General features: G+C 71.5%; 43 protein-coding genes and 5 pseudogenes (1 of these 48 cut by a window edge). 22 read left to right on the top strand and 26 right to left on the bottom strand.

Features of this window, described 5'->3' with window-relative positions; translation table 11 throughout:
• Positions 1–65 precede the first annotated feature (65 nt).
• The gene (locus ABD954_RS33450; protein WP_345491847.1) at positions 66–368 is read left to right on the top strand and encodes a hypothetical protein; all 303 of its coding nucleotides are present in this window, start codon (positions 66–68) and stop codon (positions 366–368) included.
• Positions 369–633: 265 nt separating this feature from the next.
• On the opposite strand, the gene ABD954_RS33445 is transcribed toward ABD954_RS33450, so the two are convergent.
• Positions 634–912: a tyrosinase family protein gene (locus ABD954_RS33445; RefSeq protein WP_345492643.1), complete on the bottom strand. Its 279-nt coding sequence runs from the start codon at positions 910–912 to the stop codon at positions 634–636.
• A gap of 1,173 nt (positions 913–2,085) precedes the next feature.
• On the opposite strand from ABD954_RS33445, the gene ABD954_RS33440 reads away from it, so the two are divergent.
• A complete protein-coding gene (locus ABD954_RS33440) occupies positions 2,086–2,667 on the top strand; it encodes a snapalysin family zinc-dependent metalloprotease (protein WP_345491845.1) in 582 nt (193 codons plus the stop codon).
• A gap of 242 nt (positions 2,668–2,909) precedes the next feature.
• Here the strand turns inward: ABD954_RS33440 and ABD954_RS33435 are convergent.
• Positions 2,910–3,332: pseudogene (locus ABD954_RS33435) on the bottom strand (S1 family peptidase); the annotation flags it as partial.
• 1,348 nt (positions 3,333–4,680) lie between these two features.
• On the opposite strand from ABD954_RS33435, the gene ABD954_RS33430 reads away from it, so the two are divergent.
• From ABD954_RS33430 to ABD954_RS33715, 5 genes and pseudogenes are all read left to right on the top strand, one after another.
• Positions 4,681–9,060: a DNRLRE domain-containing protein gene (locus ABD954_RS33430; RefSeq protein ID WP_345491843.1), complete on the top strand. Its 4,380-nt coding sequence runs from the start codon at positions 4,681–4,683 to the stop codon at positions 9,058–9,060.
• 17 nt (positions 9,061–9,077) lie between these two features.
• On the top strand, positions 9,078–9,548 hold the full coding sequence (locus ABD954_RS33425) for a hypothetical protein (RefSeq protein WP_345491841.1): 471 nt from the start codon (positions 9,078–9,080) through the stop codon (positions 9,546–9,548).
• Between the two features lie 294 nt (positions 9,549–9,842).
• The gene (locus tag ABD954_RS33420; protein WP_425584100.1) at positions 9,843–10,520 is read left to right on the top strand and encodes a response regulator; all 678 of its coding nucleotides are present in this window, start codon (positions 9,843–9,845) and stop codon (positions 10,518–10,520) included.
• A gap of 89 nt (positions 10,521–10,609) precedes the next feature.
• Positions 10,610–11,671, top strand: coding sequence for a sensor histidine kinase (locus ABD954_RS33415; protein ID WP_345491839.1), 1,062 nt, complete (start codon positions 10,610–10,612; stop codon positions 11,669–11,671).
• A 206-nt stretch (positions 11,672–11,877) separates the two neighbouring features.
• A pseudogene (locus ABD954_RS33715) lies at positions 11,878–12,036 on the top strand (transposase); the annotation flags it as partial.
• A 145-nt stretch (positions 12,037–12,181) separates the two neighbouring features.
• On the opposite strand, the gene ABD954_RS33410 reads toward ABD954_RS33715, so the two are convergent.
• The 7 genes from ABD954_RS33410 to ABD954_RS33380 all read right to left on the bottom strand — a co-directional run bounded on the left by ABD954_RS33410 (position 12,182) and on the right by ABD954_RS33380 (position 16,664).
• On the bottom strand, positions 12,182–12,499 hold the full coding sequence (locus ABD954_RS33410; protein WP_345491837.1) for a peptidoglycan-binding domain-containing protein: 318 nt from the start codon (positions 12,497–12,499) through the stop codon (positions 12,182–12,184).
• A gap of 43 nt (positions 12,500–12,542) precedes the next feature.
• Positions 12,543–12,953 carry a peptidoglycan-binding domain-containing protein gene (locus ABD954_RS33405; protein WP_345491835.1) on the bottom strand — a complete coding sequence of 137 codons (411 nt, stop codon included), beginning with the start codon at positions 12,951–12,953 and terminating at the stop codon, positions 12,543–12,545.
• Positions 12,947–13,357, bottom strand: coding sequence for a hypothetical protein (locus ABD954_RS33400; RefSeq protein WP_345491833.1), 411 nt, complete (start codon positions 13,355–13,357; stop codon positions 12,947–12,949). The genes ABD954_RS33405 and ABD954_RS33400 overlap by 7 nt, the downstream gene beginning before the upstream one ends.
• Before the next feature lie 136 nt (positions 13,358–13,493).
• Positions 13,494–13,925, bottom strand: coding sequence for a hypothetical protein (locus tag ABD954_RS33395; RefSeq protein WP_345491832.1), 432 nt, complete (start codon positions 13,923–13,925; stop codon positions 13,494–13,496).
• Between the two features lie 820 nt (positions 13,926–14,745).
• Positions 14,746–16,134, bottom strand: a complete 1,389-nt coding sequence (locus ABD954_RS33390; protein ID WP_345491830.1) for a hypothetical protein — start codon at positions 16,132–16,134, stop codon at positions 14,746–14,748.
• Positions 16,135–16,194: 60 nt separating this feature from the next.
• A complete protein-coding gene (locus ABD954_RS33385) occupies positions 16,195–16,422 on the bottom strand; it encodes a hypothetical protein (protein WP_345491828.1) in 228 nt (75 codons plus the stop codon).
• Between the two features lie 50 nt (positions 16,423–16,472).
• Positions 16,473–16,664: a hypothetical protein gene (locus ABD954_RS33380; RefSeq protein ID WP_345491826.1), complete on the bottom strand. Its 192-nt coding sequence runs from the start codon at positions 16,662–16,664 to the stop codon at positions 16,473–16,475.
• A 909-nt stretch (positions 16,665–17,573) separates the two neighbouring features.
• Here ABD954_RS33380 and ABD954_RS33375 point away from each other — a divergent pair.
• The 3 genes and pseudogenes from ABD954_RS33375 (at position 17,574) to ABD954_RS33360 (ending at position 20,695) form a co-directional block, all read left to right on the top strand.
• Positions 17,574–17,996 (top strand): ML domain-containing protein, encoded by a 423-nt coding sequence (locus ABD954_RS33375; protein ID WP_345491824.1) that lies wholly within the window; start codon positions 17,574–17,576, stop codon positions 17,994–17,996.
• 991 nt (positions 17,997–18,987) lie between these two features.
• Positions 18,988–19,163: pseudogene (locus ABD954_RS33365) on the top strand (ATP-binding protein); the annotation flags it as partial.
• 833 nt (positions 19,164–19,996) lie between these two features.
• Entirely contained in the window at positions 19,997–20,695 is a 699-nt protein-coding gene (locus tag ABD954_RS33360; protein WP_345491822.1) for a hypothetical protein, read from the top strand.
• Positions 20,696–20,847: 152 nt separating this feature from the next.
• Here the strand turns inward: ABD954_RS33360 and ABD954_RS33355 are convergent, their stop codons facing one another.
• From ABD954_RS33355 to ABD954_RS33345, 3 genes are all read right to left on the bottom strand, one after another.
• Complete coding sequence (locus ABD954_RS33355; protein ID WP_345491820.1) at positions 20,848–21,498, bottom strand: histidine phosphatase family protein; 651 nt, start codon at positions 21,496–21,498, stop codon at positions 20,848–20,850.
• A gap of 616 nt (positions 21,499–22,114) precedes the next feature.
• Positions 22,115–22,441, bottom strand: coding sequence for a cupin domain-containing protein (locus ABD954_RS33350; protein ID WP_345491818.1), 327 nt, complete (start codon positions 22,439–22,441; stop codon positions 22,115–22,117).
• Positions 22,442–22,945: 504 nt separating this feature from the next.
• On the bottom strand, positions 22,946–23,395 hold the full coding sequence (locus tag ABD954_RS33345) for a VOC family protein (RefSeq protein WP_345491816.1): 450 nt from the start codon (positions 23,393–23,395) through the stop codon (positions 22,946–22,948).
• A gap of 100 nt (positions 23,396–23,495) precedes the next feature.
• Between ABD954_RS33345 and ABD954_RS33340 the strand changes: the two genes are divergently transcribed.
• Together ABD954_RS33340 and ABD954_RS33335 are read left to right on the top strand one after the other, a co-directional pair.
• On the top strand, positions 23,496–24,077 hold the full coding sequence (locus ABD954_RS33340) for a TetR/AcrR family transcriptional regulator (RefSeq protein ID WP_345492639.1): 582 nt from the start codon (positions 23,496–23,498) through the stop codon (positions 24,075–24,077).
• Between the two features lie 445 nt (positions 24,078–24,522).
• Entirely contained in the window at positions 24,523–25,425 is a 903-nt protein-coding gene (locus tag ABD954_RS33335; protein ID WP_345491814.1) for a hypothetical protein, read from the top strand.
• Between the two features lie 246 nt (positions 25,426–25,671).
• Here the strand turns inward: ABD954_RS33335 and ABD954_RS33330 are convergent, their stop codons facing one another.
• The 7 genes from ABD954_RS33330 to ABD954_RS33300 form a co-directional block, all read right to left on the bottom strand.
• Entirely contained in the window at positions 25,672–27,570 is a 1,899-nt protein-coding gene (locus tag ABD954_RS33330; RefSeq protein WP_425584099.1) for an ABC transporter ATP-binding protein, read from the bottom strand.
• Between the two features lie 6 nt (positions 27,571–27,576).
• Positions 27,577–27,993 carry a lasso peptide biosynthesis B2 protein gene (locus ABD954_RS33325; RefSeq protein ID WP_345491812.1) on the bottom strand — a complete coding sequence of 139 codons (417 nt, stop codon included), beginning with the start codon at positions 27,991–27,993 and terminating at the stop codon, positions 27,577–27,579.
• Between the two features lie 208 nt (positions 27,994–28,201).
• Complete coding sequence (locus ABD954_RS33320; RefSeq protein ID WP_345491810.1) at positions 28,202–28,459, bottom strand: lasso peptide biosynthesis PqqD family chaperone; 258 nt, start codon at positions 28,457–28,459, stop codon at positions 28,202–28,204.
• Positions 28,456–30,285, bottom strand: a complete 1,830-nt coding sequence (locus ABD954_RS33315) for an asparagine synthase-related protein (protein ID WP_345491808.1) — start codon at positions 30,283–30,285, stop codon at positions 28,456–28,458. Before ABD954_RS33315 ends, ABD954_RS33320 begins: the two co-directional genes overlap by 4 nt.
• Before the next feature lie 189 nt (positions 30,286–30,474).
• Positions 30,475–30,582, bottom strand: coding sequence for a keywimysin-related RiPP (locus tag ABD954_RS33310; protein ID WP_165995458.1), 108 nt, complete (start codon positions 30,580–30,582; stop codon positions 30,475–30,477).
• 1,044 nt (positions 30,583–31,626) lie between these two features.
• On the bottom strand, positions 31,627–32,157 hold the full coding sequence (locus ABD954_RS33305) for an allene oxide cyclase barrel-like domain-containing protein (protein WP_345491803.1): 531 nt from the start codon (positions 32,155–32,157) through the stop codon (positions 31,627–31,629).
• 91 nt (positions 32,158–32,248) lie between these two features.
• Positions 32,249–33,193, bottom strand: a complete 945-nt coding sequence (locus ABD954_RS33300; protein WP_345491802.1) for a LysR family transcriptional regulator — start codon at positions 33,191–33,193, stop codon at positions 32,249–32,251.
• A 603-nt stretch (positions 33,194–33,796) separates the two neighbouring features.
• Between ABD954_RS33300 and ABD954_RS33295 the strand changes: the two genes are divergently transcribed.
• A complete protein-coding gene (locus ABD954_RS33295) occupies positions 33,797–36,643 on the top strand; it encodes a hypothetical protein (RefSeq protein ID WP_345491800.1) in 2,847 nt (948 codons plus the stop codon).
• A 457-nt stretch (positions 36,644–37,100) separates the two neighbouring features.
• Here ABD954_RS33295 and ABD954_RS33290 read toward each other — a convergent pair whose 3' ends face one another.
• Positions 37,101–39,035, bottom strand: coding sequence for a flavin monoamine oxidase family protein (locus ABD954_RS33290; protein WP_345491798.1), 1,935 nt, complete (start codon positions 39,033–39,035; stop codon positions 37,101–37,103).
• A gap of 217 nt (positions 39,036–39,252) precedes the next feature.
• Between ABD954_RS33290 and ABD954_RS33285 the strand changes: the two genes are divergently transcribed.
• The 3 genes from ABD954_RS33285 (at position 39,253) to ABD954_RS33275 (ending at position 44,074) form a co-directional block, all read left to right on the top strand.
• A complete protein-coding gene (locus tag ABD954_RS33285) occupies positions 39,253–41,127 on the top strand; it encodes a CASTOR/POLLUX-related putative ion channel (RefSeq protein WP_345491796.1) in 1,875 nt (624 codons plus the stop codon).
• 493 nt (positions 41,128–41,620) lie between these two features.
• Complete coding sequence (locus ABD954_RS33280) at positions 41,621–42,997, top strand: erythromycin esterase family protein (protein ID WP_345491794.1); 1,377 nt, start codon at positions 41,621–41,623, stop codon at positions 42,995–42,997.
• A 273-nt stretch (positions 42,998–43,270) separates the two neighbouring features.
• The gene (locus ABD954_RS33275) at positions 43,271–44,074 is read left to right on the top strand and encodes a hypothetical protein (protein ID WP_345491792.1); all 804 of its coding nucleotides are present in this window, start codon (positions 43,271–43,273) and stop codon (positions 44,072–44,074) included.
• Positions 44,075–44,376: 302 nt separating this feature from the next.
• Here ABD954_RS33275 and ABD954_RS33270 read toward each other — a convergent pair whose 3' ends face one another.
• Complete coding sequence (locus tag ABD954_RS33270; RefSeq protein ID WP_345491790.1) at positions 44,377–45,102, bottom strand: DUF4241 domain-containing protein; 726 nt, start codon at positions 45,100–45,102, stop codon at positions 44,377–44,379.
• A 552-nt stretch (positions 45,103–45,654) separates the two neighbouring features.
• On the opposite strand from ABD954_RS33270, the gene ABD954_RS33265 reads away from it, so the two are divergent.
• The 6 genes from ABD954_RS33265 to ABD954_RS33240 all read left to right on the top strand — a co-directional run bounded on the left by ABD954_RS33265 (position 45,655) and on the right by ABD954_RS33240 (position 51,347).
• Positions 45,655–45,891 carry a hypervirulence associated TUDOR domain-containing protein gene (locus ABD954_RS33265; protein WP_345491788.1) on the top strand — a complete coding sequence of 79 codons (237 nt, stop codon included), beginning with the start codon at positions 45,655–45,657 and terminating at the stop codon, positions 45,889–45,891.
• A gap of 10 nt (positions 45,892–45,901) precedes the next feature.
• Positions 45,902–46,246 carry a DUF3140 domain-containing protein gene (locus tag ABD954_RS33260; RefSeq protein WP_345491786.1) on the top strand — a complete coding sequence of 115 codons (345 nt, stop codon included), beginning with the start codon at positions 45,902–45,904 and terminating at the stop codon, positions 46,244–46,246.
• Positions 46,247–46,481: 235 nt separating this feature from the next.
• Entirely contained in the window at positions 46,482–47,738 is a 1,257-nt protein-coding gene (locus tag ABD954_RS33255) for a polyprenyl synthetase family protein (RefSeq protein ID WP_345491784.1), read from the top strand.
• Positions 47,735–49,225: a phytoene desaturase family protein gene (gene crtI, locus ABD954_RS33250; protein ID WP_345491782.1), complete on the top strand. Its 1,491-nt coding sequence runs from the start codon at positions 47,735–47,737 to the stop codon at positions 49,223–49,225. The genes ABD954_RS33255 and crtI overlap by 4 nt, the downstream gene beginning before the upstream one ends.
• Complete coding sequence (locus tag ABD954_RS33245) at positions 49,222–50,280, top strand: phytoene/squalene synthase family protein (protein ID WP_345491780.1); 1,059 nt, start codon at positions 49,222–49,224, stop codon at positions 50,278–50,280. The genes crtI and ABD954_RS33245 overlap by 4 nt, the downstream gene beginning before the upstream one ends.
• Entirely contained in the window at positions 50,277–51,347 is a 1,071-nt protein-coding gene (locus tag ABD954_RS33240; RefSeq protein ID WP_345491778.1) for a Rieske (2Fe-2S) protein, read from the top strand. Before ABD954_RS33245 ends, ABD954_RS33240 begins: the two co-directional genes overlap by 4 nt.
• Before the next feature lie 33 nt (positions 51,348–51,380).
• Here the strand turns inward: ABD954_RS33240 and ABD954_RS33235 are convergent, their stop codons facing one another.
• The 5 genes and pseudogenes from ABD954_RS33235 to ABD954_RS33215 form a co-directional block, all read right to left on the bottom strand.
• On the bottom strand, positions 51,381–52,940 hold the full coding sequence (locus ABD954_RS33235; protein ID WP_345491776.1) for an FAD-dependent oxidoreductase: 1,560 nt from the start codon (positions 52,938–52,940) through the stop codon (positions 51,381–51,383).
• 21 nt (positions 52,941–52,961) lie between these two features.
• Positions 52,962–54,138, bottom strand: a pseudogene (locus ABD954_RS33230) (lycopene cyclase family protein).
• Positions 54,139–54,860: 722 nt separating this feature from the next.
• Positions 54,861–55,145, bottom strand: coding sequence for a hypothetical protein (locus ABD954_RS33225; protein ID WP_345491774.1), 285 nt, complete (start codon positions 55,143–55,145; stop codon positions 54,861–54,863).
• A 173-nt stretch (positions 55,146–55,318) separates the two neighbouring features.
• Positions 55,319–55,952: pseudogene (locus ABD954_RS33220) on the bottom strand (hypothetical protein).
• Between the two features lie 189 nt (positions 55,953–56,141).
• A protein-coding gene (locus tag ABD954_RS33215) for a BCCT family transporter (protein ID WP_345492635.1) crosses the window boundary here: on the bottom strand, positions 56,142–57,671 show its 3' portion. It continues 198 nt past the right edge of the window; only the last 1,530 of its 1,728 coding nucleotides appear in the window; its start codon lies off the right edge, out of view; it ends in the stop codon at positions 56,142–56,144.

The following is a 57,671-nucleotide window of genomic DNA, read 5'->3' as shown; positions in this document are numbered from 1 at the left end:
GCCAGCGGCCAGAGGGACTCAGCACGAAGGATCTGGCCGGCACCTATCAAAGCTCTGCCGGACGCTTGGCCCTCGACAACGACGGGACGTTCAGCACCGTCGGGTGGCCCACAGATCTTGACGGAGCCACCGGTGACACGAAGGCCAGAACCGGAAGCGGAACGTGGAAGCTGGCTGCCGTCAACGACTCCGGCTGGCCTGTCTCCTTCACCTTCCACAAGATCAGCGGCTACTGGGACAGCGACGTCAACGGTGGGTACTACGGAGACGGTCTCTACGTCAGCGGCAGTCGCGAGAATCCATACCTCTACGGATACGTCGGCGACCCCGACAGCTGTGAACTCGACACCTTCACACGCGACAGCTGAGACGCGTTTCCCACGGCCTCTGCCGATGAACCTTCATGTCGTTCGTACGTGAGCCAGTACTTCGACAGCGACCCAATAAGGCGCCGGCCCGTCCGCAAACCTGTCAGGGGGAAGCAGCCGGGCGGGCTCCGTGGACCCACGCTACCGGCCGCCGCGGACCGCCGTCCGTACCTGACCGCCTCCGCCCCAGGACGCCCGCGAAACGTCACCCGATCGAGGGGTGGGGCCACTCCAAACCGTTCCCCTTTGGCACTGCCCTGACCTGTCACCCACACGGCTCAAAAGTGGGGGCCAGACGAAACCGTTCCGGTGGAGCCACTGGAGACCGTCGCAGACACACGGAGCGTTCCGGGGCCTGGGAGCCCTGGCTCCAGTCCCAGTACGGCAGAACCACCGAGCGGTCGATGCGCTGCAGCGCCTTCTCGAAGCGAGCGAGGTACACACACATCGAGGGCAGGAAGGCCGGGACCCTGTGCCAGTGATTCGCGTGGGTGTAGTGCGTGGCCACCATGTTGTTGTAGTGGTGCCGGAGTGGAGCTGGCAGACGGCGTTCACGAACCTCGCCAGTTGCGCACGGCTCAGCTCCCGAATCTCGGGGCGGATGACCACCGCGGTCGGTGCCGCCGCGCTGGAAGTCGAGGTGCTGCCGAAACCCAGCCCCGCTCCGATGGCGGCAACCGCTCCGACCTTCAGCATCTCGCGCCTTTCAAGGGCTCATAGGTGCCGCCGCCTCTCATCGTGAGCCGCTGGCGTGTCCAATGGTCCGAGGCCCAAGGACCGTGTTCGTTCAGGGATGCGCGGGCTCGACCTCATCTTGCCGGGCGCGGGGTGGATGCCAGTCCGCACGCGGGCTGTGACAGAGAAGCCCCGGCTCGCGGCCGGTGGCGATGGCTTCGTCGTAGGCGCGAAGGTGCGTGAAGGGTGGAGCGGCCGACGCCGAGGTGGTGGGCGATGGAGGTGACCGGCTCCTTCGCGTCGCGGCGGCGCAGGTCGACGGCGAGCATGTCGCCGTCGACGGCCGGCCAGCGGGTCCTCCAGCCCCTCAGGGGCGCGTGGACGGCCCTCACCGTCTTGCGCGGGCGTCCCCACGTGGGGTGGTTCGTCGTTTGGGTGCCCCGCTGAAAGGGCCGGGCGACGCTTGGGCGTCCGGTCGACTTCGACGAGGTGGTCAAGCTCAAGTGGTGGTCCGTGGTCGGTCTGCACCCAGCGGGCTGCGGGTCCCGAAGGAGTGGTGAAGACGGCCGGCTGCGAACCGGCGCAATGGGACTGAATCATGACGATAGTTGGGACCTATCGTAAGGTGGGAGCTTCCCCGCCCGCGGCATTCGGGCGGACACTTGTCCGCGCCGCACTGCTTTGATCTTTCCGCGGACACACAGCGAGGAGTTTGGCGCCATGCCGGTACTCAGCCTTGCCCCACACGCTTGATCGCGCTGCCGGGTAGCCGTATCCGCGTTCGACACCTGTCGGTCAGGTTCGCCGGCACTGTCGGCAGGGCGGCTGCGGCACTTGCGAGAACCGACGTGTGCCCGATTCTGCGGCGGCGGGGAAACGCGGTCGGTGAGACTCACCGATCTAGCGTCTCCCCGTTACCTCGCGGTCGGCGAGCACGAGGTGGTGGAGCCGGCACGGCGCGCGGCCACCGCCGCGCACGCGCCTCGCACTTCCCGTTCCCCGCCCCCGGGCGGTCCGCCCCCCACACACACGAAGGACAGCGATGAAGCACTCCATACGGCTGGGTCTTGTCGGCACCGCGACGGCGGTGCTCATGACAGCGGTACCGGCGGCGCACGCCGTGTCCGCAAGCCATCCCACCAAGGCGCGGTACACGGCCGCGGTGACCACGCTCCGCTATGACGTGAGCCGGGCCGGGGGCTGGGAGCAGGCGATCGCGGCAGCAGTCGCAGCCTGGAACAACAACGTCAGCAACGTCGAGCTGGTCAAGGCCGCGCCCGGTACCCGGGCCGAGATCGCGATCGTGGCCACCACCGGCTGGCCACAGGCCACCCTCGGCCCGGTCCGGCCGGGTGGCCAGGTCCGGCTCGAACTCGGCAGTCAGGCGGTCGCCCAGGGATACGACAAGACCCGCATCGTCGCCCACGAGCTCGGCCACAACCTGGGCCTGCCGGACACCAAGCCCGGCCCGTGCTCCCAGCTGATGTCGGGCTCCAGCGCCGGTACCAGCTGTAAGAACGCCGTGCCCGACGCGACTGAACGCTCGCGGGTCGACAGCGCGTACGCGACCGGCATCACGGCACAGGCTCCGGCTCGCGGCCGCGTGCTGGTGGAGGCGCCCTGACCGCTTGTTCCGGATGCGACGTTGCCCGATCGCGATCCTCGCGGTCGGGCATCTCGCTTCATGCCCCGTCGTGGCCGCGCAGTGGGGCACATCAAGGAAAGGTGGATGCCGGCCGGCAACAGGTGCGTCGGATGCGGGGCCGGTCCTGGCGCCTCAGGTTCCGTGGCCGGCGCGCACCGAAGGGGGCTGTGCACCGGTTCCGGTGCACAGCCCCCTTCGTTCCCTATGAGCGTTGAGGCGGGTCAGTTGGTGTTCAGGGTGAGGCTGTAGCGGCGCAGGGCGTCGTCGAGCGGCTGGAAGTAGGAGGTGCCCTGGCTGTAGACGCCGCCGGTGCACTTCTGGCCGCTGGGGCCGCCGGAGGTCATGCCCTGGGCCTGGTGGCCGGAGATGTAGGCGCCCCCGCTGTCGCCTCCCTCGCTGCAGACGGTGGAGCTGGCCAGACCCGAGACCGTGGTGTTGCCGTAGTTCACGGTGGCGTTGTACGACTTGACCTTGCCGCAGGTCCAGCCGGTGGTGCGGCCCGACTTGCACAGGTCAGCTCCCGATGCGGCGCGGCTGCTGCCCTTGACCGCGACGGTCCCGGCCTTCCCGTAGGTGGTGACGGCGGTGGCGATCGAGTGACCGGAGTTCAGGGCCGCGATGCCCATGTCGACGCTCGACTGGCCGGACATGTTGACGCCGTCGACCCGCGCCTCGGGGAAGCGGTCCGCCATCAGGCCGAGCAGATAGCCCCAGCCGCAGCCCAAGTCCAAGATCCGGTTCACCGTGCGACGCCCAGTCGACAGACCCGCGAGTTCGAGTTGCCTCTCGAAGTAGCGTTCCCCGGCTTCGTCAAGGGAGACAGGACGCGGGGACTGCGGGTGCTCGCAGATGCCCCATTGGAACAGCAGCCGTTCGCCGAGGGCTTTGCGCCACTCCTGCGGATCTCCCGCATAGGTCTGGGCGACCCTCGTCCCGTAGGGCTCAGGCTCGGAGGGCTCCAAGCGCTGAACCGGAATGCTGTCAGAGGGCTTCATCGGGCTCTCCCGTGGATCGCGGGTCGCTGGCACCACCTGGGGAGCATGGCACCGGTCATGGCATGAGCACCAGGTACGTGCGAGGTCTATCGGCCCCCCACGCCTACGTGTGCGGCGCGCGAGGCGATCGGGCCAAAGGACCCCAGGAACGGTCACACAGCCGCGAGGGGGCAATGACACGCAGACGGCCGAGGCCGTCGAACCGGCCCTGACCGGAGTACCGGCGGGCGTTGCCGAAGGATGTCGAACAGACTTGGCGCCGCTCCCCCGCGCCGTGCGGCTCCGGACCGGCGGTATCCCCAGGTGAACCCGCCGGGGCCTCGGCGCCCTTCGCGGTGAGCGCGAAGGGCGCGGTCGACGACCTGCCCCTCGGGCGGCCCAGCAGGAGCGGCACCCCGGCCGGCCCGTTGTGGAGCGAGGCCGGCGGATGAGCCACGGCCCGACGCTTAAAGGGTCCCGCCACGCACTTGCTGGGTGAAGCGACGGTGGGAGTCCCGCTGTTTTCGCAGGAACGAGACCATCGCGCACGGCCGTCAAAATGAGTACCACATTGCGGTCCGACCAGGAACTTATTGACCGCCGCAAGAACGACGCTGCAAATGAACAAAAACGAGGACCTTCGAAGGTGTGCCGATCTTCGCCGCATATTGCTCATGGCGGTTGTTGGCTGTCTCCGACGGCCGACGGTCATCGAGCGCCGTGCAGTAACCGGCAGGCTTCGGGCCTTCTGGTTTCCGCAAGAAGACTGACACATAGGTGAACGGCACACCATCCGCCGATTGTCGGGTTCACCCCCGCCGTTCGGCGGGGGTGAACCTTGTCGCCGGGCCGGATTCTGCGCCCGGGTTCCGACAGAGAGGTATTTCTCCCCCGCGATGCAGATTCCCGGCGGGGTTGACTCCTGTGTGATGCCTCACGGCCGGGTCTCCATATGTTCGTGTTACTTTTATGCGCTTTTTACGCGCGCCTTAGTGGCGCCGATCGATGTGGACCATTCATGCAACATTCCGAGATACCACGGCGACGTCCGCGTGCCTTCAGAGGTCTGGCCGTACCCGCGCTCGGCACGGCCCTCCTGCTGGCGCTGGAGGCATCCCTCACCGCGGTGGCCCCGCTCTCCGCCGCCGAACCGATCACGGCGGCCCGACCGAACGCCCAGCCCGCCGTCGGCGGAGGAGAGACCTCCGCGCTGCTCCGTGCCCGTCTGGAGAAGAAGCGCGTCGAGGTCACCGACCGCAGGACCGAAACCCTTACCGTCTGGGCCAACCCCGACGGAACCCTGACGGAGGACCACTCCGCTGGCCCCGTCCGTTATCGCGATGCCGCCGGCGCGTGGCGTGACGTCGACGTCACGCTGGCCGCGCAGGCTGACGGGTCGGTGCGGGCCAAAGCCCACCCCCTCGATGTGAAGCTCGCGGGCCCCAGTGCCCCGCAGGCCGGTGCCGCCACCGCCCGCAGGCTGACGGCCGCCACCCCGGCACCGGCCGCCACGCCCCTGGTGTCGCTCACCTCGACGGACGACCGGCAGGTCGTCCTCGGGTGGCGCGGACGACTGCCCGCGCCCCGACTGTCCGGCAACCGTGCCGTCTACCCCGGTGCACTGCCGGAGACGGACCTCGTGGTGGACACCACCCGTACCGGCTTCGAGCAGTTCCTGCGCCTCAACTCCCGGGCGGCGATCAGCAGCGCGGGCACCGTGCGCATGACGCTCACCGCCGAGGGCATGACAGCGAAGGCCGCCGACGGCGGAGTCGCGTTCACCGACAACAGGACCGGGAAGCTCGTCGGCACCCTGCCCGCGCCCGTCATGTGGGACGCCCGGGTCGACGTGCGCTCCGGCGAGCACCCGCACCGCGCCCCCGTCTCCCTGCAGCTCGCCCAGAACGGCGACGACATAGACCTGACGCTCACTCCGGACGCCGATTTCCTGAAGGACCCGAAGACCGAGTTCCCGGTCACGGTCGATCCGTCGGTCAACCTGCTCAGCACCTTCACCACCTTCGTCCAGGAGGGCTACGGCACCGACCAGTCCACCTCGCAGGAGCTCAAGCTCGGCAACAACGGATCCGGTCAGATCGCGCGCTCCTTCCTGCGCTTCGACAACCGTCCGGTGAAGAACAAGGACATCAAGTCCGCCACCCTGAAGCTCTGGAACCACCACTCCTGGTCCTGCCAGGCCCGTCCCTGGGAGGTCTGGGACACCAGCACCCCCAGCACCGCCACCCGGTGGGACGCCCAGCCGAGCTGGAACCGCAAGTGGGCCACCAGCACGGAGACCAAGGGCTTCGGCGCCGGCTGCGCCGACGGCTGGGTCACCGCCGACGTCAAGACGCTGATGCAGGCGTGGGCAGCCAACCCGCACGCGGAGAACAGCCTCGGCATCCGGGCCAGCGACGAAAAGGACGCGTACACCTGGAAGCGCTTCAACTCCCGGAACGCGCCCACGAACGTGCCGGTCCTCTCCGTCACGTACAACAACCAGCCCACCGTGCCCACCGGTCTCACGCTGAGCCCGTCCACGCTCAACGCCCAGGAGAAGCGGACCTACGTCACCTCCGCGACTCCCGTGCTGGCGGCCAAGGTGAGCGACCCCGACGGGAGCGCCGTCACCGCGCAGTTCGAGGTGACCGCCGATCCGGCCACCAAGGACGCCGGGACCTACGCCCACACCATGACCAGTGCGAGCGTCGCCTCCGGCGGCATCGCCAAGGTGACCGTCCCGGCGAACAAGGCCCTCCCCGAGGGTGGTCTGCGGCTGCGTGTGCGCGCGGGCGACGGCTCCGCGGACGGACCCTGGAGTGCGTACCTCCCCTTCCGCGGCGACTTCACCAAGCCCGCGGCGCCCCAGGTGGCCTGCCCGGACTTCCCGAAGGACAAGTGGCGGGACAGGCCCGCAGGTGACACCACCTGCACCCTGGTCACCACGTCGGCCGACGGCCGCGGCTTCCAGTGGGGGCTGGACGACCCGTCCACCCCGAAGGCCGTGATCGCACCGGCGAACACCGGCGGCAAGCCGCAGACCGTCACCTTCAAGGCGGACAAGGGCTGGCATGTACTGCACGTGCGCACCCTCGACGCCGGGGGGCTGCTCTCCGCCACCACCTCCTACGCCTTCGGTGTGGGCGCCGAACCGGCCGTGGTCCGCACGCCCGACATGCCGCACTCCCTGCAGGAGGGTGCGACCCGCACCCCGTCCCCGCTGCTGTCCGGTGTGGTCACCGCGGACAACCAGGAGCGCCTGCGCGGCGAGTTCGCCCTGTTCGGTGCGGACGGCACCACCATGTCCGGCGTAGCCCTCGAGTCCACCGGCACCGACGCCGGCAACCGCGTCGCCACGGCCGTACCGGCGGGCGCACTGGAGACCGGCAAGCAGTACCGCTGGTCGATGCGGGCCTGCGGCGAAGCCGCCTGTTCCCCCTGGACACCGCAGCGCACCTTCACCGTCCTCGCTCCGGAGCCGGACCCGGTGCCCACGACGCGAACCCTGGAGATCAGCGGGAACGCGCTGGTGGACGCCACGAGCGCCGTCGGTGACAAGGACTGCGCGGGAGCACCGTGCGCCCCGCTCCAGGACGGCCTGCTGCGCGTCGGTACGCCCGACGGCGTCGCCTGGCGCACCTGGTTCAAGCCCGACCTCGCCGGTCTGCCCGCCGGGGCCCGGATCGTCGGCGCACACCTCAAGCTACGCCGTGCCGACTGTGCCACGGGCGCGGACGATTGCGCCGAACCCGCCGCCACCCTCGGCGACCTGACCGTTCCGTGGTCCCCCGCGGAGAGCGGACAGGCGCTGGCCGCCGCCACGAGCGAAGATGTCTACGAGGACCAGGACGGGCTGCCGCACGCACTCACGGACCTCGATCTGGGGCCGCTGGTCGCCGGGTGGGGCCCGGAGAACCCCAACCACGGTTTCAGCCTGCGTCACGGCGACGAGTCCACCCCGGCGCCCGGCGTCGTCTACCACTCGTCACGTGCCGCCGACCCCGCCGACCGGCCGTCGCTGGTGGTCGAGTACGTGCCCCCGACCGCGCCCGGCGCAGCCGAGCAGGTGAAGGCCGTGGCCGCTGACGGAGGGCTCCTCGCCGTCTGGAACCAGCCGGCCGACCCGGGCGCCGCCGTCGACACCCTCAGCTACACCGTCGTCGTCACCAAGGACGGCGCCGAGGTGGCCCGTACCACCACCGAGGACACCCGTGCGGTGTTCCCCGCACTGGCCAACGGCGCCGACCACCAGGTCACCGTCACCACCCGCTCCGCACACGGCGCTGGTGCGACGGCCAGGTCGGCCACCGTACGACCCACCGGCCTTCCCGGCGGGGGCGGCCGCTACACGGAAGCCGTCCGTGAGTACGCCGAGGCTCGGGCAGCCCTTCTGAAGGGCACCTACACCTCGGCCGACGCCGCGGCCGCCGCGGGCAAGCACGGCCCGGTCTACCGCGACCTGCTGCGCGGCCAGGAGCAGGAGCTCACCCGCCGTCGTGAGGCATTCAAGCGCCACAACCGCAGCTACACGGAGATCACCCCAGAGTTCACCGACGTACTCGTCGGCACCGGCCCCGACCAGAGCGTGCTGGTGCGCGCCCGTTACCGGGAGACCTCCGTCCTCACCCACACCGACGGCACCACCGAACGGGAGGAGAGCGACCTCGTACGCCGCTTCACCTTCACCGGCACCCCCACCACCCCGGTACTCAGCCAGGAGTCCGCGGACGCCGACGTCGAGATGACGCTGCCGACCGGCGCCGAGGCACAGAGCGTCGTGACGGTGGCACCGCCCGCTCCCGACCACGTCGACGAGGGCGGCTCCGACCCCGAGGACAAGCCGCTGATCACACTCGACGACGACGGCATGCTTCCCGAGGAGCCCCTGCCGCCCGCCAGGCCCGCCCTGCTCCGCGCGGCGCCGTCCGGAAGCGGCACGGCCACCTGGGCCAAGCGCAACGTCACGATCCGCTGGGAGTACGGCCAGGACTGCACCAACTTCGTCTCCAAGGCCCTCTACTACGGCGGCAAGATGAAGCAGCGCAGCGGTGGGCAGAAGGACGGCTCGAAGTGGTGGCAGCGCAGGGTCTACCCACGCGGTGTGGCACAGGTCACCTCCAGCTGGAGCTGGGCGGCGGCCAACAACCTCCGCAACCACCTCAAGGCCCACCGCGTCGGCCGTGAGATCTCCCGCTACGACGCGCGCCCCGGCGACATCCTGTTCGTCTACTACAAGAGCGACCGGACGTGGAACCACGCGGCGGTCATCGTGAGCGCCGGCGGAGGGAACGCCGAGGTCAGGCAGCACGGCGGCAGTAACATCAACACCCTGGCGAACATACTCAAGAAGAAGGACGTGGGCTCGGTGAGCATCATCCGCCCCGGTAAGACGACATGAGCCCCGGAAGGCCGGACGTGCCTCGCAGACGTCGCACCGCAGCCGTGCTGCTGCTGGCAGCGCTCCTTGCGCTCACCGCCTGCGAGGCGGGGCCCTCGGCATCCGGCCGTGACCATACCCCGGGGTGGATCAAGGACGGTACCGGGGAGCTGGGCCTGAAGGTGACCGGACAGCCCATGCCCGAGTCGCTGCGCACCACACAGCTGGTCCTGCGCCACCTGCGCGACCGTGACGCCGACGCTCTGGCCTCCCTCGCACTGGACGACGACCGGGACACCGGCGCCGCCGCGCGGCGCTGGGTGGAACAGTGGGGCGAGGCCGCCCAGAAGCCGGCGCAGGCCGACTTCGAGGCACCCGACCTGATGCGCCTGACCGTCACCGTCCGCTTCGAGGGAACCGCCGAACCTCTCGAACTGGTTCTCGACCGGGCTGACGGCGACGCATTCGGAGTGGTCCTGCCCCAACCGGCCGGACAGCAGCCCGGCTGACAACCACAGCCCCCGGCGGCCGGGACACCCTGGGTGTCCCGGCCGCCATCCACCACCACCTTGGCCCGTGTCGGCGAACGAGCGCCGACACGGGCTTCGGCGTTCGCACCCGCCCCGGTGGAAAGCGTCGAGAACTCGAGGCGGGGCCACCCGCGCTGCTTGGGGTTTCCACGAAGTACGACACCAGCTGAGGCGCGCGGGTGGATCTGTGGCGGAACGCACATGGCGATGAAGCCACCCTTTGCCCTCTCATCCCGTCATAGCACTCGCCCCGGTTTGCCCATGTAAGGAGTGATGGTGATCCGAGTCGCGATCGTGGACGACGAGCCATTGGTCCGCACGGGACTGGAAGTGATCCTGGATTCTGCGTCGGACGTATCCGTGGCCTTCTGCTGTGGCGGTGCCGATGCCGTCGAGGCCGTGCGACGCCACGAACCCCAGGTGCTGCTCCTGGACATCCGCATGCCGGATGTGGACGGGCTGGCCGTCTTGCGGCGGCTTGCCGGTCTACCGAGCGCGCCGGCGGTGGCGATGTTGACCACCTTCGACGCCACCGAGTACATCGACGAGGCACTGCGCACCGGAGCGGCAGGGTTCCTGATGAAGAACACCGCCCCGGAGCAGCTCGTTCAGGCGGTTCGAGTGCTCGCGGCGGGCGGCAGAGTACTGGCGCCCGAGGCAGCCGGCCCGGTGATCGGGGGCTATCTCCAGGCCACGCGACCAAGGGCGGCTACTCGGCGTGTCGAGCATCTGACCACGCGTGAGCGTGAGGTGCTCGCCCTCATCGGCGAGGGGTGCACCAACCGCGACATCGCCCGCCGGCTCCACCTGTCGCCCAGTACGGTCAAGGACCATGTGAGCTCCCTGCTCTCGAAGCTCGGAGGTCTCAACCGCGTGCAGGCAGCCGTGCTCGCGGACCGCGCCCACCTGGTCGCCGACAGTGCCGAGACGTTCGGCGCACCCAGACTGTGAACCTGACAAAAACCTGCGGAGGGCTACGCATCTGGCCCACCTGTCGGCGGTCCTCACCTCTTCGGCACCTGGCCGGCGCTGCGCTCCCCGTGACCCTCGCCTGCGCGGAAGCGGTGCTGGTGAACGGGTCCGCCAGTGGTCACGAACTCCTGATCGCACTCGTCGGAGCCGCCGCGCTGCTCCTGCGGTGGCGTGCTCCCGAGGTGGCACTGCTGGCCACACTGCCTGGCCTCTCTCTCGGTTGCATCGCCTTCGCGCCGTTGATCGCGCTGTACTGCCTGGCCGTGCGGCGCCGACGGTGGATCCTCAGCGGCATCGGGGTGGCAGCGGTCACAGCCGCACACTTCATCCCGCACCCGCTCGAGGACCTCTCCGCCTTGCGTCTTGATCAGGAAAGCCTGCTGCTGATGCTGGACACCTGCGTCCTGCAGGGCGGCGCTGTCGTCCTCGGACGATCGGTCCGGCTACGACGCGAGCAGCTCCTGGAAGTCACCGCGAGCCGCCTCAGAGAGAACCGTCTGCTCGCCGAACAAGTGCTGTCCACCGAGCGGGCCCGTCTCGCCCGAGAGATGCACGACGTCGTCGCACACAAGGTCAGTCTCATCAGCCTCCAGGCCGGTGCGCTGCAAGTCGGCGAGCCGCACAAGGTCGACGCCCGCCGGAGTGCAGGCGTGATCCTCGAGCTGTCGGCACAGACCATAGCCGAGCTCCAGCACATGGTCGGTGTGCTGCGCGCGTCCGGAGGGGCCACGTGCGAGCCGGCGCCGCAACCTCGCCTCGCCGACATTCCTGAACTGGCCCAGGCCACCGGTCTCAAGATCACGCTGGACCTGCCCGACGGCCCGCCGGCGGAAGACGTGCCGGAAGCCGTGGAGCGAGCCGTCTACCGCACGGTCCAGGAAGCCCTGACCAACGTGCACAAGCACGCGCCCGGAGCCGCTGCCCACGTGCGTCTCCGCATCGACGCCCGGACCATCAGGGTCCTCGTGAGCAACACGGCGCCCGAGCCCGCCGCCCGGCCGCTCGACCTGCCAGGCGGGGGCCACGGGCTCATCGGCCTCCGGGAACGCGCTCACCTCCTCGGCGGCACCCTCCAGGCGCGCGTGCCCGCCGCAGGCGGCTTCGTCGTCGAGGCGGCGTTCCCGTTCTGACGAGTGCCGGCCGACAGGCGTCGGCCCCGCGGTGGGGGCACCCCGCCGATCGGATGGATCGTCCCCCACGGCCGGCGGATGGTCGGGCGGGCCCGCCGGCCCCGACCGTCTTCATTCGACGGGATGCTGCGGGCCGCTCAGGCCAAAGCGGACGCGGCGGGCGACATCGACTGGCTGGTGTCGGTCGACTCCACGAGGCCCGGCCCGGCAGCCGCGGAGGCCGCCCGCCGGCCTTCGACCGCGAGATCTACAAGCGCCGCAACGTCGTGGAACGGTGCTTCAACCCGCTGAAACAGTGACGTGGCATCGCCACCCGGTACGACAAGACCGCCGAGTCCTACGCAGCAGCCGTCACCCTCGCGTCGGCCACTCCTGATGTGGGCGTGACATGTGACGGCAGAACCCAGGCCTCTCGTGTCCTTCGCCGCCGCCGGACCGGCTCGACTGTGCCCCGGAGCACGGCTCACCAGGTGGCGCCCTGCCGACCCGCCAGCGCCGGCTGGCGGGAGTTCAGACGCAGGAGCCGTCGATCAGGCCAGCCCAGGTTTTGGGGCCCACCAAGCCGTCGATCTCGTGGTTGCGAAAGCCGCAGGCCCTCTGGAAGCTCTTCACCGCGCGGGTGGTGGCCGGGCCGAACACCGCGTCCACCGTGAGGTGCCCGGCACCCTTCGCGTTCAGTCTGCGCTGGAGGAAAGCCACGCACGGCCCGCTGTCCCCCGAGGACAGGAAGGGACGGAAGGTGGCACAGTTGGCGGCGCTCAGGGTGCCGGGGGCGGGCGCGAGGGCGGCTGCCGGGGAGCCGGTCGCCGAGATGGTGGCGATCGCCACAGCGGCCAGCACCGCTACGTACGTTCTCTTGCCGGTCTTCCGTTCATCCATTGCGCAGCGCCGCCCATGTCCTCGGTCCCACGATTCCGTCGACGGCAAGCCTGCGGTCCCGCTGGAACGCCATGACGGCGCGCTCTGTCTTCGGCCCGAACTCGCCGTCGACATCCGTTGACTCGGGAAGGTAGCGCCAGGCGTGCAGATGACACTGGGCTTCCTTCACCTTCGTGCCCCGGTCACCGCGGCTGATGAGATCGCTGCCGTTGTAGAGTCCGCACCTGCCCATGGCGACCTGGGCGGGTGAGGCAGGCGCAGCCGCGGCCGCGGAGGCCGCGCCGGGGATGAGTCCGCCGATGAGGGCAGCGGTGAAGACGAGAACGGTGGTGAACGTGGCACGTATCCGTATGGGCAATGGCCCTGTATGTGACGCGGCGTTGGCGGAGGCGGGGTTCAGCATCGTGACGTGCTCCTGATCTGGATCTTGTCGATGGTTCCGTACATGAAGGGGCTAGCGGGGTTGGCCAGGGGTGGGACGCAGACGACCCTGCCGTTGGTGAAGTGCATCAGAACGGTGTCGTCCCTGCGGGTGTTCACCAGGTAGGTGGCGCCACGGCTGTCGCGCAGCACCTGCCAGTCGGCGGTGACGTCCTTGTATCGACCGGTCTCCGTCTCCCCCTGGTAGAGGCAGACGTACGGGTAGTCGCATCCGCGGTACGCCGCCGGGCTTGCCTGGGCCGCACCTGCGGCCGCCAGGACCAGGAGCATGGCGCCTGCGGTGATCCGTGGCAGCTGCCGCAGCCGGCCAGCCGGCTTTCGCTGGGACGCTCCGGCGATGGTGGCGGTGTGGTTCTTGCAGGTCATCCGTGCTCCTTGTGAGTCGGCCTGTGAGCGGTCCGAAACGGCCCTTCGGCCGGTCTTGACCGGTCGGCAGCGGCCCGGTGCTCCCCGGCGCGTCGCGGGGCGCACCGGCACGGTTTCGTCGTGGTGTGCGTGGGGGTCAGCAGCGGCCGAGGCCTGCCGGCGGGTCGTGCGGGGTGTTCACGTTGCCGCCCCAGGAGTAGACGTTTCTGTAGGTGTGGCTGGTCGATTCGTCGGTGACCACGCCCCGGTACCAGATGTCGGTGTGGTGTTTGCCGTCGTTGTAGTCCGAGCCGCGCTTGTAGCACTCAACGTAGAAGCTGGACTTGGCGCCGGTCACGCCGGCCTTGCGGCTGCTCAGGTAGGGTCCCCAGCGCAGCTGGCTGTTGGCGTCGACCGTCGTGTTGATGGCCTGGGCGGCCGCGTTTTGGGGGGCGGGCTCGGAAATGGCAGTCTGCTGGTTCGGCTGCTGGGCGCTTGCGGTGGTAGTCGCCAACGCGGAAACACCGATAACCGCCACCGCCACAACCACTTTCATACGGCGTCGGGCTGTCGTTCGCATCTGATCCATCCCTTTCCTTTGGATTCACCGAGTGGGTTCGACAAGACCCTAGGGATGCGAGGTCGTGGTGCGCATCGGGTAATGGGTTGAGCGTTTTTCGGCCTGCGTACAACCACAGTTTGACCTTGTACAACCTCCGCCCGAGGCCGCACTGACGTCCTGGGTGCACGGCAAGGCCCCTGGTGATTCGAGGTCACCTGTCGACGACGTCGGTCGCTCTTCTGGCTCGTGTGTAGAAACAGCCAGCCTCGCCACGACCACGCCTGGGGCATGTTCTCGATCGTCTTGGCCCCGACGAGGAGGCAGGCGGCGTGCGGCGCTTGACGCTGATACCCCGGATCCAGTCACCCGTTGGCGGAAGGGCAGCGGTGCTCATGCCGCACGCCCCCACACCGCCGTGCCCGGCCTGCCCGCGCGGCGCCCGTTGCGGCACGGAGGCGTGCGCGGCGGTCGCCAAGACCGCCCGGCCCGAATGTCGGCCTTCGTACAGGGCGGCGTCGGCGGCCCGCTGAAGGAGCGGGGGCGCCTCTCGCGCAGGACCGGTAGCCGTTCCGCCAGCCCTGACCGGGCGGGAGGTCGACGAGGACGAGCCAGTGCGAATGCGGACGGTCTGCCGCGCGGAAGCTGGTCATGGAGGGGACCCCCGCTGGTCACCGGTCAGTGGTCGGGGTGGCCATTGACAATGGTCCGCCGTGGATGGTGCAGACGGTGGCACCGTCGTCGAGGTCGCCGATAAGCGCGTACAAGAACGAGGTGACCGAGTACGCGTCCGGACCGGCACATGGACGGGCAGGCCTTGAGCCGCATCACGTTCCGGAGGCTCCCCCGGTCACGTTTCGTCGATCACGATTCCGGTCACAGCATCCACCAAGCCCACGAGGCCCTCCTTGCCCGGCACCTCAACGCGCCACGCCGGATCCACCGTGCTGCCTGCGCAAACGCCCGACAGGTAGCCGGTCAGCCTCCAAGTGCACCTACGTGAGATCCACGTCCCTCTGCAGCACGGCAGGACATCGGCGGTCCGGAAGGCGGCGCACGGCAGGGCTGTCCTCCTCGGCCGGCAGACGGAGCATCGGTTTGAAGGCCGCGCCCTCCTCGCCTCGACCGAAGGGAGGAAGCCGTCCGGGACGGTGCGGGCGGCCGTGGTGAGGAGGCGGGCCAGGACCTCGGCCTCGGTGGCCGGGGGGAGGCGGAGGGCGGCGAGGAGGCGGTCGCGGACCTCGGGGTGGTCCGGGTTGTCCTCAAGGTAGTCGGCGTTGAGCGCGGGGGGACGGAAGCCGGCCAGGGCGTCGTGCCAGGAGGGGAGGACGATGGCCAGGGTCAGGGCCTCGGCGAGGGACTCCGCAATGAGGGAAGCCTGGCCCTCGGAGTCGGTGTAGAGGACGGGGCGGACGAGGTCGGAGCCGGCCGGGCCGCAGAGATAGTGGGTGCCTCCCGCGTTGCAGCCGGCCACGGGCTCCACCGGGAGACCGCCCGGCAGAGCGATCGACTCGATGGGGTCGGTCCGCGTGAGGTCGAACTCGCCGTCGCAGGCGAGGTACGCCTCGACCTCGGGGTCTGCGGCGATCCGTCGGAGCAGGGCCTCGTCGGAGAGGGCGGCCGGGTTGAGGCCGCGGGCGGCTTCGGGGGTCGGGGGGTGGCCTGCGAGGACGTGGCGGACGGTGTCGAGAGGGACGGGCCGCCCGTAGTCCTCCTCGAAGTGCGCCTGGACGGCCTCGGGGGAGCGGTCGGTGAGGAGGCGGAAGAGGTGTCCGGCGCCGTCCGGGTCCGGGCTGCCCGAGGGGAACTCGATGCCCGAGCCGGTGCGCCAGGCGCTGCCGCCGGCCTCCCACCACAGGCAGGCGGTGACCCGCGGGGCGCCGAGGCCCTCGTCGACAAAGGCGGGGTCGTCCAGGAGCGGGCGCAGCGCGGCGGGCACCTCGTCGATGACACCGGGCCAGACCTGTTCGTCGTCCGTGGCGTACGGGCTCATCTCCGACAAGTGGTCGAAGCCGTGGACGAGCACACCGGCCGGGGTGAAGAGGACGGAGAAGTCGTCACCCGAGCCGTTGTCCATCAGGGCCGCCTCCGTCCCAGGCCCCCAGGTGGTGGAGAAGGAGTAGCGGGAGAACCGCGGGTCGCGGCAGATCGCCTGGTCCAGCACGGCGAGCGCGCGCAGGTGCGCGCGGAGCTCGGCGGGGCCCGGGAGGAGAGCGGCGGTCGTGTGCACGGTGTCCATGGGCTCATGCAAGCAGCCGGCACTGACATCCAGGGCGGCGGTTCGGTCACATCCGCTCTCTCACTCAGGGAACGAAAAGCCCAGCTCACGCCGGCGGGGCAAGCACGCTGCGAGGCATTGCTCCACAGACGCGGCATCGGTGCGCACAAGGACGTCCTCGCGCAAGGGCGCTCCACTGGCGACGAAGGTCCAAGGCTTGCCCCTCTCTGCCATCCGCTCAGCGTCGGCCTTGAACAGCACCGTTACGCCCTGTTCGGCCAGTGCTTCCATAATCGCGACGATGTCCACCGACACTCTCCCCTCCCGAAGACTTCGAACGCGCCATCGGACGACCATATTCACTCAGGCCGGACCCTGGACACCGCCCGTATGACCCGTCTCACGAGGTACTTGGCGCGGCCTGCCTCTTCCCTCGACGGCAGGATCCCAATGCGAAACAGGACGTCACCCGCCGCAACTTCCCCGTACCGGCGCAGCTTGGTCACCAGATCGTGCGCGTCCCCGGTGCGGCGGTCGATCTCCAGCAGCATCACCGGCACCCCCGCCTCCGGCGCCCGCACCACTAGGTCCGCCCGCTGAATTTAGCCGTCCGCGAGCCGGTGCGCCGCCACCGCGCTGCGGCCGGCGAGCAGGTCCAGATCGACACCACCCGCCTGGATGTTCTGGCCCTCTTCGACGACGGGCACCTGGCCCGGCCCGAGCTGACCATCGCCGTCGATGTCGCCACCCTCTCCATCCTGGCCGCCGTGCTGCGCCCGAGCGCGACCAATGCCGTGGCCGCGGCCCTGCCGCTGGCGGAGATGGCCCGCACCCGGCCAGGCCGACCCGGCCGGCCATCCTGCGCACGGACCACACCCGTCGAACCGCCAACTCCCCCCGCCGGACCACCCGGCACCCAACACACCAACACCCCCACCCACACCATCGGACCCTGGCGGTTCTGCCCCTGGGCGCGCTGCCCTGGCCCGCTGTTCGTACCGGGTGCCCAGAGCCTGACCGCCTGGAAACCGGACGTGCCGCTCGACCACCCGCCCACTCACTTCCAGGCCTTCCACTCCCCGACTGCGCCTAGCCCGGCGCCCACACCAGCCACCGCGTTCGGCAGGAAGGCACCGTCGTGATCCCGCCCTCTCACGGTGTGTCCTGCCCATTCCTTCTGGGTGTGTTCGCGCACCCGGAGGACGAATCCCTCCTGGCCTGCGCCGTATGGCCGCCCCCGTATGCCGGGCTGCTGGCGAGCAGGAACATCCTCTGGCCCCCCGGCCACGCCCTGAGCCCCCGTTCCGACCATGAGCACGGGCTTGGCGTTGACCGCTGTCCCGGTGTTCCTCAGGGCGGAGAAACCGGTCTCCCCCGAGCCCACGCCACAGCTCCTCCGATGGGGTGAAACCCGGCCAGTTCCCTGCTGGGCCTTCTCACCTTTCTCTACCGTGCGACCCATGACGACTCTGTTGTGTGAAGACCTCCTTGCTGAGGACGCGGGTGTACTGGTTGTCGAGAAGATCGAGTTCAGTCCCGAAGCGCCGGAACCCGGCGCGGAGGTGAAGATAGTGATCAGGGGTGTGGCCCAGGCCCCGATCACGGAGGGCGCCAGCTTTGACGTCACCGTCAAGACAGGACAGATGAAGCTGCACCAGGAGAGGCTCGACCTGTATGAACTCATCCGGGCGGGTTCGCTGACCGTGGAGGGTCTGGGCGCCGGGGAGACCATCGCGCCCGGACCGGTGACGCTGACGTACACCCGCACCGTGAAGCGGGCCATCCCGCGGACCCGGTTCAACGTGAAGATCACGGGCTGGAACAGCGGCGAAGGCGGCGAGTTGCTCGGACTGGACCTCACCTACGACTGCGGCAGGATCTGACACCTCGGGGCATGCTGCTCATCCGTGACGTCGCTCCAGCCGACTACTCGGTGGTGGAGCCGGGCCCGGGCCGTGTCCCGGTCCCCCGGGTCCAAGGCGCTACGCGCGCGCAGGACCAGGCGGCGCGACGTGTCGAGGCCGGCGTGAGTGAAGTCGGTGAGCATGCCCCGACAACGAGTCCGCGGTGTGCCAGACACCCGGGCGGAGGCCCACATCCCGCCCGTCGTGGCCCAGGCGGGGTGCTGAGGACTTACAGGCCGACTACCGTGTCGTGCCCCAGGCACAGCGCCCCAGCCACAATCCTTCAGACCCCAGCCCGGATCCTGGACGCCACAACGGCTCCGGGCGAGCGAGGCGGACGACCGCGTACGCCTCGAACACCATCTGCGGTTACGGCTCCCGGGGGCGTGGCACGTAGCCGGCGCCGCGGTCGAGTCTCGACCGGACCGCCGACCAGCGACTCAAGCTGCTCGGGGGTGATCACCCGCCACCGCGGCCGGTAGCGGTCGGTCTCGGCGAAGCTCGTCCATCGTGCGCCGGCGGGACGCGGCCAGCGCGGGAAGGCCGTCCTCCCCTGGGCGCGTCAGCCGTGCCCTCAGCCATCTCCCAATCATCAGCGACCAGGCGGCTCCGGGCCCTCAGGCGGCTCGATCCCGCGGTGGGCCGCAGCCGCTGTCGGCGTGCACGTGAACGTGCAGGGCCGCGTACGGATGAACGTGCAGGGTTCGGTGAGGTGCTGAGGTTCAGGGTTCGGCACTCTGCTGCTTGTTGGGCGAGGTCGCAGAGATGGGGTGGCCGCGGTCCTGGATCCGCAGCGCTGGCTGGAGCTACGGCGCTTTCGCGGCGTGGTCGAGTCCGGAACGATGAGCCCTGACCGAGGTCGCTAAGGAGACGGGCCTGAACTGGCGGACGGTCAGCAAGTACTTCGCAGCCGACGGACCCGCCGCGCCTCCGCGCCGGTCGACGAACGGCCGGTCACGGGCCGGAGTACATCCTGACCTCGAACAAGACCTTCAGCGAATGGGGCCAGGTCTTCGGCGCCGAGGTCCTCGCCACCGCCACCCCGACCGGCTTCTCCACCACTGCGAAGTGATGTCCATCAACGGCCCCAGCCATCGGCTGAAGAACCGTCTCCAGGCCATCGAGCGAGAGAACGACGTGGCCTGACCAGCTGCGATCAGGACGCCGGATCCTCGCCCGGCGGGATGAAGGCCTCGGCACCATCAGCGTCCTCGACATGCCCCTGGGCATCGACCGTGACGGCCGTCGCCCGCCCCTGCGACGTGATGAGCCAGGCCAGCACCTGTTCCGTCAGAGGCGTCCCCCCTGGTCCCTCGTCCCTCCAGTGCACCCGCCGCCCTCCACCAGGCACCGTGGCAACGACCTGGTCGGCTCGCTCCAGGTGGGAAAGTCCTCGCAATCCGTCACCGCACGCAGGGGCTCCTTGCTCTGCACGTTCATCCGTACGCAGCTCTGCACGTTCATCCGTACGCAGCTCTGCACATGGACGAGTACGCCGACACCTGAACACCAACTGATCCACCGCACCCGTGCCGGACCTCCAGGCCGTGCGAAAGCGAGCCTCGGGGCCGGCCGGACAATCGCGCCTTGCTGCCCGGCCAACCCCGAACGGCCTGGCGGCGTGTGCTCGTGGCGCACGAGGGCGGCGGCAGTCGGCGACAAGCTCGGGCGTGTCGCGTTCGAGACCCCCGCAGAAGGAAACCGCAGCGAGCGCGGGGGTCGCGCTCGCTGCGCAATCGCATGAGGGCGGGGGTGTCTTGGCCGGCGGGGATCTGGAATTCTCCTCATGACCCGGATATGACGACAGGAAGGGTACGAAGGTGAGCGATGGCGGGGGCGGCGCTCCGTGGAACGGCTACGGAGCGGGACGAGCACCGGGACCGGATGCGCGGACCGTACCGCCGGCGGGCTCATGGCCACCGGGTCCGGCGCGCCGCCTGACTTTGAGGCGGCTGTTCAATCCGATCGCGGTGGCGCGTGTGGTGTTCACGCCGTCCCGGCCCGACCGCGTGGATGATCCGGTGGTGAAGAGGGTGCAGGTGGTGCGGTCGGTCGTCGGTCTGGTCGCGGTGACGTGGATGCTGGTGTCCTACGGGCTGGCGTCCGACGCCGACGCCGTAGTGGACGACCGCTTCGCCCAGATTCGCACCACTCTGATCGTGCTCGCGGTTACCTTCCCCGTGGCCGTCGCCGTTTTCATCGCGGCGGCACGCCCGCCTCATCGGCGTCTGTTCCTGCGCCGCGCGGGCAAGCCCGCCGGGGCGCTGCTCGCGCTGACCGTCACGATTGCCGCGCCGCGGCTGGTCACGGGACTGGGCTACGTTCACGAGGGGACGAACTGGACGGCGTCGCCCGGCCGGGTCGTGCTGCTGCTCGCCCTGGGCGCCTCTCTGCTGTGGCTGGCGCCCTTCGCCTTCTACGGCATCACGCAGTCGCTGGTGCACGTCTTCCGCACAGCAGACCTGCACGAGACGCTACCTCCGCTCCTCGCAACGCTGCTCGTCTGGGAAGTCGCCCTGTTCGACCTGTTCAGAGGCGCCTACGACGGTGTGCCGCTGGTGGCACGGATGGCGTTCACCTTCGGGGGCCCGCTGTCCGTCTCCGTCGTTGCTCTGTGGGAACTGCGGCGTCTGCGCACGCGGCACGGCATCACTCTGCGCGGAGCGCTGCTGCGCTGAGCCGCCGCGGCCGAGGACGCCCTTACCGATCCCGCTGGTCGTGCCGCGGCCGGTCGCGGCCGGTGCGACAAAAGCGTGGAGGCTGCTTCTGGTGGCGGTCCGACCACCTCCGACGTCGCCGGGCGCTCCCGCGGCCTCAGCCCACCGTTCTGTCAGGTCGGTCGGCGGAGCGGCGTGGGATCGAGGTGGCGAGCGTCCCCGAGGCTCATGACCTGCCGGTTGTGGAAGAAGTCGTCCTCGTGCAGCGTGGTGATGCTGCCCGATGGCGCCCGGAAGCTGGCGTAGCCGACCGTCTCGAGCGGCATCCTGATCCAGGCGGTGACGACGAACGTCAGGGAGCCGCCGTGCGTGACGATGATCTGGTGGGCGCACGGGCGCTTGAGGATGTCGTCCATGGCCGCGTACACGCGCCGCGCCCACGCTGCTTTCGTCTCGGCGCCCTGCACGCCCTCGTCGTGCTCCATTCGCTCCCCGACAGCGGGCGGGGCCACGAACCGCTGGTCCAGCCACTGCTGTGGCCTGCCGCCGGCCACTCCGTAGGACTTCTCCCGCAGCCGGGAGTCCAGGACCGGATCGACGCCGAACAGTTCGGCGACCGCCTCGGCCGTCTGCCGGGTGCGCCGCAGGTCCGACGCGTACAGTTCCACCCCGGCGTCCTGCGGGATCCGGTCCCGCAGAGCCCGGGCGATGGCGGCTGCCGCCCGGATGCCTGTCGGCGTCAGTTGCGAATCGTGCCATCCGCCGACGACGTCTTCGACGTGATGTGTGGCCTGCGAATGAGTGACGACGTAGACGGTGCGCATACGAGGGTGCCCTTCCGCTTCAGTTGACGCCGCCTGGCCCGGCACGGAGCCGGGCCACCGTAGCGCGAAGTACGGTCACACCGCGGAGCCGGGCTTGGTCACCGCGAACTCGCGGTAGTGGCCGGACTGCTCGCCGGGCGCTTCTCTTCCCGGTTCTGGAAGACGCTGCCGTCCTGCCGGTAGGGGAAGGGGTCGTGCGACACCCGAAGCCCGGGCGAAGCCTGGGTTCGACGCCTGTCTTCCTCGCCGCGTCGAGCACGGTCTCCTCAGCGGCGAGCAGGTCTGACGTCGCGGCCCGTCGTGTTCCGGCGTCTGCTGGCTACCGGCGCAGGCGCGGGAGCAGGCCGGGCCGCCCGGACGCCCCTTGGATCGGAATCCGGCACGGCGATCTCGGGAGTCCGCACGACGCCCGTGTCGCCGAAGCCGGCGTGTCGCACGGCATCCCGGTCCGGCGCCGGCATGAAGCCCTCGCCTGACCATCTGCCAGATCCCACGCCGCGTGCCGCCGTCCTGAAGGGGCGAAGGCACCGCCCCTCCCGGCTCCGTGCTGCTGCGGATGAGGCCCGAAGCGGATGCTGGAGGACGCGGAGCCGGCTACGGGGGTCGGCGCGGGCGACTACTCGCTCGCCGCCCCGTCGGGGTAGAGCACAAGGACTCGGCAGCCGGTCTCGGACTGCGGCCAGTGCACGCTGCCCGACCGCGCGGTGATCAGCGTCCCCGCCGGATGGACCTGCTCACCGTCATGGAACTCCCCCTCCAGGACGAAGAGGATCTCCGGCGTCGCGTGGAGCTCCTCACCGAAGACCGCGCCGGGCTCGAAGTCGATGATCATCGCCGACAGCTCGTCCTGGGGACCTTCCCGCAGCATCGTGACCGCGATGCCGTCCTTCACCCGTCGCCGTGACGCCTGGTCGGCGCGGGTGACGTCGAATCCTGTGAGCATGAGGCAGGCCTTTCCGTTTCAGTGGGCGGGCACGGCGCGGGGCGCCGGTCCGGGGTTCAGCCCTCGCGTCGATCCGCATGCCGGAATCTGCGCCAGCGGCGCATCCCTGGGCAGGGGGGCGAAGGGGCGGGAGGAGGCGAAGTCAGCACCACGCAGACACGACGCCCCGTCACCCATAGTAGCCGAATCTTGCGCTCAGTGACCAACCGTGTACGCCGCAGGACTGACGGAGCCGTCATTCGCGCGCCGATCGAAGCGACCGCCCCTCACGCCGACGAGGCCACACCACCGGCGATCCATGGAAAGTCTTCGGCATCATCAGCCGGTTCCAAGACCAGCACGAGCGGCTCAAGGAGTGCCGAACATCGACAAGTTCACCCGGAGGAACGGGCCCGGACAAGGAAGCCGTCGCCGTGGTCAGCACGGTGAAGTCGTCGCCCTGCCGCCTCACCGGGAAGCTCCGGGGGCCGCGAGTCGCTCGGGCCCCCGGGGCGGCCCGGGTCATCAGGCGCTGGAGTACTGGGCGGCGTACTCCTCGCTGGGCGGGACGACGGTGATGACGTCGATCAGCACACCGTCTGGGGCGGCGAGGATGAAGTGGCGCTGGCCGAACTCCTCCGTACGCAGGGGCAGTAGCTCGGACAGGCCGGCCTCGACGACGAGCCGCTGGTGCTCGGAGTCGACGTCGTCCACCTCGAAGTTCAGCAGCAAGCCGCCCTGCAGAGCCGCCCGGTGGCCTTCGGGGACGGTCGGGTGGGTGTGATCGAGAAGGGCCAGCTCGTACTGCGGGGCGTCGGGGCGGCGCAGGCTGACATACCAGTCAGCCTCGAAGGTCACCTCGAAGCCGAGGTGGCGGGTGTAGAAGTCGCGGGAGGCCGCCACGTCCCGGGTGGCGAGCACCGGGTAGAACCCGCCGAGCCTGGTCGTGGTGGGCATGGTCGGTTCGTTCGTCATGACAGGGTCCTCCCCAGCACATTTCACATACCTCGAGTATGCGAATGGAGGCGCTAGCATACCTTCGGTACGCGAAAAGACGGAAAGGGCGGTGCACTCGATGCCGGTCAGCCGGGCGGAACAGCGGGCGGTCACGCGAAATGCCCTGCTGGCCGAAGGCCGACGGCGGTTCGCCGCCGACGGGTACCACCACGTGGTACTGGCCGAGGTGGCGCGGGCCGCCGGGGTCACCAAGGGCGCCGCCTACCACCACTTCGACAGCAAAGCCGGACTCTTCCGGGCCGTCGTCTGCCAGGTGCAGCACGAACTGGGCGAGCGCGTCGCGACCGCGGCCGAGCGGCACGAGGACCTCTGGGAGCAGCTCCGGGCCGGCTGCCGGGCCTTCCTCGCCGCGGGAACCGACCCGGCGGTGCGGCAGATCCTGCTGGTCGACGCGCCAACCGTCCTGGGCTGGGACGAGTGGCGGGCCATGGACGACAATTCCTCCGCCCGGCACCTCACGGAAGCCCTGACGGCGCTCGCCGCAGCCGGGATCATCACCGATCAGCCCGTGGAGCCCCTCGCCCGGTTGCTCTCCGGAGCGATGAACGAGGCCGCGCTCTGGATCGCACGGGGCGGGGACCCACAGGCCGGTGAGCAGGCACTCGACCGGCTCCTGGCGGGGCTGCGCACCCAGGACTGACACGTCCCCGCCGAGCAGAACCGGGCGGGACGAGAAGCGGGAGGTGAGCGGGTGGCCAACGGCTGCCCATGCGGTGGGCGGCCCGGGGCGCGAGTTCGTTCGAGTGCCAGGCCGTGCAGGTCAGGAGGCGGGTGTTCTTCCCCGCCGCGCAGCTGCGGACCTTCTTGCTGCCGGACATACCGGCCGGCGGTCTTGTGCCGGGACCCGGCGCCGGGGTGCGCAGTGCCGCCGATCGCGATCCTGTTGACTTTCGCCCGCTTCGGCTTGCCCGTGCTCTTCTTCGCCTCCGCCCAGACCGCGCCGCCCTCCTCGGTCATGCCGACCGAACGGACCTTCGGCCGGCGCCTGCCGCTCTTCTGGATGTGCAGGTCCACACTGGGCTTCACCGGCTTGCGGGGGGGGCGCTGTAGCACCGGAGGTCGACCGAGCCTGGTTGGATAAGCAGATGAGCGAGACCTTTGTCGACCTGGGAGTCGTCACGACACCGTCCGGCGTGCTGGTCCTGGGTATGGCCGGCTGGATCGACCAGTGGCCCGAGCATGGAGACCCTCTGTCCGTCCGTGCAAAGGCTGCGGTCAAGCAGGGCGGCGGCCATCTCCACGAGCCTGCGGACGGCCCGAGCCAGGAGTGGTTCTGCGAGGCGGTCGCGGTGCCGGCTGCGGCCGACCGGCCGTTGCAGGTCCGTGCCATGACGTGGGATTCGTACGATGGACCGGTCGTCACTGTCCTGGAGGTCGATCTCCATCTGCCCTGGCCGGGCGGTCCGGACGGAGAGCCGGTCCTTCTCGGTGACCTGCCGGTGGATCGGTGCGGCATGGTCCTCGGGGACGCCCTCGCCCTGGATTCGTTCGTCGGGCTGTCCGGCGAGTCGATCGACGGGCTCGCCGATGTCACCTACTGGGGAAAGTACGAGGACGATGCCCACGCCTGTTTCGGCGGCGACTCGATGTCCCAGGTCGGCGGGCGCCGCGGCCCCTACGGGCGGCTCGATCTTCCCCTCCACGAGGCCCTCGCACTCGCGGACCAGCTCCGGGACTGGCTGGCCAAAGGGCCCCGCACCGGCCTGGTGATCTCCGTAGATGCGCACACCCACTTCCACCTGCTCGAACGGGCCGGTGAGAGCCACCCCCTGCTTACCGGACAGATCGAGCTCGAGAGGTCCCAGATCATGCACCTGGGCTGGGACCCCGGCGACCACTCCATGCGACACCACGGTGAACGTGCCTGGGACCAGGTCTACCCCGTCACCCTGGAACAGGCCGGCACCACCACCCTGCTGCGCTGGACGATTCCCACTGAAGCCGAAGACCCCGAAGAGACAGCCAAGCCACCCCACGCATGCGCGTGAGGAGGCCGGCCGTCCTCGCTGCGAAACCGATACCGCGCCGCCTCATGAGACCAGGACGACTGGCGAGGACCGAGCGGATCCATTCCCCGTCCCGGCCGGGGCGGGCTCGAAGGGCGCCGGGGCGTGGGCGTGGTCCTTCTTGCCGTCGTCGATGCCGATGACGCGCAGGCCGCCGGCTCCCGGAGGCTGTTCGCCCCGTCCCCTGCCCGCAGCCGCCTGCGGGTTGCGGCCTGCCACGCCGCGCTCTCAAGCGAGGTGTTGAGCGGCCGCGAGGCGACGGTAGAGGCCGTCGGTCGCCAGCAGCTGCGCGTGCGTGCCGGCAGCCCGTACGCGCCCGGATTCCAGCAGCAGGATCTGGTCGGCCGTGGTCACCGTCGACAGCCGGTGGGCGATGACCAGAATCGTGGTGGTGCGGCTGATGTCCGCGAGGGTCTCGTGCAGGGCGGCTTCGTTGGCGGCGTCGAGCTGGGAGGTGGCCTCGTCCAGGAGCAGGAGTCCCGGGCGGCGCAGGAGGGCGCGGGCGACGGCCACTCTCTGCCGTTCGCCGCCGGACAGTGTGCTGCCGCGGTGACCGATGGGTGTGTCGAGTCCTTGGGGCAGGCGCGCCACCAGGGAGTCCAGGCGGGTGCGACGCAAGACGTCGCGCACCTGTGCCGCGTCGGCATCGGGGGCGCTGAGAAGGAGGTTGTCCCGCAGGGTGCCGGACAGGATCGGTGAGTCCTGCTCGACGTAGCCGATCAGGGCGCGCAGTCGGGGCAGCGGGAGACGTGTGATGTCCTCGCCGTCGAGGAGGATGCGGCCACGGTCCGGTCGGCAGAAGCGTTCGAGCAGGGAGAAGACGGTGGTCTTGCCTGCTCCGGACGGGCCGACCAGGGCGGTGGTGGTCCTCGGTGGCACGGTGAACGTCATGTCCTCGTGCACGGGCGGGGCTTCGGGGTCGTAGGCGAAGCGCACACCCTGGAAGGTGACGCCGACCGGCCGGCGGAACTCCGGCAGGGGCGCCGGGTCCTCAGGCGGACCGGCGGGTTCGGTGTCCATGGAGTGGACCTCGTCGATACGGGCGGCGGCGGCAGATCCCGCCTGCAGCAAACCGACGGCTTCGACGAGTTGCCCCACGCGGGGGGCGAGGGCGAAGACGTAGAGGAGGAAGGCGACGAGGGTCGACACGGTGATGGCTCCCGTCGCCACGCGCGCTCCGCCCACGCCCAGGACGACGAGGAAGGACAGTTGTACGGCGACGGTGGAGGTGGTGGCCGACAGGGCCTGCCACCGGGCGGCCCGGGTGCCGGCCAGGCGGGCGTCCTCGGCCGCTCGGTGCAGACCGGCCGTCTCCCGGCCTTCGGCACCGGACGCCTTGACGGTGCGCAGCGCACCGAGGGTGCGTTCGAGCAGGGAGCCCATGCGGCCGACCGCCTCCTGGGCCTGGCGGGCGGCCCGCGCGATGTGCGGGACGGCGGCGGCGACGGTCGCGCCGATCAGCGCGATGGTGACCAGGGTGATGCTCAGGAGCACCGGGTCCAGCAGCGCCATGAGGACCAGCGCCGCCACCACGACCAGCAGGCCGCTGCCCGCCGAGGCGATCGAGCGGGTGGCGACCTGGCGCAGCACCGTGGTGTCGGACGTCACCCGGGAGATCAGCTCACCCGGCTCGGTGCGGTCGAGCTCGGGCAGGCGCAGGCGCAGGATGTGCTCCGACAGGCGTCGGCGCGCCGTGCAGGCGACCGATTCGGCGGTGTGCTCCAGCACGTACTGGCCCAGTGCGGCGGTCGCGGCGCCGGCGATGACGAGGGCGCTGAGCAGGACCAGTGCGCCGGTCGCGGGGCTCCCGCGGTCGAGGGCGTCCACCATCTGCTTGGCCACCATCGGCTGGGCGAGAGCCAGCAGGCTTCCCGCCAGCGACAGCGCGGTGCCCAGGAGGATCCCGGGGCGGTGCGGGTGCAGGTGCGCCAGGACGAGCCACGGTCGCGCCCGCGCGTCGGGGGCGGCTGTCCCGGGGGGTGTGCCCCCTGCGGCCGGGGAGCCGCTCGGCGCGGGCTTCGGCGGTACGGGCTCCTCGCCGGCCGACGGCGACGCGGTGTGGCGGTCCGTCGGTCCGGGCGCGGGCGGTCGCAGGGGAGGCTCCGCGAAGGGCGGGGTGGGGGCCACCTGGGCTCAGTCCACCGTGAAGAACCGCTGGAAGTAGTCGGCCGGGGCTCCTTCGCCGACGAGGACCCCTTCGGCCTCCACCCAGGCGTGCGCGGCGAACGGGGGCTGGGTCCGCACGCCGACGCACCAGGTCGGCCACTGGCCGCGCAGGCGGCACAGCAGCACGGTGGCCAGTGACCGGGCGAGACAGCCCTGTTGCCCTCCGGCGGCGAGACTGACGGCCAGGACCGTCTCGCGGGCACGGGCGGCCTCGGCGAGCGTCGCCGGCCGGGCGCCCTTGCGCAGCCGCCGCAGTACGTCGCGGATACCGGCCGGGGACCGGCGTGCGAGGACATGGGCGCAGACGACGACCAGCCGGGTCACCAGCCGCCGGCCGAGCGGAACCGACCGGGGGTCGTACGGGACGACCTGCGATGTGGACACTGCTCTCCCCTTCGGACACGAGACGGATGCGGGCCGGCCACGATGGCGGACGCGGGCGGAAACCGGCCGGGCGGCACTCACCGGAACGGCGGGCGGCGCCTGCCGGCGACGAAGCGAGTGCCGGCAGATACCTGGCCCCCGCAGCACCCACCAGAACGACGAGCCGTGCCTGACGGCGACGCGGCGAGTGCCGGGGGCGCGTCAGGACTCACCCGGCCAGCAGGCGGGCGTCGCGCAGCTCCTGCAGGATGCGGGCGATGTCCTCCTCGACCTGCTCGGCGCTCACGTCGTACTGGCCGGTGAGCGCGCTCACCGCCTGGTCGGTGGTGGTGCCGTCGAGCAGGGCGCGCACGATGACGGCGGCAGTGGGGTTCAGGGTGTAGTACTCGCCGCTGTTCTGGTCGAGCAGGGCCATCCCGTATTCGGTGTCGGCCGTCACCACGCCGGGGCGCAGGGTCATCGTCATGCGGAGATGCCTCCTGTGTCGGTTCGGGGCCGGCCCCTTCGGCCGGCGGAGTTCTCCCGGGAACGCAGCCAGACCTCGCAGCCGACGGTGGCGTGCAGCAGTGCGCTCTCCAGGTCGGCGGCGAGTGGCCGGCGGCACCACGCACGCACCGCCTCGGCGTCGATGAGGCCCAGGCCGTGCAGACGGGCGTCGTTGAACAGGGCGAGCAGCGAGGAGCGGTGCCTGCGCAGCCCGGTCTCCTCCTCGAAGGCCGCGTGGGCCTTGGTGGTGCGTCGGCGGCTGGCTTCGGGGACGACGCCGCGCATGGCCTCCTCGATCAGTGGCTTGTACCGCCAGGGGGTCACACGCTCCTGGGGCCGGACGGCGAGCGCCGCCTCGACCAGCAGGTCGTCGTAGTAAGGGGAGGCGAAGGTGATGCCCAGGGGCTCGGACATCTGCTGTACGTGCCGTGCGAAGCGGGCGAGGGTGCGCATGGTGGCCAGCTCGCGGTGCACGCCGTGTCCGTTGCCGAGCGGCTCCGCCTGCGGGGCCTGCGTCCGGATGAGGTCCCGCGCGGCCTCGACGGCCCGGCCGGTGGCCCAGGGGGGCAGCCGTGGCGGGGTTCCCCATGTGAAGAGGGGCACCGACATCGGTGGTTGGGGCAGCGTGAGGTCGCGGGCCACCTGGTCCAGCCAGGCCCCGTAGGAGCGGCCGTCGAGCAACTGGCGCCATGCCGTCCGGCGGGACCACCGGTGCCTCGTGACGAAGCCTCGGGTGTGCCGCCAGCCCGTACGGGGATGCCGGCGCAGCAGGCCGTGCACGTGGGCGCTGGCGCCGCTGAAGAGTTCGTCGCCGCCCATCCCGCTCAGGTGCAGCGCGGAGCCTCGCTCTGCTGCCCGCTCGATGATGTACATGCGCCGGTGGCGGTTGACGGAGTACAACGACGGGGTGTCGAGCGGGTCGGCGAGTTCGTGCACGCCGTCGAAGGTCAGGGGGACGGCGGTCGCCGGCAGCACGTGGTGTTCCAGCGGGTCGAGCGCCTCCGCCGTGCGCCGTGCGTAGGTGACGTCGTCGCCGAGGACGTCGTGGACGGCGGCCGTGTAGGCGACGATCTTCGTTCCCTGGCGGACCGCGGTGCAGACCACCGCGGTGGAGTCGACCCCCCCGAGGTCGGCGGTGACCGGTCCGGCGCCCGCGACGCGTACGGCGACCGCATCGGCCAGCCGGTCGCGGACCAGCCGGGCGCCTTCGGCGAGCGACAGCTCGGCCGGCGGCGGCGACCAGTGCCGACTCGTACGGGCGTGCCCGTCGCGGTCGAGCGTCAGGCGGTGGTCGCCGGGCACCACGTCGACGCCGCGCCACACCGTCTGTGCCGTCAGGGGGTGCAGGATGCCGGGGCTGAGGAGCTGTACGGCCAGCCGTCCCTCGTCCAGCTGCGCGTCGACCAGGTCGGCCAGGACGTCGGCGCGGTCGGCGGCGACACACGCGCCGTCCGCGCCGGGGGCCTGCGCCACGAAGAGGCTGCGCACGCCGGTGACGGTGCCGAGGGCCAGGACGTCGCCGTCGAAGCTGGCGAGCAGATGGTGACTGCCGGGCCAGGTGCGGGCGAGTCGCTCGGCCGCCCCGGGGGATTCGGCGCCGGCGGCGCGAGCCGCCTCCCGCTCGGTCACCGCGTGCTGTCCCAGCACGCACAACCGGGTCCGTCCGCAGACCGCCGTCGTGGCGCTGTCCTGCGGCCAGCAGCCCAGCAGCCAGGGCCGGCCCGAGGCGTGCTTGATCTGCTGTGCGGCACGCGCGCGCACCGGTGCGGCCAGGGCCGCGACGGCGTCGGTGTCGGGAAGGACCACGAACCAACTCGCCCCCGTGGGTAGTGACGTACCCGTCGCCATGCACAGGCCTCTCTTGGTCGATGCGGTCTCAGCAGCGGTACGGGGGACGAGCGCGGGCGGCGCATACGCCGCCCGCGCAGCGGTCCCGACGTGCCCCGGGACGTACCGTCGGAGTTCGGATCGCCCGGGGCCGAGGGGCGTGCCGGATCAGAGCAGGCTGTGGCCGCCCAGCAGGTCGGGGCTGCCCTGGCCGGCCAGTCCGGTGACCTTCTGGAAGTCGCCGACCTTGGTGAGAGTGGGACGCTCGTAGGCCATCGTCATACCTTTCGTCGTGGGATGAACAGGACTGGTTCCGTTCTCGTGCAGGTGCCGGCGCCCCTGCGCCCTGTCGAGCGGGGCGCGCCGACGCAGTGCACAAAGCTAGGTGCGTGCATTTCCTCCGGCAACGGCACTCACAAGCCATTCGGCAAAGCCCTTCCGCAAAATTGCGCGTGTGCTCCACCTGCGCTTGTGCGGAAATGGCCCGAGCGGTCGTTCATAGTCCCGCGCGTCCGGGGTATGAGCGATGCCGTTTTCGGTGTGCGCGGGTGTTTCGAGACACGTGCGGCGGACTGCAGCGGCACGGTTTCCAGCCCTCTTCTGCGGATTGACGTGCAGTGATGGCTTGACGGTTCGCGTCCGGACGAATTCCATCCGGCCATCGCGTCGACTGCCGTCCTGGAATGCGCACTTGCGTGCGTCCGGCTCACGGAAAAGCGCGAGGAATCCTTGGTCGACGGCTGCGCCGTAATCGATCTTCGAGGCGGGACGAGGGAGGAAATTATGGTGCCTGAGTTCGCCGTGATCCGGCTGGGGCGCGGTGATGCGGGAGCTCGCCGTGATCCGGCTGGGGCGCGGTGATGCGGGAGCTCGCCGTGATCCGGCTGGGGCGCGGTGATGCAGGCGGGCCGTGCCGACCGGGCGGGGTCGCGGCCGTGGGGGTGGGTGGGCGGCGGGCGATCGGAGGCCGGGAGGCGGGCTGGGCTCTGGGTCGGGGCCGCCCAGGGTGGCCTGTGACGTGCGGACGGGGGCGTCCGGCAGGTGCGCGGCGCCGGTGAGGCACAGGTCAGGGTGGGCCCGCCGTCGGTCGCCTCGCTCCCGGAATGCACGGCAGCGGCACGCCGCTCCATTGCCTCGCTCAGAGGGAACGTGGCGCCGGCGCACCCGTGCGCGGTCTCGCCGGGATCGGATGCGCCGGCGTCATGCATCGGCAGCTCCACACCGGGCGGGCATGCCGGTCGAGAGCGGCGCGGCCCTGCCCCTCGGACCGCGCTGTGATGACGACGCCGACCCCTTCGACTCCGTGCCGGTTGCGAGGGATCAGAGCAGGATCTCGGCCCGCATGCGTTCGGTCGGCAGGCTGATGTCCCAGAAGCGGGCGCTGCCGCGGGCGTTGCGGTATGCGCCGGTTCCGCCGGTGACGGCCATGTCGACCGGCTCCGGTCCCTTCGTCCACAGCGCCTGCAGGGTCACGGAGCCGCGCTCGAGCTCCATGGTGAGCACGCACTGCGTGGTGACGTCGTCGCCGTCCACGTGGATCACCTGGCAGGAGCCGCCGCCGCTGCCGATCTCCCGGCCGTCCTTGAACGCGGTGCCGGAGTAGACGTCCTGGTCGCCCAGGCTCACCCCGTTCGGGGCGGCGTCGATGACGTGCCACTGGTCGGTGCGGAGGTGCGCCTCGACGATCTCGACCTTCGCCCGGGCCGGGGAGCCGGCCTCGGCGCCGACGGCCTCGACGCCGGTGGCGGCGAGGACGCCCAGCGAGGCGGTGGCCAGCGACACGGCGGCGATCCGGGTGAGTGCGGTGCGGCGGGCGGGGGCTTTGCGACGCGGGTTTCCTTCGGTGACCATGGCTGGTCCTCCCCATGTGACGGGCCGTTCGGACACCGTCGACGCTAGGGGCGACACACCGGCCGAGTCCAAGATCAATTCCGCTATGGCGTCATGCTTCCGCGGGCATGGCGCCGGCCGGACGAGTGGGCGGCTCTCGAAGAGCTCGCGCTCCCGGCGCGCCGGCGCCGAAGTCCCAGCCGGTGATCGCCTCGCGCATCAGCCGCGCGGCGGGCGACAGATGGCTGTCCCTGCCCCAGTACAGGGTGAGCGTGCGGCGGCAGTCGGGGTCGTCGACGGCGATCCAGACGCAGGGGAGGCGGGCGGCGGTGCGCCTGGCGATCTCCGGTACGAGGCCGATCCCCAGTCCGGCGCTGATCAGGTCGGCGACGGCACTCAACTCGTCGCTCTCACAGACGACCTTCGGGGTGAGCCCCCGCGCGGCGAACAGCCGGTCGAGCAGCCGCCGCTGCCAGTGCCCTTTGCTCGCGGTGACGAAGGACTGGTCGGCCAGCTCTTCGACGCGCACCGAGGCGCGGTCCGCCAACGGGTGGTCGAGCGGGGTGACCACCCACACCGCCTCGTCGTTCAGCTGAACCGCCTCCAGGCCCTCGGCCGGCACCGGCTGCGAGGCCACACAGAGGTCGACGTCCTGGGCCCGCAGGCGGCTGGCCATGTCCTCGGCCGCCATCTGGTGGAGTTCCACCTCGGCGGCCGGATGCACGCGCTTGTACGCGGCGAGCAGGCCGGTGAGGGTGAGGAAGGTCTCCGACGCCAGCCGCACGGTGCCGAAGCCCTGGTCCGCCGCCCCGGCGACGGCCCGCCGCCCGGCGTCGAGCTCCCCGAGGGAACGCTCGACATGCCCGCGGAACAGCCGCCCGGCGTCGTTCAGTCGCAGCCGACCGCCACGGTCGAACAGCGGCGTCCCGAGCTCGCTCTCCAGACGGGCGATGGTGCGGCTCAACGACGGCTGGGCGATGCGGAGTTCCTCGGCGGCGCGGCTGAGATGCTCCAGTCGCGCCACGACGAGGAACTGCCGCAGCATGTTCAGATCCATGACTCCCCCCTGCCGTCAGGGCATGACCGCGCGGCGATGTTCCCCCTGGAGACATTAACTGACGGGCCACAGATCCCCGGCGACGACGGCAGAAGAACATGGACATGGTTCGCGGCAGTTCCGGTCACGCCACGAAGGCGCCCCCAACCGTGCGCGCGAGCGGTCGGTGCGTTCAGCCGGCGGCTCGCGACCGGCGGCCGCGACTGCCGCACGTGCCTTGAGCGCCCCGTTCGGGGACTGCGTGGCAGGTTGTGGCGTTATCGGGAAGGCCGCGCGCCGGGCCGGCAGAGGTGTTCCGGCGCATGCATTGACAGACAGGCGGCGGGTGCGTCTAACCTCCGACCTGTACTGCGCCAAGGAGCCTGCGCCCGCACGACCACCGGGTGCGGCTCGCCACGGGGGGAACGTTCACATGGGGATCTGTGCTGCCCAGACCGCAACAGCGGCGGCGTGCCTTCAAGGAAATGCGACACCGCGCGGAAACAGCGCCGGGCCGGGTCCGGCCTGACGCTCGTCACGTCTCCTCCCACCGGTCAGTCAATCCTTTCCGGGCCCGGCCCGCATGCCGGAAGACCGGGCCGCCCCTCACCGAGAGAAGGCACGATGTTCCGACACAGGCTGCGGTCGGCGCTCACCGCGCTGACCGGCGTCCTGCTCGCCGGCGGGCTGGTGGCGATGACGCCCCAGGTCGCGCGGGCCGCCGATCCACCACCTCTGCCGCTGCCGGTCTCCTGCGGACCGACCGCGTGGAAGGTGAGCCAGCACTACGAGGACTTCAAAGCCTCCGACGGGCCTTGGAGGGTGGCACCCGGGGACAACCTCGAGGTGACCGTCACCAAGTCCGACACGGTGGAGCTGAGCACCCAGTTCACGGCCGGCATGTCGGTCGAGTACGTCGTCGCCAAGGTCAACCTTGAGATCCAGATCGGTGCGAAGGCGTCCTGGACGAGTTCGGTGGGTCTGAAGACCAACACCGTGTCCCCCTCGCACGAGATCACCTTCGTCTCCTACGGCATCTTCACCGAGCGCGTCTTCATGACGCGTCAGTGGCTGCCGGCCGGATGCAACGCCGGCATGGAACACTTCGTGGGCCACGAGAGCGCGCTCTGGGTGAACCTGCCCAAGAGCGAGGGCTTCAAGAAGGTCACGCAGGGCACGGGACGGGGCGGTGGCTCGGCGCCCGGTCCGACCAACCCGCCCGCCCCGCCGCAGCCGCAGCCCGTGACGTCGGTCCACGGTCTGGCCGACGGCACGCTCCTGCACACGACGGACACCCGGCGCATCTACAAGATGGTCGGCGGCGCGCCGGTCTGGCAGGCCACGTGCGACGGTGGGATCTGCGACTCCACGCCCCGGCCCACGTACCAGTCGGTCATCGACGCCGGTCCGAAGGTTCCGCGCAACGGCTCGTCGGCCATCGACCAGCGCGGCCGCGTGTACATCTTCGCGGGCGGTGCGCCGCTGCACCAGTCGCACTGCAACTCCCCCGTGAACTGCGGCCGTCCGCCCAAGATTTCCGACTGGTCGGTCGACGCCCGCGACCACATGAACCGGGTGCCGTCCGACGGGACCCTGGTACAGGGCTGGAACGGCGGCAACGGGACGCCGGTGGCGCAGGTCGTGGGCGGGGCACGCATCAACTTCGGCTCGCCGCAGGAGGTCGTCGACACCGGCCACGGCGCGGACTGGCCCTCCAAGGTCGTCATCGTGTCGGACTACTCGTTCAACAACCTCGGCACGGTCCCGGCGGACGGCACCCTCGTCCAGGGAACGGGCGGCGGCTCCTCGACGCCGGTGGCCATGTTCGTGGCCGGATCGCGCATCAACTTCGCCTCGCCCGAGGAAGTCGTCGAGACCGGATACGGAGCGAACTGGCGTGAGAAGGTGCGCGCGATCCCCAGCCGTGCTTTCAACGAGTTCCACGCCGACATCCCGCCGGACGGCTCGCTGGTCCAGGGCATCGCGAACGGTGTACCGACGCCGGTGGCGATGATGCTCGGCGGCGCGCGGATCAACTTCGCCTCCCCGCAGGAGGTCATCGACGCGGGCTTCGGCACCGACTGGGCGAGCAAGGTCCGTACGGTCCCGACGCGCGCGTTCAACATGATCCGGGCCGACGTGCCCGACGACGGCATCCTGGTCCAGGGCACCGGCGGAAGCACCCCGGTCGCGGCGATCATCGGCGGCGCGCGGGTCAACTTCGCCTCCCCGCAGGAGGTCGTCGACTCGGGCTTCGGTACGGACTGGGCGTCGAAGGTCCGGCCGCTGCCGGGGCGGGCGTTCAGTCTCATCCCGGACCGGATCGCGGACGGCACGCGCGTGAAGAAGGCGAGCAGCAGTTCGCAGGCCGGCATCGTCGGCCGGGCGAAGGTGCCGTTCATGTCGATGGACGAGCTGATCGCCTGCGGGTTCGGCGAGAAGCGGATGTGGACGATTCCCGACCGGGTGTGGGACGCCCTGCCGACCAGGATCGCCGACGGGACGCGCATCGCCAAGAGCGGTGCCTCGTCGGAGGCGGCCGTGGTCGGCGGTGCCAGGGTGGACTTCCACAGCGAGGCCGAGCGCAACGACGCCGGGTACGGCACCAAGGCGCGCGAGGTCATCCCCGTTCGCGTGTGGGACGCCATGACCACGAAGATCGCCGACGGCACCCGGATCGCGAAGAGCGGCTGGTCGTCGGAGGCGGCCGTGGTCGGTGGCGCCAGGGTGGACTTCCACACCGAGGCCGAACGCAACGACGCCGGGTACGGCACCAAGGCGCGCGAGGTCATCCCCGTCCGCGTGTGGGACGCCATGACCACGAAGATCGCCGACGGCACCCGGATCGCCAAGAGCGGGGCCTCATCGGAAGCGGCGGTGGTCGGCGGCGCCAGAGTCGACTTCCACACCGAGGCCGAACGCAACGAGGCGGGTTACGGCGGCAAGCCGCGCCTGGTCGTCCCGGTCCGGGTCTGGGACGGCATGACCACGAGGATCGCGGACGGCACCCGGATCGCCAAGAGCGGGGCCACGTCGGAAGCGGCGGTGGTCGGCGGCGCCAGAGTCGACTTCCACTCCATGGACGAACTCCAGCAGGCCGGTTACGGCGCCAAGCCGCGCCTGGTCATCCCCGTCCGCGTGTGGGACGGCATGACCACGAAGATCGCCGACGGCACGCGGATCAAGGACGCCGGCTCCCTGAGCCAGGCGGCGGTCGTGGGCGGGGCGAAGGTCCCGTTCCACAGCATGGAGGAGCTGACGGCGAGCGGGTACGCGAACGTGCCCATGCAGGTCGTCCCCCAGCGTGTCTGGCAGTCCCTGACCACGGAGTTCGCCGACGGCACCCGGCTGAAGTCCCCGGACTCCCCGGCGGTCTGGCTCGTCACCCAAGGCCGCCGGAGCCCGACCGACACGGCCACCGGGGTGTGGACGGTCCCGCAGCGCGTGATCGACGCGGTGCCTCTGGCCTGATCCGGTGCGATGACACAGCGACGCTCACAAGGAAGGCCGCTCGGGGATCCCCGGGCGGCCTTCCGCCTGTCCGGACACCGGGACGTGCCGGGGCTGCTCGACCGGATGCGCCGGGCCGGGGTGGAGCGGGTCGTGCTGCTCTCCGGTCTCGCGGCGGTCGCCACCGACACCCGAACGTCCTGTCCGCGTACACGATCGGTTCGGAGACCGCGGTCCGGGAGCCCGGGCTCGCCCGGACCCTTCCGCGACCGAACTCCTTCGCGTGGAACGCCGTGCGGTGGCTGCGGCGGCTGCGGGGGGGGCGACGTCGTGCGGGACTCGTCCATCGTCTTCGCGCGGGGGTCCCGCGCCTGCACGGACGGACGGCGCTGACGAGTGCCTCGTGCGGGCCGCGGTCCAGGGGAGATTCGGCCTCGATCATGCCCCGCGGTCGTGGAGGGCAGGCCTTTCGCCCCGATCAGGGGTGACGTGCCGTCACTTTTCCGGTGTGCACTTCAAGGGCGGTGCGTACGGCGGATTCCAGGGCTCCTTCGATCCACGCGGGCTTGACCGAGGTGTGACAGCCCGCGAAGTGCAAGGGGCCCTCCGCGGTCGGCACGTCGGGGAAGATCTCCGTGTGCTGGCCGGGGAACAGGACGGATGCCTCGCCGTACGCGTAGGGGTCGCGCATCCAGGACTGGGTGCGGCCCACTCCGGTGTAGAAGACCTCGATTCGCTGTCCGTACACGTCCTGGACTCCCCCGAGCGCCCTCGGGTAGCGCTCGTCGTCATCGAACGAGTCCCATTTCAGGGCGTCGTCCGCCCAGCTGTAGGAGGCGAGCAGGACGCCTCCCTCGCTGCCCGGGACGGGATGGGAAGGTTCGAACATGAACCGGTTGGGGTTGTCGGTCGTCGAACCGCCGCCGATCACCTGAGCGGCCTCGGGCTGGTCGCGAAGGGTCGGACGGTGGGCGGCACAGTGGACGCGCTGGGCGTCGGTGATGTGGCCTGCCGGCACCGACGGGTGAGCGCCGAGGAGCGAGCCGTCGGCCGGGGCACTGCCGCGCCGGTACTGCTCGTACAGGCCGGGCCGGATCGCCTCGAGCTCTCGCCGCCAGGTCTCCTCGTCGAACTCCCACCAGCGGCGCGAGAACTCCAGCAGGACTTTGGTCGCGGCGTCGTAGTGGAGTTCTGTGATGGCCCGCCGCTTGCCGTACGAGAGCGCCGGCGTGAAGGTGACGTGGCGGAGTCCTGAGAACGGGACGGTGATGATGGCCTCGTCACCGGTGAAGGTCTCCCGCTCGACGGTGCCGTCACGGCCCTCGGAGACGGTGTGCACGGTGACGCCGTGCCGCGGGTCGTGTTCGACGCGGACGGCACGCCGGTCCAAGCGGACCAGGTCCTTCACCCGCGCGTAGAGGGCGTCCACGAGGGTGGCGGTTCCGCCGGCCAATTCGTAGAAGGCGGTGTCCGTGCTGATCAGCGCGGAGGACAGGAAACTGTGCAAGAATGACAGGTGCAGCCGTGAGGTGACGTTCTGGACCGTGCCGACGAGGTCGAGGGTGTTCTCGTCGAGCCCCGCCTCCTCGGTGAGGTACCGGAACATGGACCAGTGGCCGTACCGCTGCAGGACGGTGGCCCAGCCCTCGACGAGGTCGCTTCCCCGCTTGCCCTCGATGAGCGTACGGGCAGGCGCGAGGGCGGCTCGGTAGATCTCCGCCGACGTCGTGTCGAGGTACTTGTCCGGCACCCCGAAGTGCCTGTTCAGGACGCGCGGCCTGCGCTCGTACTCCGCACGGCGGACCCGGACCCCGTTGGCCTGGATCCACGTCCGGTTCGCCGGCCTGCCCGAGGGGTCCACATCCGTGAGGTGGAACCTGCGGCGTTCCAGGCCGAGGGCATCGATCAGTCCGATGATCAGCGGGTGGCTCGCGGGGATGCGCATCGCTCCGGCCTCCGCGTACTGCCGGGGGTCGGCGAAGGGCTGTGCGGCGTTCTCGTGGCCCCCGGTGCGGAAGGTCTTGACGCGGCCTCCGACCCGGTTGCCGTTGGCCTCGATCACCGTGACCTCGTGCCCGGCGCGCCGCAGGAGATCCGCCGCGACCAGCCCCGCCGGCCCGGCTCCGACGACCAGGACCCGCTTGCCGTCACCGTGTCCGCGCGGGAGGCCCGTGTCCAGAAGGATCCTGGCGTACCGCGGGACGAGGGCTTCACCGTGCTCGTCCAGCACCAGAACAGCCCTGGCGACCCGCTCGCAGACGTCCCTGGGAGCGCCGCCGGGCACCCGCGAAGCGGTGCGCGTCGCCGACGATGCGAGCGCGGCCGCGGTCTGGGGAGCCGTGGGCAGGGCGAGGGCGAGCGCGCCCGTGCCCGCGGCGGTGACCAGGGCACGCCTGTTGAACTGAGTATCCACAGGGGGCACCCTTCGGGATGCCTTCGGCACGGCGCGCGGGACACGCCAGCACGTACCCGGGATTCACCTGTATGCGGTGCTGCCGGCCGGGGCGCAGGAAGGGCGGGCGCACGACGCCGAGATCCGACCGGCCGGGCTTCGTTGGTCGTCGCGATGAGGGCTCGCATGATGACTTCGACGCTGGCTGCCAGCGGAGCACCGTGAGACAGGAGTTCTTGTGCTGCAGAAGTTCCGCTATCGGGTCGACAACGTCATGGGACGAGGCGCACCCGCCCTGATCGGTGTACTCGCGGCCCTGTGCTTCGCGTTCGCGGCCCTGAACGGTCTGCTCCTGCTGGCGTTCGCCCCGGACGGCATCCGGCCGGACAACGCGCGCTCCTCGGTCTGGGCCGGGTTCCTCAGAGTGCTCAGCCCCACCATCCTGATCAAGGACCGGGGATCGGCGCCCTTCCTGATGGTCGCGGTTTTCATGGCGTTCAGCGGCATCATGCTGATGAGCACGCTGATCCCGGTGATCAGCGCCGGACTGCAGAACCAGCTCGCCCGGCTGCGCGCCGGGAGGACTCCTGTGGTGGAAACGGGCCACACGGTGATCCTCGGCTGGTCCTCACAGGTCCACGTGGTCGTGGCTGAACTGGTCGAGGCCAACCGCGGCCGTCGCCATGCCTGTGTCGCCGTCCTCGCGGAGAAGGACCGGTCGGAGATGGAGACCGAGATCCGCGAACGGGTCGGTGACACGGCCGGTACCCGGATCGTCTGCCGCACCGGCAACCCCGCGGACCCCCAGGACGTCACCATCGTCAGCCCGGAACGGGCCAGGTCCGTGATCGTCCTCGCGGCCGAGGACGAATGCCCCGACTTCGGCGTCATCAAGTCGCTGCTCGCCGTCGCCGGCACGCGTGGCGAAGGAGGCACGGGTCCGCTCCTGGTGGCCGGGGTGGCGGACGAGCAGAACCTCGCTGCGGCCCGGCTCGCAGGCGGGCCTCGCTGTCGTGTCGTCAGCACGCAAGGGTTCATCGCCCGACTGCTGGTGCAGAGCAGTCTGCAGTCGGGGCTGTCCCAGGTCTACAGCGAGCTGCTGAACTTCAGCGGCCACGAGATCTACATGACGCACCAGCCCGAACTGGCGGGGCGACGCTTCCACGACGCTCTGCTCGCCTTCCGCGCCTCCACCGTCATCGGGCTGATGCGGCAGGACGGCCGGATCCTGATGAACCCTCACGGCGACACGCGGATCGAGGCTCCCGATCGGATCGTCGTCCTCAGCGAGGACCTCACCACCATCGCTCTGTCGGACGCGGTCCCCGAGTTCACCCCCGTGGACCCGACGCCTGCGAAGACGTCCCCGGCCCCAGGCCGCAACGTCCTCGTCCTCGGCTCCAACCAACGCCTCGATGCCGTCATCGAGCAGCTGGGTGCCCGCCTTCCCGCCGGCTCACGCGTCGACGTCGTCGCCGACACGCCGGTCGCGGTGGAGGAATGGCGCGGCGGAGGCCTGGAGCTGACCTTCCACAGGGCGGACATCACGCGACGCCATGTCCTCGAGGGCCTGACGGTGACGAAATACGACCACGTCATCGTTCTCTGCCCCGGCGACCGCGACGCCCACGAGGCAGACGCCGGCACCCTCGCCACCCTGCTCAACCTCCGCGATCTGGCGGAGTGCGCCATGCACGACTTCACCCTCGTCACCGAGATGGCCGACGATCGCAACCGGGTCCTGGCTCAGGCCGGCAAACCCGACGATCTCATCGTGAGCGGCAACTTCCTGAGCCTGCGCCTCTCACAGATCTCGCAGAACCCCCATCTCGACGGGATCTTCGACGAGCTGTTCGCGCCCGCGGGCTGCCAGATCGCCCTGCATCCCGCCGGCCACTACGTGCCGGTGCACCAGCCGATCACCTTCAGTTCCGTCGTCGACGCCGTCCGACGACACGGGCACCTCGCCATCGGCCATCGCATCGCCCGTCGCATCAGCCAGCCGCCCCAGCACGGCGTCCGGCTCAACCCGGACAGAGCGGAAACGCACACCTACAGAGAGGAGGACCAGGTCGTGGTCCTCACCGGCAGCTCACTCATCCACCCCCACTGACCGCGACGCGCAGCAGGCTGTCCAGGTGGCGGACCGGTGGCACCTCTGGCGCAACCTGAGCGAAGCGGCCGAACGGAGCGTTGCCCGGCACCGTTGCTGCCTCCGTGCTCTGGCCCCTACGGTGTCTGACGCCGGACCCGAGGCGGTCCCAGCCGCAGGCGCGCCCGCTTCGCCTCGGCCGCGCGGGCACCGGTTCGCCGACCGGCCCCGGGCCCGGCAACGCCGCCGTCCACGCCGTGCTGGCGGACGGACACGGTCGGCCTCCACCTCACAACGACCAGCTCGCCCTTGAGGACCAGGCCGTCAGGCAGGTGGGCGGCAGCGCCCTGGAAATCCGGGAGCGGCTCTGCGGGGGGCCGCCGGGGCGGGACCGCACGAGCGGCGGGGAGCGTGGTTCCGGTGCCCCGCCGCTTGGCAGGTGAAGGTAACCCCAGGCCGCTCGGGGGGCGTACCGGATGGCCCGCGATGTCCGCGTACAGCCAGAGTTGAGCACATGATCACCACGCGCAAGTTCCTGCTGGCCACGCTGCTCGTCCCTCTCGGCGTCACCCTGGCCGTCGCCCCCGCCTCTTCCGCCGCCACCCCGTTCGCTCCCGCCACCTCGTCGGTGTCCGCCGACGCCGTCGCGTTCCGCTCGCCAGAGGCGGCTCTTGACCGGGTGGCACACCCGCTGCGCACCACCGAACCGCGGGGTGGCATGGCCGATCTGCGCGCGTTCGGCGCGATGGTGGGCGACGCGAAGGTGGTGGGCGTGGGCGAGGCCACCCACAGCTCGCACGAGTTCGTCACCGTCAAGCACCGATTGTTCCGCTACTTGGTGGAGGAGAAGGGTTTTCGCACCTTCGCCTTCGAAGCCGCGTGGAGCAGCGGACTGCGGATCGACGCCTACCTCACGCGCGGTGAGGGCGACCTGAAGCAGATCATGGACGAGGAGTTCCAGGGCACCTATCGGTGGTGGAACAACGCGGAGAACCGCGACCTGCTCCAGTGGATGCGCGCATACAACGTCAAGCACCCCGGCGACCCGGTGCGCTTCGTCGGCGACGACAACGGCTTCGCCGGTCCCGGGCTGTACGACAGGGTGAACGCCTTCGCGGCCGCGTCCAGCCCCGGACTCGCCGCGCAGATCGCCGAGTTGTACCGAGGACTGCGACCCGCCACCAGCGCCGAGACCTACGTGAACGACTACTTCTCGAAGCCGCTGGCCGAGCGCAAGGAGCTCGCCGAACGGACCGGGCGGGCGGTGAACCTGCTCAAGCAGCACCCCGGCGCCGACGCCGACGCCCACGCCTGGGCCCTGCGGCACGCCACCGCGATCCACCAGATGACCACCCTGTACGCCTTCGACTGGGACGACCCGCAGAACGTCCCGGCCGCCATGCTCTACCGCGACCGCGTGATGGCGGACAACGTCGCCTGGTGGCAGCAGCGCACCGGCGGGAAGATCATGCTCTCCGCCCACAACACCCATGTCGCCCTCAAGACCTACGCCCCTGCCAGCCACCCCCGCGTCCAGGGCGAGTTCCTGCGCGAGCGGCTGGGCGCCGGTTACCTGAGCGTCGGCCTCACCTTCAACCAGGGCTCGTTCAACGCCTTCAACCACGACGGCGTCCCGGAGCGGTTCACCGCCGCCCCTGCCGCCCCGGGCACCGCCGAGCACACCCTCGACAAGGTCCGCTATCGCGACTACGTCGTCGACCTGCGCAACGCTCCCCCGGCGGCCCGTACGTGGCTGGCCGAACCCCACATGATCAAGAACATCGGCGCCACCTACCCGGGCATCGCCGACGCCCCCCGGATCCGCCTCGCCCAGACCCACGACGTCCTCATCCACCTCCATCAGGTCCAAGCCGCCCACATGCTCAACTAGCGCCGGACAGCAGGCCACGGCCCGTCCACGCCAACACCGCAGGGCGCTGGGACATCTCCACGTGCCTGGAGGGGGGGCGGATCTGGGCTGGAAGCGCAGCTCACGGGGCAGCGCACCCGGCGCGAGCACCGTGTCACGGGCCTGCGTCAGCATCGGCCGTTCCGCCCCGTCGACCACTGGAAACCGGCCCGCCGCGCGGCCGGATAACCAGTCCCCGCCTGTCACACCCGCCCCATACAGTGAGCGCGTTCAACAAGGGGAGGGACCCAGCACGTGAACCACCGCACCATGCGCCGCGCCTCTGCGGCCGCGCTCATCGCCGCCACCGTCACCAGCGCCGCGGCCTGCGGCCCCACCGGGGGCGATGCCGGCGCGCAGAACACCCCCAGCACGAGCCCCAGCCCGGCCAAGCCGAAGGACGCCTTCGAGGGCCTGACGGGCGCCCAGATCAGCGACAAGGCCAAGACCGCCCTCAAGAGCGCCACCTCCCTGCGCGTCACCGGCGACGCACCGGACGGCGAAGGCCGCACCCTCGTCATCGACATGGCCATGGACACCGCGGGCTCCTGCCGCGGCACCATCACCCAGCCCGACGCCGGCGTCATCGAGATCATCAAGAACCGCAGCAGCGTCTTCATGAAGGGCGACGAGGCCTTCTGGCGTGCCTCCATCGCCTCCGACAAGAACCTCAACGCCAAGCAGGCCGACGCCGTCCTCGAAATCGTCAAGGGCCGCTGGATGAAGGTCGACAAGAAGACCGCCAGGGCGATGATCCGCAAGGACATGTGCGACCTCAGCGCGGTCGCCGACGAGCTCAAGGGCGACTCGCCCACCACCACCAGCCGCGGCGCCGACATCACCCGCGCCGGCCAGGCCCTCGCCGTCGTCTACGACCGCGACGGAGACTCCGTCACCACCGTCCACGTCACCAAGACCGGCAAGCCCTACCCCGTGGAGATCATCAACACCGGCGGCACCGACGCCGGCTCCCTGAAGTTCACCGACTTCGACAAGCCCGTCGACACCACCCCGCCGCCCGCCGACCAGATCCTCGACCCCCGCAAGCTCAACCGCTGACCCACCCCTGCGGCCCCGCCACACGGCGGGGCCCACGGTGGCGTCCGCAGTACAGCAACTCCAGTCTCCGGCCGGGAGGATCCGCACCGGTCCCGGCACGCCACCGGGCCTGCGCCGTCGCCGTGGACTGGGCCTTCCAGAAGCGTGCCCGGCCGATCCTGCGCGCGCGACCTCGCCGCAGACGGCATCCTTCAGCGCCTCGGCACCGGTCAGTCAGGAGTGCCGAGTTCGGCGTCGGGCCGACAGGGCAACGTCGTCCGACCCTCTTCGGCACCGCCGGCCCCGCCCCACGGCCGGCGACTTCAGGCTTTCGCGCCGGGCAGGCCGCTGGTGACGACGATCGCGGCCACGTCGCCGGTCTTCGTGCGTCCGAGCCAGACGACGCCGCCTGATTCAGCGACGAAGGTGACCAGGTCCGCTTGGTGCGCCTCATCGCGTAGCCGCTCGGAACCGTCCGCCAGCCGTTCGGTGTCGCGGGGGGCGGGGACGCCGTCCGCGAAGGTACGGAACGGCGCGGACAAGGCCGTCCACGCCCCTGCGTCGGCAAAGCAGCCGACGTTGGCGTCGGAGAAGAACCGGGGCTCTTCGCCGGGCTGCAACCGGTCGATGTCCTCGTGGACGCTCAGGCCCGTTTCCCATCCGGCGACGGGGGCGTCGCTGACGCACAAGCGCGTCGCGGCGCGTGCGACACCGTCGAAGTGTTCGCCCATGAACTCGTACGGTCCCGCCGACCACGCGATGTCCACCCGGTATGTGCCTGGGGGGATCCTCACCGCCAGTTCCCTCGGGTGCGGTGTGGGCAGGCCTCTCTCGTAGTCGTAGACCTCGTCGTCGTGCCAGGGCGCGTCCACGACGAGCCGGCCGCTGGGCACGCGGATGGTCGTGAGCTCCTCGATCCCGGTGACGACTACCGGCGTCGTCGGATCGTCGTACACCGTGCCCAGCTGCGCACCGGGTGTGAAGGCTGCCTCCAGGTACTCGGCGGCCTCGGGCGTCGCTGCCAGTCTGGGGTCCCCGGCCCATGCCATCTCTCGCTCCCCTCTCTTGCCACCCGGCCGGGTGGTCACCGGGAACCTATGCGCAGTCTCTGACAACCTTCCGACCGCCCGGCCCACGCCCTGCCCGAGCCCGCCAGGACGTCCACGCGGCGGCGTCGGCGAACGGGCCGGAGCGCTCGGTGAGCTGCGAGCCGCCCGCCGTACGACGCGGGGTTCGACACCTTCGTCCCGACCGTGGACCTGGTCGTCGCCCCTGGCCCCGCTCGCTGGGAGTGGGAGGGCGGGGCGATGACGCGCACGTGCGGCCCAGGACGGCCGCCGACTCCAAGGCCACGTACGGGAGAAGCGCCTGCGTGAAGGTCGTTGGCCCTGCCGGTGGTCTTCCGACCGTACCCGCCACCCGGTACGTCACCCGGGGACAGGGGTCCCCGCCGCGTGAGGAGGGTCTTCGCCGTGTTCTCCGGGCCGTCCGGCGCCTGCGGGTGCACCCGTCGGGCGGGCGGGAGATGCGGGCCGGGGCGTGCGGCCGCAAGGTGGGGATCGGTCGCCCGCGCACCGGCGGGCCCGGAGAGGAGAGGTTCCATGGCGAAGGCGAAGAAGACCTCGGGCGAGAAGGCCCTGTCCCCGGGCGACAAGGTCGCCTGGAGCAGTCACGGCGGCGAGACCGAGGGCACGGTGGAGAAGAAGATCACCGAACGGACCAAGGCGTCCGGCCGTACGGTCGACGCCTCACCGGACGAGCCCCAGTACGAGGTGCGCAGCGACTCGTCCGGTCGGACGGCCGTGCACAAGCCGGGTGCCCTGAAGAAGAAGCGGTAGGGCGGGCACCGTGGCGGCCGACGACCGGCACGACACCTGGGGGACGTTCCGCGAGCTCGTCAACATGACCGCGTCCGAGCTGGAGGACTGGCTCGGCACCGACGCGTCGAAGCGGGCGGGTGAGCACAGGGGCGGCGGTGAGTCCACCGGGCACGCCTCCGGGCGCGCCATCGTCGGGATCCTGCGCAAGAAGAAGTCCGAACTGACGGACGCCGACTACCGGCACATGGCGAAGGTGAACGGCTACATCCACCGCCATCTGGCGCAGAGGCCGACGGGAGACGTCCGCGACACGCGGTGGCGCCACTCGCTCATGAACTGGGGACACGACCCGCTCTCCGACACGTCCGGATGAGCCGCCCCCGCTCGGCGGGGCGGGGGCGCCGTACGCGTGCCGCCGGCAGGGCCGTGCTCGCCGCCCCCGCGGCGGGTCACCCATGCCCGCCCCCACCGCGGGGGCGCCGCCCGGCGCGCAGGGCTCCCGCCGCTCGTCCCGCCGCGGACGGGCCGGCGGAAGGTGCATCCGAACGCCCGCACGGTGGCGAAGCACCCGTGACGGAAGAGCCATGGCACCGGCAAGGGGAGTCCCGATGCGCGTATCCGATCCGCTGGAAGTCGACCGTGACGTGCCCGCGGCCGTCGCCGTGTGCCTCGGCCGGACGCTGGAGCGGCGTGTGGAGGAGGCGACGGCCATGGACCCGGTCTTCGCCGCCGATGTCGCGGACCGCGTGGCGCGGTTCACCCTGGAGGGCGGCCGGCGGCTCCGTGCGCAGTTCCTGTGGTGGGCGATGCGGGGCTGTGGGGGCGGGGCCCGGGAGACTCCCCGCGCGCTGGGGGTCGCGGCGGCGCTCGAACTGATCCAGACCTGCGCGCTCGTCCACGACGACGTCATGGACGGCTCGCCCCTGCGCCGGGGGCGCCCGGCGCTGCACGTCGCGGTGGACGCGCGGTACGGCACCGGCGGGCGTCCCCTGCCGTGCGGCACGTTCGGCACGGCGGCCGCCGTGCTCGCCGGCGACCTGGCCCTCGCCTGGGCCGACGACGCCTTCGCCGAATCCGTACGGGGCGCTCCGGCGGAGCGCCGGGCGGCCGGCGTGTGGCGGGTCATGCGGGCGGAGATGGTGGCGGGACAGTATCTGGATCTGCGGGGCCAGGTGACGTCCGCCGCTTCGGAGCGCCGGGCGCTGCGGACGGCGGTCCTGAAGACGGCGCTGTACACGGTGGGCCACCCGCTGGCCCTCGGCGCGGTGCTGGCCGGGGCGCCGGAGCCGACGGTGGTGGCGCTGCGGGCGGCCGGGCGCTCCGCGGGGCTGGCCTTCCAGCTCCGCGACGACATACGCGGAGCCTTCGGCGATCCGGCGCGGACCGGGAAGCCGGTGGGCGAGGACGTCCGCGAGGGCAAGGCGACGTTTCTGCTGACCGTCGCCCGGGACCTGTGCGCGCGGCGCGGCGACCGTGCCGGACTGCGGCTCCTCGACGGGGTGACGGGCGGCCGGGCCGTCCGGGCGGGGGACGTCGAGCGCGTGCTGGACCTCCTCGTGGCGTGCGGGGCGCGCGACGAGGTGGCCCGGCGTGTCGAGGAGCTCTGCGTCCGCGGCGCCGAGGCCGTCGCCGCCGCCGGGCTGTCTCCTCGGGCGGCCGGTCTGATCGGCCGTCTGATGCGTGAGGCGTGCGGTCTGGACGCCGCGGCCCGTGCGGCGGCCGAGCCCGGACACGGAGGGCACACCGCCGGCCGGCAGGAGCGCGCGGACGCCGTCGCCGCCGACCCCGCTCCCCCCTCTCCTGCCCGGCGCACGCCCGACGGCACCACCACCCCTGACACCGTTCTGATCGGAGAGACCCGTTGAAGACCGTGACCGGCCCGACGGACCATGTCGTCGTCGTGGGAGCGGGCCTGGCCGGCCTGGCCGCCGCGCTGCACCTGTCGGGCCGCGGCCGGCGGGTGACCGTGGTGGAGCGGGACGCGGCGCCGGGCGGGCGGGCGGGGCGCCTGGCGCTCGGCGGCTACCGGGTGGACACCGGCCCGACCGTCCTCACCATGCCGGACGTTCTCGACGAGGCGTTCCGGGCGGTCGGCGACTCCCTGTACGACCACGTCGACCTGATCCCCCTGCACCCGGCGTACCGGGCGCTCTTCGCCGACGGCACCCGGCTCGACGTGCACACCGACGGAGACGTCATGGAGGAGGAGATCGCCTCCTTCGCGGGTTCGCGGGAAGCCCTCGGGTACCGCAGGCTGCGCCGGTGGCTCAAGGAGCTGTACGAGGTGCAGATGCGGCGCTTCATCGACGCCAACTTCGACTCCCCCGCACGGCTGCTCCACCCCGACACGGCACGGCTCGCGGCGCTCGGCGGGTTCGGGCGCCTGGACCGCGCCATCGGGCGGTTCCTCTCCGACGAGCGGCTGCGCCGGGTCTTCTCCTTCCAGGCACTGTACGCCGGGGTCTCCCCGTCCCGTGCCCTGGCCGCGTACGCCGTGATCGCCTACATGGACACGGTCGCGGGGGTGTACTTCCCCCGGGGCGGGATGCACGCCGTACCGGCGGCCATGGCAGCGGCGGCGGCGCGGTCGGGCGTCGCGTTCCGGTACGGCGAGGGCGTCACCCGGCTGGAACGCACGGGGCGGCGGGTGACGGCGGTGGTGACCGCGCACGACCGGATCCCGTGCGACGCCGTCGTCCTGACTCCGGACCTGCCGGTCTCCTACGGTCTGCTGGGGCGGGCTCCCCGGCGCCCGCTCCGCCTGCGGCACGCGCCCAGCGCGGTGGTGCTGCACGTGGGGACCGATCGCACCTGGCCGGGCCTTTCGCACCACACGCTGTCGTTCGGGCGGGCGTGGGAGACGGTGTTCCGCGAACTGACCGGCGCGGGGCGGCTGATGAGCGACCCTTCGCTGCTCGTCACGCGGCCCACCGCCACCGATCCGTCGCTGGCGCCGGAGGGCAGGCACCTGCACTACGTCCTGGCGCCGTGCCCCAACACCCGGATCGGTCCCGCGGCCGCCCAGTGGGGCGACCTCGGGCCGCGCTACCGCGACGAACTGGTGCGGGAGCTGGAGCGCCGGGGGCTGGCGGGACTCGGGGCGTCGATCGAGGAGGAGAGCCTGGTCACGCCCGCCGACTGGACGGCGATGGGGCATGCGGCCGGCACTCCGTTCTCCGTCGCCCACACCTTCGCGCAGACGGGGCCCTTCCGGCCGCGGAACCTCGTGAGCGGCACGGAGAACGCCGTCCTCGCGGGCTGCGGCACGACGCCCGGTGTCGGCGTGCCCACGGTGCTGCTGTCGGGCAAGCTCGCCGCGGCCCGTGTGACCGGGGAGGGGCGGGCGGGATGACGGCTCGGGAACTGGACGCGGCGGGCATCACCGACCCGTCGCTGCGGGCGGCCTACACGGCCAGCCGGCGGCTCAACGCCCGCCACGGCAAGACGTACTTCCTCGCCACCCGGCTGCTTCCGGTGGACCGGCGCTCCGCCGTGCACGCGCTGTACGGGTTCGCGCGGCGCGCCGACGACATCGTGGACGAGCTGGGGCCGGCGGCTTCCCCGCACGCCCGCGCGGAGGCCCTGGACGCGCTGGAGCGGCAGTGGCTGCGGGCCGTGCGGGGCGAGGAGGCCGCCGAACCGGTGGTGCGGGCGGCGGCCGACACCCGGGCCCGTTACGGCATCGCCGCACGGCACTTCTCCGATTTCCTCGCGTCGATGCGCAGCGACCTGTCGGTCACCGAGTACGCGACCTACGCCAACCTGCGGGCGTACATGCACGGGTCGGCCGCCGTGATCGGGCTGCAGATGACGCCGGTGCTCGGCACGGTCGTGCCGCCGGCGGAGGCGGAACCGTACGCGGCCGAGCTCGGCGTCGCCTTCCAGCTGACGAACTTCCTCAGGGACGTGGGCGAGGACCTGGACCGCGGGCGGGTCTACCTCCCCCAGGACCTGCTGGCCGCGCACGGCGTCGACCGCGACCTGCTGGCGTGGAGCAGGCTGACCGGCTGCCGGGACGCGCGGATCACCTCCGCGCTGCGGGCCGCCGCGGCTCTGACGCGCGAGGTCTACCGTGCGGCCGAGCCGGGGCTCGCGCGGCTGGACCCGGTGTCGGCGCCGTGTGTCCGCACGGCGTTCGTGCTGTACCGCGACATCCTGGGGGCCATCGAGGAGGACGGGTACGCGGTCGTGCACCGCAGGGCGGTGGTGGGGCGGCGCAGGAGAGCCGCCGTGGCCCTGCGCGGCCTGGCCGCCGCTGTGGCCGCGCGCACCGCCGTCCGCCCGGCCTCGGGGCCGGTCCGGGCCGCCGGGCACAGGACCGGAGAGGGGGGCGGGTACGGGGACGGTGCGGCCGCACGGACGGAGGCGAGCCGGGTCACGAGGCGCCGGGAGGAGAAGCGGGGATGAGCGGCGGCACGGGAGGACGGAAGGTGAACGGGACGGACGGGCCGCGTGGGGCGCGCGCCGGGGGCGGGTTTCCCCGGCCGGTGGTCCCCCTGCGGCTGCGCCGGAGCGGTGTCGCCTGGGAGCGCCAGCGTCCGACGTGGCGGGACGCCAAGCCGGCGCTGATCGCGGAGGCTCTGGAGCGGGCCCGGGCGCGCCCTTCGGGGAACTGGTTCGTCGTCGGCGCCAGCCGCGACCTGACCACCCGTCGGCCGCTGGGGCGGACGGTCGCCGGGGAGGAGATCGTGCTCTGGCGCGACGGGAGCGGCGCGCCCCACGCCGGTCCGGGAGCGTGCCCGCACCTCGGCGCGCCGCTCAAGGACAGCGCGGTGCGGTGCGGACGGCTGATCTGCCACTGGCACGGCCTGGCCCTGGACGGCGGGTCCTCCGCCGGCTGGTCGCCCTGGCCCGTGCACGACGACGGCGTCCTGCTGTGGGTGCGGCTCGATCGCGTGGGCGGCGAACCGCCGACGGAACGACCCCTCGTGCCCGTACGTCCGCCGCTCGGCGGAGCGGTCGCGTCCGTCTACACCGGGGCGGGCGCCTGCGAGCCGGAGGACGTGGTCGCCAACCGCCTGGACCCCTGGCACGGGGCCTGGCTGCACCCGTACTCGTTCGTCGACCTCACCGTCCTGGACGGTCCGGCCGGCGGCCCGGACGAAGGCGGCGACGTCCTGGTCGTCGACGTGTCGTTCAAGGTGGCCGGGCGGGTCGTGGTCCCCGTGCGGGCGGCGTTCGACGCGCCCGACGGGCGCACGGTCGTGATGCGGATCGTGGCGGGCGAAGGGACCGGTTCGGTCGTGGAGACGCATGCGACACCGCTGACCCCGGCGGGCGCCGAGCGGCCGCGCACCGCGGTGGTGGAGGCCGTCGTCGCCGGATCGGACCGGCGGGGGTTCGCGGTGGCCCGCGCCCTGGCGCCGCTGCTGCGCCCCGCCGTGCGGGCGGCGGCGGGGCGGCTGTGGCGTGACGATCTCGCCTATGCCGAGCGGCGCTTCGCTTTGCGCCGCAGCGGCCGTTTCCCCGGCTGAGCGGCGCTCACCGCCGGCCCGTCGTCTCGTCCGTCAAGCGCCGCCGAGGCGGCGGGCCAGCGACCGCAGAGGCGCCCAGCGTCCGCGGTCCGGGACGGTCCACAGGGTCTGCCCGCGCAGGCCCCAGCGCCGCAGGTGGACGTTGGCGGCCGCGAAACCGGTGGTGGCGGCCCGTTCCATGAGCGCCACCGGCAGGTCGGTGCGGACCAGGTCGCCGGCGACGGTCACGGTCGGGTCGGGCGTTTCGACGGTGGGGCGGTCCGCGTGGCCGCCGACGACGAAGAGGGGGCAGTCCTCGCGCCACTGGTCGCGCCGGTCGACGACCCGCGCGGCGGCCGTCTCGGGGTAGACGCGGTGCAGTTGGTCCATGAGGGCCCCGGCGACGGCGTCCGGGGCGGTGGCGGGGTCCACCGCGTAGGCGTGGAGTTCGAGTACGGCCCCGCCGGTCTTCGCGGCCCAGCGAGCCGCTTCCCCTTCCCAGTGGTTCAGGACGCTGATGTTGTCGAGGGGGCCGTAGCCGCTGGTGCCGAGGAAGCCGGGGCGGTGGGCGGCGACGGGGCGGTCGAGCCAGATCCGGGACACGAGGAAGGGCGGGGCGGAGCGCAGCCGCCCGACCCGGGCGCGCCACGCATCGTCGCACAGGTCGGGCGAGGCGGCCGTCAGGCCGCGCAGTCCGGCGGTGTCCAGGGCCAGCACCACGGCGTCGGCGTGCTCGGTGCCGTGCGCGGTGCGGATCAGGTAGCCGCCGCCGGGGGCGGGGGCGAGTGCCGTGACGGGGGTGCCGGTGCGGATGTCGGCTCCGTGGCCCTGGAGATAGTGGGCGAGCGGCTCCCAGAGGGCCTGGGGGTAGGGCTCGTCCGGCACGTCGAAGAGGAGCCCTTCGGACGAGCCGAGGAAGTAGATGTGGAACATGAGGGCGAGTTCGGCGGCGGACAGTTCGGCGGGGTCGGCGAAGAAGCTGCGGGAGAAGACCTCGAAGGCGAGGTGCCGGGCGGGGCCGGGGAAGCGGATGCGGTCCAGGAGCTGGAGGGCGCTGATGTCGTCGAACCGCCGGTGGACGTCCGGCGCCCGCACGTCGAGGAGGGGAAGTGCCGCGCGTGCGTCCAGCCGGGCCAGGTCCCGCAGTCCGAAGCTGGGGCTGAGGGCGGCGAAGCCGAGGGCGCTCCAGGGCGGTGTGCGCGGGACCCGGGCGAAGCTGTCGTGGAGCCCCGAGCTGTGCCGCAGCGGGTAGTCGGGCAGGGGGCGGAGCCGGTCGAGGTCGGGATCCACCCGCCTGAGCAGTCCCCGCAGGTTGTAGTACTGGCGGAAGAAGGCGTGGAAGCCGCGGCTCATGGTGACGGCCGAGCCGTCGGCGAGTTCGGTGGGCCATCCGGCGAGGCGGCCGCCGAGGGCCGTGTCGCGCTCGTAGAGGGTGACGCGGACCCCTCGTTCGGCCAGCGCGGTGGCGGCGGCGATGCCCGCGATGCCGCCGCCGACGACCGCGCAGCGGGGGCGCGGTCCGACGGCCCTGGGCCGCCCGGGGTGGGCGGGCAGGACGACGGCCCTGCGGTCGCGGCCGTGCCGGTCGGCGGGTGCGCGGTCGTACGGGCTCATGGCTTCTCCTCGGGGTCTCGGTCAGGGACGGCGGGCGAGCAGGGGCAATTCGGCGGCGGTGCGGAGCATGGTGAGGACGGGCGTGCGCAGGCCGAGGGAGAACTCCTCGGCGAGGCGGGTGGTGCCGTCGAGGAACCGGAGCAGGCGCGCGGCGGGTACGTCTCGGAAGAGGCGGGTGAAGAAGGCGGGCCCGTCGAGGCGGCCGGTGTCGAGAGCGCGCAGCAGGACGGCGTCCATGGCGAGGGCTCGCGCCGGGTGGGCGGGCGGCGGTGCGGGGGTCCGGCCGGCGTGCACGGCGTCCGCGACGGCCCTGGTCTGGCGCTGGATGGCGGAGAAGGCGTAGCCGGTGGAGGGGCGGACCGCTCCCCCGGCCGCGCCGATGCGGAAGACGTGCCGGCCGGGACGGCGCTCGTGGCGCCCGTCGGTCATCGGGATGGCGCCCTGCTCGGTGGCCGTCACCCGGTACGGGCCGAGCGCCAGCACCCGCTCGGCGTAGTGGCGCAGGGCCTCGTCGTAGGCCGCGTCCGGCAGGGGGGCGCGGCTGAACTCGGTGTATTCGACCAGTGCTTCGTGGCGGCCGGTGGGCAGGACGTATCCGAAGGAGAGTCCGTGCGCGGGCTGCGGTGTGCGGAAGTCCATCAGTTCGACGGTGGCGGGATCGAAGACCGGCCGGTCGCAGTGCACGAACCAGCCGCGAAAGTGCTGGAGCAGCGCGACCCGCGCGGGGGGGTGGTGCGGTGGGGGGCCTGGAGTCGTAGACCCAGCGGGCGCGCAGGGTCCGCACGGTGCCGTCGGTGGTGCGGTACGTCAGTTCGGCGCCCCCGGCGCCGTCGGCGATGTGCTCGACGGTGCCCTCGATCCGGCGCAGTCCGGCCAGGCGGCCCTCCAGGCCCCGTTCGAAGGCCGCGGAGCGGAGCATCTTGTAGCGCAGCCCTCCGAGGTCTCGCGCGGGGCCGGTGCCGTCCGGCGCGCGGACGCGCAGCCGGTTCCAGTGGGCGGTGAGCAGCGTGTCGTAGGCACCCGGTCCGGCCTCCCAGTAGCACCAGGTGCGTTCGGCCGGCCGCAGCGGTCCGGCAGGCGCGTCGACGAGGACGACGTCCGGGGTACGGGCCCCGGGCGGCCCGTCGAGCAGCCGCCAGGCCAGCGAGAGGCCGGCCGCTCCGCCACCGACGATGGCGATGTCGCTGCTGTGCGTCATGTCCGCGCTGCACTCCCTCTCGACGACGGCGACCCCGCCCGGCCGGCCGGCTCACCCGCCCGTCCGGTCGACAGCGTGCGGTGTACGGCCGGTGCGTGGCGGGCGCTCCGCCAAGCCTTCCGGCGGGAAGCCTCCTGCGGATGCGGCCGCGCCGTCGACGTGGCGGACGGTCGGTCGGTCGGTCGGTCGGTCGGTCGGTCGGGAAAGGACGCCCGGTCGAAGGTCTCGGATCGGCTTCTGAGTGCCGACCGCCGAGGACGTCCGGGCTCCGTCGGCTCCGTCGGCTCCGTCGGCTCCGGCCGTCGAGACCTGCCGGCGAGAGTGGGATAACGGTCGGTTTCCGGGCGTCCTCAGCACGCCGCCGACAACAGGACGAAGAGTCGAGGTGGAGGGTCCTCCGATGTCCGTGCCACAGGGCGAGAGTTGTCCCACGGGCTGGACAGGGAGCTGCCTGAAGATCGCGATGACCGGGGTGCAAGCCCGCCCACGGGGCTTGCCCTCGCGGTACTGGTCGTAGTCTCGCGGTCGGACTTCTGGTCATCATGCGGGGCAGGCGCAAGTAGCCCGTCGCGGGCGGCCCGTCGCAGCGCTCCGCGACGGGCCGCCCGCACGTCTTCGCCCCGCCCTCTCGTGAGACGGGCGTCGCCGTCGGGCGCTCCAGGAGGCGCCGGTGCACGGCCGCGGCGCCGCACCGGCGGTCGGCGCGGCCGGTCGTGGGTCGTTCAGGTGCCGACGGCGGTCACGCCGAACATGAGGGTTCGGCGGCTGACGTCGTAGTGCACGGTCGGGGTGCTGCGCAGGAGGTCCTGGAGGACGTCGGCGTCGTCGGCGTCCACGGTCAGCACCTCCTCCCAGGCCCCTTCGTCGAGTACGAGCTGCAGGGTCAGGGTGCCGGGGGCGGCGGGCTCACCCGCGACCCAGCTGAACTGGTAGTGGCTGAGTTGGCGCACCTTGATGCTGTCGTCCGTGACGGGCTGCGTCACCTTGGTCGTGGTGGCTCGGGCCATGGCCTGCCTCCTTGGGGGCATGACGTCGGGTGGGTGGGCGATCGGTCTCGGGGTGCCGAGCAGCCGACCGAGCGGCCCCGGCGCGGGGCCGGAGGAACGGGCCGGCCTGAAGGTCAGCTGTGGGCGGCCATCCGGCCTGCGGCTCAGCTGTGGGCGGCCATCCGGCCTACGGGTCAGCTGTGGTCGGCCATCCGGCCTGTGGGCCAGCTGTGGTCGGCCATGGGGCCGTGGTGGCCGACATGGCGTACGGCGGCCATGCCTCTGCCGCCCGCCATGACCAGCGGTGAGGCGGCGCGGCGGAGCATTCCGGCCTGCTGCTGGGGGCGCTGCTGCTCTCCGTGCAGGGCGTTGAGCACGAGGACCCCACTGCAGCACGGCGAGGTGGCGCTGCGCCTGATCCAGGTCCACGGGGTGGTCGGCGGCGGCCTCTTGGTCCTCGAAGTCGGTCGACGAGGCGAGTTCGACCTTCTTGCCCAGGACGCGGCTGTAGGCGGTGGCGGCGAGGGCGGCTCCGGTGAGGACCGTCTTGGCGAGGGTGGAGGCCCCCACGCCGCTCTGGTAGGCCACCCGGGCGCTGTTGGCGCCCAGCAGGCCGGCGCCGCCCACCAGGTGGGCGCCGATCGCGACCGCGTTCACCGGGGTCCAGGCGGCCCAGCCGGCGCTGGCGATCCGCGCGCCGAGGCGCGACTCCCTCACGGCGTTGCGGGCAGCTCCGTTCAACCCGACGGCTCCCATGAGAGAGCCTCCGAACCACGCCGCCAGGCCGATGTCGTGCAGACTGCGCATGACCGTGTTGCGTTCAGACATCTGAGTCCTTCCAGACACGCGCGCCGCTGCGGACGCAGGGCGCCGAACTCAGGCTCACGGTGATCGGCTGCACCTGCCAGACGAGGCGCGCACTTGGAGGAACCCGGCCCTCGCCCGGCGGAGAGGGACCCGGGTCTGCGACCGGAACCCCGGCCCGGCCGGGACCGGCGCCGGGGTCGCCACGGCGTGTCAGGGGGCCGGAGGCGGGGACCCGGGGTCCTTGCGGTCACGGCCGTCGGGTGTTGCCCCCGTCGGGGACTCGTCCTGCGACGGGCCGATGCGGATCTCGAAGTCGCCCGCGTACTTCTCGTGGCCCGCGATCACCGCTTCCTCCACCGCCTCTTCGGCGAGTTCGTGGCGGACGATCAGCGGGTCCCGGCGAAGATCGCGCAACAGGGCCCAGCACATGCCGATCATCACCAGGACGAAGGGGGCCGCGACGAGGATCGTCAGGTGCTGCAGGCCCGCGAGGGCATCGCCCTTGCCCTCGCCGACCAGCAGCATCACCGCCGCCACACCGCCGGTCACCACGCCCCAGAAGACGACGACGAACCGGGCGGGCTCGAAGGTGCCCTTCTGGGAGAGGGTGCCCATCACGATCGACGCCGCGTCGGCGCCGGAGATGAAGAAGATGCCGACCAGGATCATCACGAGCAGGCTCATCACGCCGGCGGCCGGGAACTCCTGGAGCACGCCGAACAGCTGCGCCTCGGGCGTGGTCGCCCCGCCGAGGCTTCCCTGTTCCTTCAGGCGCATGGCCGTACCGCCGAAGACGGCGAACCAGACCAGGCTGACGGTGCTGGGCACCAGGATGACGCCGCCGACGAACTGACGGATCGTGCGCCCCCGGCTGATGCGGGCGATGAACATGCCGACGAACGGCGTCCAGGAGATCCACCAGGCCCAGTAGAAGACGGTCCAGCTGCTCAGCCAGTCGGCGACGTCACCGCCGCCGGTGGACGCCTCGGTGCGGCCGATCAGCTGCGGCAGATCACCGAAGTACGCGGCCAGGGACGTCGGGATCAGGTCCAGGACCAGAATGGTCGGACCGACGACGAACACGAAGACCGCGAGGATCACGGCCAGCACCATGTTGGTGTTGGAAAGCCACTGAATGCCCCGCTCCACCCCGGAGACGGCCGAGAGGACGAAGCACACCGTCAGCACGCCGATGATGGTGACGAGCAGTCCCGTCCCGGCCCTGCCCAGCCACCCGATCTCGTGCATGCCGCTGCCGATCTGCAGCGCGCCGAGCCCGAGCGAGGTCGCGGAACCGAAGAGCGTGGCGAAGATCGCCAGGATGTCGATCACCCGGCCCGGTGCGCCTTCGGCACGCTTCTTCCCGATGAGCGGGACGAACACGGCACTGATCGTCTGCCGCCTGCGCCGCCGGAAGGTGCTGTACGCGATGGCCAGACCGACCACCGCGTAGATGGCCCACGGGTGCAGCGTCCAGTGGAACAGCGTGGTGGCGAGCGCCGTCTGCATGGCGTCCGCCGAGTCCGCGGGGTCGGTGCCCGGCGGCGGGGTGGTGTAGTGCGCGAGGGGCTCACTGACGCCGTAGAACATCAGACCGATGCCCATGCCGGCGCTGAACATCATGGCGACCCAGGAGACGGTGCTGAACTCCGGCTTCTCGTGCTCCTGGCCCAGCTCGATCCGCCCGTACCGGCTGACGGCCAGCCAGAGCGCGAAGACGACGAAACCGGAAGCGGCCAG

Source organism: Streptomyces roseoviridis, assembly GCF_039535235.1.
Taxonomy (GTDB): Bacteria; Actinomycetota; Actinomycetes; order Streptomycetales; family Streptomycetaceae; genus Streptomyces; species Streptomyces roseoviridis.
The sequence above is the reverse complement of the archived record's forward strand: the minus strand, read 5'-3'. Positions and strand labels throughout refer to the sequence as shown.

Excerpts from the sequence above, each read along its gene's own strand:
- ABD954_RS33440 (WP_345491845.1), top strand. The coding sequence starts at position 2,086 with ATGAAGCACTCCATACGGCTGGGTCTTGTCGGCACCGCGACGGCGGTG.
- ABD954_RS33320 (WP_345491810.1), bottom strand. The coding sequence starts at position 28,459 with ATGACGATGACCCTGCGCCCCGGCGTGGTGACGGCCGACACCGAATAC.
- ABD954_RS33225 (WP_345491774.1), bottom strand. The coding sequence starts at position 55,145 with ATGGCCCGAGCCACCACGACCAAGGTGACGCAGCCCGTCACGGACGAC.
- ABD954_RS33420 (WP_425584100.1), top strand. The coding sequence starts at position 9,843 with ATGGTGATCCGAGTCGCGATCGTGGACGACGAGCCATTGGTCCGCACG.
- ABD954_RS33255 (WP_345491784.1), top strand. The coding sequence starts at position 46,482 with ATGCGCGTATCCGATCCGCTGGAAGTCGACCGTGACGTGCCCGCGGCC.
- ABD954_RS33335 (WP_345491814.1), top strand. The coding sequence starts at position 24,523 with ATGAGCGAGACCTTTGTCGACCTGGGAGTCGTCACGACACCGTCCGGC.
- ABD954_RS33310 (WP_165995458.1), bottom strand. The coding sequence starts at position 30,582 with ATGGCCTACGAGCGTCCCACTCTCACCAAGGTCGGCGACTTCCAGAAG.
- ABD954_RS33270 (WP_345491790.1), bottom strand. The coding sequence starts at position 45,102 with ATGGCATGGGCCGGGGACCCCAGACTGGCAGCGACGCCCGAGGCCGCC.
- ABD954_RS33240 (WP_345491778.1), top strand. The coding sequence starts at position 50,277 with ATGAGCGGCGGCACGGGAGGACGGAAGGTGAACGGGACGGACGGGCCG.
- ABD954_RS33245 (WP_345491780.1), top strand. The coding sequence starts at position 49,222 with ATGACGGCTCGGGAACTGGACGCGGCGGGCATCACCGACCCGTCGCTG.
- ABD954_RS33375 (WP_345491824.1), top strand. The coding sequence starts at position 17,574 with ATGACGACTCTGTTGTGTGAAGACCTCCTTGCTGAGGACGCGGGTGTA.
- ABD954_RS33390 (WP_345491830.1), bottom strand. The coding sequence starts at position 16,134 with ATGGACACCGTGCACACGACCGCCGCTCTCCTCCCGGGCCCCGCCGAG.
- ABD954_RS33405 (WP_345491835.1), bottom strand. The coding sequence starts at position 12,953 with ATGCTGAACCCCGCCTCCGCCAACGCCGCGTCACATACAGGGCCATTG.
- ABD954_RS33345 (WP_345491816.1), bottom strand. The coding sequence starts at position 23,395 with ATGACGAACGAACCGACCATGCCCACCACGACCAGGCTCGGCGGGTTC.
- ABD954_RS33300 (WP_345491802.1), bottom strand. The coding sequence starts at position 33,193 with ATGGATCTGAACATGCTGCGGCAGTTCCTCGTCGTGGCGCGACTGGAG.
- ABD954_RS33355 (WP_345491820.1), bottom strand. The coding sequence starts at position 21,498 with ATGCGCACCGTCTACGTCGTCACTCATTCGCAGGCCACACATCACGTC.
- ABD954_RS33295 (WP_345491800.1), top strand. The coding sequence starts at position 33,797 with ATGTTCCGACACAGGCTGCGGTCGGCGCTCACCGCGCTGACCGGCGTC.
- ABD954_RS33400 (WP_345491833.1), bottom strand. The coding sequence starts at position 13,357 with ATGACCTGCAAGAACCACACCGCCACCATCGCCGGAGCGTCCCAGCGA.
- ABD954_RS33395 (WP_345491832.1), bottom strand. The coding sequence starts at position 13,925 with ATGGATCAGATGCGAACGACAGCCCGACGCCGTATGAAAGTGGTTGTG.
- ABD954_RS33305 (WP_345491803.1), bottom strand. The coding sequence starts at position 32,157 with ATGGTCACCGAAGGAAACCCGCGTCGCAAAGCCCCCGCCCGCCGCACC.
- ABD954_RS33280 (WP_345491794.1), top strand. The coding sequence starts at position 41,621 with ATGATCACCACGCGCAAGTTCCTGCTGGCCACGCTGCTCGTCCCTCTC.
- ABD954_RS33235 (WP_345491776.1), bottom strand. The coding sequence starts at position 52,940 with ATGAGCCCGTACGACCGCGCACCCGCCGACCGGCACGGCCGCGACCGC.
- ABD954_RS33265 (WP_345491788.1), top strand. The coding sequence starts at position 45,655 with ATGGCGAAGGCGAAGAAGACCTCGGGCGAGAAGGCCCTGTCCCCGGGC.
- ABD954_RS33350 (WP_345491818.1), bottom strand. The coding sequence starts at position 22,441 with ATGCTCACAGGATTCGACGTCACCCGCGCCGACCAGGCGTCACGGCGA.
- ABD954_RS33430 (WP_345491843.1), top strand. The coding sequence starts at position 4,681 with ATGCAACATTCCGAGATACCACGGCGACGTCCGCGTGCCTTCAGAGGT.
- ABD954_RS33380 (WP_345491826.1), bottom strand. The coding sequence starts at position 16,664 with ATGCTGCTGGAGATCGACCGCCGCACCGGGGACGCGCACGATCTGGTG.
- ABD954_RS33340 (WP_345492639.1), top strand. The coding sequence starts at position 23,496 with ATGCCGGTCAGCCGGGCGGAACAGCGGGCGGTCACGCGAAATGCCCTG.